Raw genomic sequence first — 49730 nt, 5'->3', positions numbered from 1 at the left:
AGTCACGTAGGGCTTTTTCTTGGAATCAGAAAATCACTTGAGCATAGCTGTCATTAAGAAAGCGTTGCTTTGATGATCTCTTCAATTTTAGCGACAACTTGTTGTGACTTATCGCCGTAAATCGCATCTGGGTGCGGGTTAGCAAACGTGTTGTTGTCGTTATCAAAGTATTGACCGCCTGCTTGTGCGAACTCATCAGACAATGATGCGCGAACCAGAATATCAGAACCGATGCTTAGGTCGCCGCCTGCAATGCCATAAGCGTCTTTCACCATCTTGCTGCCTAGTAACGAAGCTGGGTTGACAGCAACCACCATTGGCCCCGTAGAGCCTAACTCTTTTGCCATCTCACGAGTCCACATAGTGATCGCAAGCTTGCTTTGTGCGTAAGCGTCACCATCAGACATTGGTTTCTTACCTTCTAGCGCTTCGATGTTCACTGCTGCTTGCGCGGCTGAAGACAGGTTCACCACTCGGCTAGATGCATCGAGTACAGGTAGCAGACGTTTAGTCAGATGGTATGGTGAAATGGTATTCACAACAAAACGAACATCTAAACCGTCTTTAGTGATTGGGTTCGGAGTGTTGAACACACCTGCGTTGTTAATCAGTACATCAATCTTATCGCGCTCAGCAATTACTTTGTCAGCCAACGCATCCACATCAGCCAGAACAGACAAGTCTGCCACGTAACTTTGAATTTTCGCTTCCGCAGAGATAGCCACAAGTTGCTGCTCTACGTCTTTGAGTTTGCTTGGGTTACGTCCATGCAATAAAACGTGGTGACCTTGTTGAACAAGTACTTTTGCCGTTTCGAAGCCGATACCATCAGTAGAGCCTGTGATCAGAATAACTTTTTGCATGGAATAGATTCCTTATTAAAGCGCTGACATGGTGAGCGTTTTTAAATGTGTCGTTTCATTGAGGTAAAGAATAGCAACCTTTTATGAAGTTGATAATCAACCGGATTAATAAAACACTATTTAGTTTTTGTTGAAAATGGGGGAGTGAACAAAGCCTCAGTCCGTGCGAAGGAGACGATCAATCGAGTTCTTAGGTCGGAATAGCAGGCAATAAAAAAGCTTAGCGCGGGGGACGCTAAGCTTCGTTGTTAAGTATGTTCTTGAACCATGCTTAGGCTGGTGGGGTTAGCCTACTTGAGAAAAGCTCACTACCTTGCTTTGTAGTTTCTCTTTCAGGTAATCCGTCACCGCTTGCTGCTCGGATTCGCTCATGTATAAGCCAAGTTTGGTTCTGCGCCACAAGATGTCTTCGTCAGTCATCGCCATCTCTTCATTAATCAAGTAATCGATTTCAACTTGATAAACGGCATGGGCTTCGCTTGAGAACTGGATGCCAAGGTCAGCTTCGCTATTTGCGCCTTCCAATAGTTTCCATGTGTAAGTACCAAATTGAGTCACGTAGCGAAGTAATAACGCTTCAGATGCCCAAGGGTATTTCGTGTGGATCATCTTCGCAAGCTGCTCTCTGCTGCAACTAAAGTTACCGCCTGGAAGCGTGTCGTTCGCTGTCCATGGTGCGCCCATGTTGGTTAGGTGTGGCTCAAGCTTGTTCAGTGCCGCTTCGCCGAGCTTACGATAAGTGGTCAACTTGCCACCGAAGATCGAAAGCAGTGGTGCTTGATCAAGCTCTGCGTCCAATTCCAATGTGTAGTCTCGAGTGATCGCTTGTGGTGAATCTGATTCGTCGTCACAAAGTGGTCTTACGCCACTGTATGTCCAAACCACGTCTTCACGGCCAAGCTGTTTAACAAAGTGCTGGTTAACGATATCAATCAAGTAATCCACTTCAACATCATCAATTGCGACGTTACGAGGGTCGCCTTTGTATTCAAGGTCGGTAGTGCCGATGATCGAGAACTTATCTAGGTAAGGGATCATGAATACAATACGATTGTCTTTGTTTTGCAGAATATACGCTTGTGGTTCGTCGTGAATGCGTGGCACAACAATGTGCGAGCCTTTGATCAGACGAATATTACGAGGCGAAGCCTGCTCTAATCCATCATCAAAGAACTGCTTAACCCAAGGGCCAGCCGCGTTAACCAGCGCTTTCGCTTTACGTTCAAAACGTTGGTTTGTCATCACATCAAGAATCGTTACATGCCAAATGTCGCCTTCGCGGTGCGCTTTTTCAACTCGGCAGTAGTTGCGTACTTCTGCGTTGTTTTCTTTCGCCGCTAATACGTTCAGCAATACCATACGCGCATCATCGACCCAGCAGTCTGAGTATTCGAAACCTGTTTTCATTTCTGGCTTCAGTAAACCTGATTGAGCCAAGTTCACCGTTTTACTTCCAGGAAGCGTCGTACGTTTACCTAAGTTATCGTAAAGGAATAGGCCACAGCGGATCATCCAAGCCGGGCGTAAAAATGGTCGGTGCGGTAAACGGAAACGCATTGGTTGTGCAACATGAGGTGCTTTTCTCAGCAACACTTCACGCTCTGCAAGTGCTTCTGAAACTAAACGAAACTCATAATGTTCAAGGTAACGTAAGCCACCGTGGATTAGCTTTGAACTTGCAGAAGACGTCGCAGAGGCGAAATCATTTGCTTCGTATAAACCAACGTTTAGACCACGACCAGCAGCGTCTGCCGCGATACCCGCACCATTGATGCCGCCGCCAATAACGATTAAGTCTAGAGTTGAAGATGTACTATTGTTTGAATTAGTTTGTTGAGCACTCATGGTTTTGACCTCTTTCTGAGCGAACGAGCATTTTAGAACATAATTGAATCGTATATTAACTTTCGTTTGCGGTCATTTATTATTTTCGTTTATGCGCGTTTTATGTGATTTGCGCATAAAAAAACCTTCGCTTATGACAGCGAAGGTTCCAAATAACTCTCATTCGAGCATAGAAGTGATATTAATCATGTTCAAGTGCGACTTTCCAAGTAACAAAAAAGCCCATTATCGATAAAGTGATCTATCAATAATGGGCTCTTTTAATGAACATGATTTCTGAGCGTTTTTTTATTCGTCCGACGCTAGTGGTTGAGACGCGGTCTCGATCACTTCCAATGGGATCGATGAATCCTTGAGGATGTTCAGGATCTCTTCTGGTGGCTGTTTATTGGTGAACACCATGTGTGCTTGAGAGATGTTACCCAGCTTAACCATTGCGTTGCGACCAAACTTACTGTGGTCGACTGCCAGGAAGATGCTGCGGCTGTTTTCGATGATAGCTTGCTTCACTCGAACTTCATGGTAGTCAAAATCAAGCAGTGAGCCGTCAAAGTCGATGCCGCTGATCCCTAGAATGCCGAAATCGAGGCGGAACTGCTTCACGAAATCGAGTGTTGCTTCACCCACGATACCGCCATCACGGTTTCTCACTTCGCCACCTGCCAAGATAACCTTTATCTCTGGGTTTGGTAGCAGGATACTGGCAACGTTGATGTTGTTAGTCACGACTCTGAGTTGTTTGTGGTTTTTGTTCAGCGCGCGTGCCACGGATTCTGGTGTGGTGCCGATATCAACGAACAAGGTTGCACCATCTGGAATGTGTTTAACCAGCTCGTCGGCAATCACATCTTTTTCATTGAAGTTAAGCGCTTTACGCGTGTTGTAAGAGGTGTTTTCTGAGCTAAGAGGAATGGTTGCACCACCGTGATAACGACGGATTTTGTTGCTATCAGCCAGCTCATTGAGGTCTCGTCTGATGGTTTGTGGGCTAACATCGAACTTCTCTACGAGCTCTTCGGTGCTCACATATCCTTGTGTTTTTACCAGGTCTACAATCTGCTGGTGTCTTGGTATCTGCTTCACTTAACTTACCACTCCCTGCACGCTATGGGCTCTAGCGCGTCACAATCGAAAATATTAACTCGCGCTATTGTGCTCGAATTGATGAGGAGAGAGAAGTAATGATAGTAAGGAATTATGTCCAAACCGCAAAAACGTTGATCAAAACATGAAAAATTGGCTCCAAACGCAAAAAAGAGCACAAAATAGTGCTCTTTTTAGTTTCGTTTACTGAGGAACGAACAATTCAATCGATAAGAGAGTGATTATTCGAACGCTCGATTTTACTCTTCGTCGTCATCGTGCAGTTCAGACCAAACTTGTGCACACTTGATAGCACGCTTCCAACCTTTGTAACGGCGGTTACGCTTTTCTTCATCGTGGTGTGGCAAGAACGTACGGTCTAGTACTGCTTTGTCTTGAAGCTCATCGATGCTGTCCCAGAAACCAACTGCTAGACCAGCAAGGTATGCTGCACCCAGAGCCGTTACTTCAGTTACTTCAGGACGGTGAACTTCTGTATCTAGTACGTCTGATTGGAATTGCATTAGGAAGTTGTTCGCTACTGCACCACCATCAACACGTAGGTTTGCTAGCTTGATGCCAGAGTCCGCTTGCATCGCATCCAATACGTCACGAGTTTGGTAAGCAATACCTTCCAGTGTTGCACGGATGATGTGGTTAGAGTTAACGCCACGTGTTAAGCCAACAATCGTACCGCGAGCGTAAGCATCCCAGTATGGTGCGCCCAGACCAGTAAAGGCTGGAACAACGTAAACACCGTTTGACGTATCTACTTTAGTTGCGAAGTACTCAGAGTCTTCTGCGCCAGCCAGTAGCTTCATTTCATCACGTAACCATTGGATAGATGCGCCACCCATGAATACCGCACCTTCAAGTGCATAAGCTGGTTCGCCTGTAGGACCACATGCTAATGTCGTTAATAGGCCGTTCTTCGATGTTACTTTCTCTTTGCCTGTGTTCATCAGTAGGAAACAGCCCGTGCCGTATGTGTTTTTCGCTTGACCAGCTTCAACACACATTTGACCGTAAAGCGCTGCTTGTTGGTCACCCGCAATACCAGCGATTGGAATACGAGTACCGCCTTTACCACCAAGGTTCGTTTGGCCGTAAACTTCAGAAGAGCGTTTCACTTCAGGCATCATTGATGCTGGAATACCCATCTCGTCTAGTAGCTTGCTGTCCCAGCATAGGTCGTTGATGTTAAACAACATAGTACGTGATGCGTTAGTGTAATCCGTAACGTGTACACGGCCTTGAGTCATCTTCCAAACCAACCAAGTATCAACCGTACCGAACAGTAGCTTACCTGCTTCAGCGTCTTCGCGAGCGCCTTCAACGTTGTCTAGAATCCATTTTACTTTTGTACCTGAGAAATACGGGTCAAGGACTAAACCTGTATTGTCACGCACGTAGTCTTCTAGGCCACGTTCTTTAATTTCTTCACAAATTTCTGCAGTACGACGACATTGCCATACGATTGCGTTGTAAACCGGTTTGCCAGTTTCTTTGTTCCATACAATAGTAGTTTCACGTTGGTTGGTGATACCAATGCCGGCTAGCTCATCGCTGCGGATGCCTGCTTTAGCCAGCGCTTCAACCAATGTAGAGCTTTGCGTTGCCCAGATTTCCATTGGATCATGCTCAACCCAACCCGCTTTCGGGTAGATTTGAGTAAATTCACGTTGAGAAGAACTAACGATGTTTGCATCGTGGTCGAGGATTACAGCGCGAGAGCTTGTGGTGCCTTGGTCTAGGGCAACAATGTATTTTTGCTCGGTCATGGTAAGAATCCTTTTTCTTTTGTTATTTATATTTTAGTAAATGTAGGGGCGCTTAGTGATTAAGCTTGAGCTTGTTCAGCTTCTTGTTCTGTTTCACATTGGTTTGGAATTGTGCAGCCTTGGCCTTCAACTGGTAGGTAAGCACCGATAACACGTGGGTACAACCAACCACCAAAACACGCACCAGCAATTGGAGCAAGAATTGGAACGATGAAGTAAGGAATATCACGAGCACCGCTTAGTGCGAAATCCCAACCTGCAAAGTAAGCAAAAAGTTTTGGTCCGAAGTCACGAGCAGGGTTCATTGCAAAGCCAGTCAGTGGACCTAAAGAACCACCGATAACCGCGATAAGAATACCGATCAGTAGAGGGTTCATTGCGCCGCGAGATGCGCCGTTGTTCTCATCACCTAACGCTAAAATGGCAAACATCAACACTGCAGTAATCACGAATTCCACAGCAAAAGCGCCGAAGAAAGAGAGTGAAGCATGTGGGTAAGTCGAGAAGATACCAGCAGTTGATAGTGCGTCTTGGCTGATACGAACGAAGTTATGTGCGATTTCGTAGTCAGTAAATAGGTTGCTGTACAGGCTGTAAACCAATGCTGCAGAGCAGAAAGCGCCAAGCAGTTGCGAAATGATGTAAGGCACCACTTTCGCTTTATCGAAGCCATGGAACATGGCCAGTGCAATCGTTACGGCTGGGTTGATGTGTGCGCCTGAAACGCCGGCAGTACAGTAAATTGCAATCGCAACACCGAAGCCCCAGATGATGCTGATTTCCCATTGTCCGAATGTCGCACCAGTTAATACCAGAGCGGCCACACAGCCAACGCCAAAGAATATGAGTAATCCTGTACCGATAAATTCAGCCAAGCATTGCCCAAATAAAGAAGGGTGTTTGTTTGTTGTCATGTTCGAGTCCTTTTTAGTTTTGCTTATCTAGCACGTGTATTGTGCATATATTTGCGAACTCGAAAATAAACGAACATCAAAAGTGAGCGTTTGAGCATAAAATTGTTAATTAAAGTCACTTGAAATGTTAATCCGAACACTTTTGCTCGAAAAAGATGCTCGCATGAACGTCATTGCTCGAATTGATAGGTTGCGAAGCCGCTCAAACTACCTATATGTAAATGAATGCGCAACTGGTACGAGGAGTTTATGTTTGGATTTGTGATGCTACTTCGTGAGTGGCGGATTATTAGACGTAGCTTGATGATATTTAACGCGCCTTAACATCTGTACTGAACAGAATGTTCTAAATGTGATGTGATACTGGACTTTGTTTTATTATTGTTACTTTTGTTATTGAAATTGCCATCATACTTGAGAACAATCGTCTTATTTAAGCGGGGGATAAGATGCGAATATTGGTAGTTGAAGATGATCGTCTGATCAGTGAAGCAATAGAACAGCGCTTTATCGACCTAGGTCATGGTGTTGATTGTGCCTACGATGGGGCGGTCGCATTCGCCATGATTAGCCATACCGATTTTGATTTAGTGATCCTCGATCTAAACCTGCCCAATAAATCGGGTGAGCAGATCATTAAACGTATTCGCCAATCGTCTGATACCCCTGTTCTCATTCTTACCGCGCGCAGTGAAGTGTTTGACCGAATTCAGCTTTTGGATCTGGGCGCTGATGATTATCTCACTAAGCCTTTTGATTTTGGTGAGTTGGAAGCCCGCTGTCGCGCGATCGTTCGACGTCGTCAAGGCAGCGATCAGAACACAGTGACGTTTGGTGACATTGAGTTCGACAGTGCAGGTTGCATTGTGAAAGTGAAGGGCGAGGTCATTGAGCTTAAACAGCGTGAATATCGCTTATTAGAAATCTTCCTGAACCACCTCAACCGTGTGATGAGCAAAGAAGAGATCATCGACCACTTATATAACTTCGATAACCCACCCAACACTAATGCGATTGAAACCTACGTTGGTCGTTTGAGGAAGGCGCTAGCCAATAGCAATGTTGAGATCAAAACCCTGCGTGGCCTTGGTTACGTGCTCAATAAAGTCGAAGACTGAGCTGAGGTGTATTAGGTGACGGCACTGAGCAAACCTGTCCGATTTCGTTTTCGAACAAAATCGCTGAGATTTCAATTATTGTTCTCAGCGACCTGTCTATTGTGCCTGATTAGTTTGCTCACTTTGGTTGCGGTAAAGCGCTACGCCTATCAAACCACTCAGATGTTTTATGATCGCCAGTTGAATAACGCCGCCCTGCAGATCATAGAGCAGGTTCGTTTTAATGGTTTAACATTCAGTGTCGACATCCCCACCGCGGCCTTCAAATCGCTGGCTGATTCCCCTAGAGATAAGGTTTTCTATCTGGTTGCTAGTTCTTCGAATTCATCGGAGTCTGGTTACATCACGGGTTATAAAGAATTGCTTGATGATCAGTTAGTGCGTGACCAAATCGACCAGTATCAGATTAAGCTCGAACCAGAGGCTGCTTATTTTTACTTAACCTTTAAAGATGAATGGGTGCGTTTGTCTTTGGTCAGTCGCATCATGAATACCCGTGAAGGGCCGCAAAACATTTACGTGCTTGTGGGGCAAACCACACAAGCGAGGCAAGTATGGGAGAAGCAGCTCTCGGACCACGCGGTTAAGCTACTGCTCGCGGTGATGCTAAGTGCACTATTGGTCATCTTTGTGTTGATTGTAAAGGTGCTCAAGCCCGTCAATGAGATCAACAATAAGATGGAGAGGCGATCGAATCTCGACCTGACCCCAATTAACCTCGACGCTCCTGAAGAGGTTGAGCACTTGGTCGACACTATTAATGTGTTCATGTCTCAGCTCGATAAGAACTTAACCAACCTTAAGAACTTTACCGGCGAAGCTGCGCATCAGTTAAAGACACCAATCGCAGGGATTAAAGCCCAAATCGAACTGGCTAAAAGTAAAGCGAGTGATCGTCACACGCTCGATTATTTGGATAAAGTCACCGGTGCGTGCGAGGTGCTTGAGCGCACGGTTGAGCAGCTGTTGAACCACGCGACGATTCGCCATCGTTACCAAAGTATCGAACCTACAGATATTGATTTTAATGAGTTAGTCAAACAAACCAGCCGTGGCTTGGCGATGAATGCACTCAATAAAGACATCGAATTGAGCTACATAGAATCACTTAAATTTCACATTCGAGGCGACAGCTTCGCCTTAACTCAGATGCTGACGAATCTCATTGAAAACTCAATCAAGTATTCCCCCAAAGGCAGCACTATCGAGGTTGAATTAGTACAGCAAGGCAGCAAAGCGGTGCTGTATATTCGCGATTTCGGGCCGGGCATTGATGAGCAAGATAAGCCTCATGTGTTCGAGAAGTTTTATCGCAGCCCGAATGCGATTAGCCAAGGCACAGGGCTAGGGATGAGTATCGCTTTAGATGTTGCTCAAAAATCCAATGCGATTTTGAGCTTGGAAGACACCAACCCAGACGAAACGGATAATCGCGGCCTCACGGTTAAAGTCCAGTTCCCGCATACCTATTGGTGGGAGGTTTAATGATGAAACTAATACTGACTTGGATCGCAGGGCTAATTTCGGCGGCGCTGTTAGCAAGCACTCTATATGTTACGGGTGCCACCGCACAAGCTAATCAAAAGTCTGCTCCCCAAGGCATTGGCAATCGAGCTAACGGCAATGAAGACGCGCTGGTGATCTATGGTGCAGCCTACTTGTCAGAAATGAAGCCACTGCTCGATGACTTTCAGCGTCGAAACCCTGAAATCACCGTTCGCTATCAAGCGATGAGCAGCAACGTATTAGATGCTTATATCCGAGATCAAAAGCCCGACCAACCCGACATCACCATCAGTTCGGTGATGGATCTACAGCTTCGATTGGTCAATGATGGCTATGCGCTTCCTTACCAAATCAACGTGCCGGGTTATAGCCCTCAATCAGGGATTGTCCCGCACTGGAGCCAATGGCGAAACGAGCTGTTTGGCTTTAGTTATGAACCTGCGGTTATCGTGTTTAATGAGTCTTTTCTTGAAGGAAAGGAAGTCCCGCTGAGCCGTGTCGAATTGTTGAGTTTTATTCGTCTTCATAGTGATGAACTGATGGGGAAGATAGGACTGTTTGATATCAGGGATGTTGGTATTGGTTATCTGCTTTGGTCATTTGAACGCGCTCAAACGAGTAACTACGGCCAGTTCTTGGAGCTGTTTAATCTCCATCAGGCTCGCACCTTTGATAGCTCTGCGTCGATGCTCCAAGCGCTGACTGATGGTGATATTGCGATTGCCTACAACATCATGGGCTCGTATGCGAACTCGTGGGAATCGAAGCACAAAGATGTGGTGATTGTGGCGGCCAACGACTACACACCTGTGGTCATTCGAACTGCATTTATTAATAAAACCACGCCTAGGCTAGAACAAGCTCAAGCCTTTATTGATTACTTATTTTCCTATTCAGGGCAGAAGCTGATGGCAAAAGAAACCAATATGCCCCCGGTGCGTACCGATATAAAAAGTGCTAAATCGGCAGCGGTTTTACGTGAGCAGTTTGCCAATCAACTCAAGCCCCTTCCGTTAGATGTCAGCCTGTTGATCTTCTCGGATCAAAGCAAAAAATCCTTAGTGATAACCGAATGGGAGAGCGCTCTTAAAAGCTACGATTAGTTTAGTTGGTAGTTAATTCGATTGCTTTGCAGCAACCCGATCTTGGCTTGGTCATTCAACCGAAATACCGCCGAGTCAGCTACATGACAGTTTCGTTTTTTACTCTTGAAGTCCAAAAATGAGCATGGAATTGCTCTTTCACTTCAAGAGTAAGAGGTTGAACACGGTCATGAACGAGAATATTTCCTGCATGTTGATCCGCGGTGGCACATCGAAAGGCGCGTACTTTCTAGCGAGTGATTTACCTGAAAGTGAGCAAGAGAGAGACGATCTGCTTGTGCGTATTATGGGTTCAGGCGAAGGCCAACAAATCAATGGCATCGGCGGCGGCACGTCACTGACGAGCAAGGTCGCAATTGTGTCTAAGTCGGAGCAAGAAGGGACAGATTTAGATTATCTCTTTGCTCAGGTCGCGGTCGATAAGAAAGAAGTCGATACCAAACCTTCGTGCGGCAATATTCTCTCAGGCATCGTGGCGTTCGCCAGTGAAAATAATTTGGTTAAGTTAAGCAGTCCATCGACCATGTTGCGTGTCAGAAACATCAACACCAATACTATTATCGAAGTTTCCGCCGAAAGCCCAAATGGCCATTTACGTTATGACGGTGATGTGCGTGTGGACGGTGTTCCTGGAACTGGCTCACCAGTTTTGCTTAACTTCTTAGATGTTGGCGGCTCGAAAACGGGCAAGCTATTCCCAACAGGCAACGTGCGTGATCAAGTCAAAGGTGTTGAAGTTTCTTGCTTGGATGCAGCTGTGCCTATGGTGCACATTAATGCCAAAGACTTTGGCTTAGCGGGTAACGAGACCAAGCAACAACTCGATGATAATGCCGAGTTACTTGAGCGCATCGAGTCTATCCGTTTATCTGCAGGTCGCTTAATGGGCATGGGTGATGTGACAGGAAGCGTGGTGCCTAAAGTGTCTTTGTTATCACCACCAACTCAAGACGGACACATTACCTCTCGCTACTTTGTTCCTCAAAACTGTCATGCTAGCCATGCTGTGACGGGCGGGATCTGTGTTGCGGCGGCTTGCATGATTCCGGGTACTGTCGCGCATGAAGTGTGCCAAGGCATTAACTCTGAAACGGTCGTTATTGAGCACCCTAGTGGACAAATCCAAGTCAATATCAAAGTAGAGCCAGGGGAAATTGAGCCTGCGGTTCGTCAAGCGGCTTTGGTGCGTACAGCGCGCCCACTGTTCAAAGGTCAGGTTTACCCGACGTTTTAATCTCAAGCTGCTTTAATGCGTATTCATAATCGCTGGCCATTGGGTTGGCGATTTTTTTTCATTCTCACATTCACACTTACACTCATATTCTTTGTTCGTTCTAATATCTTCCCCGGACCCTAGTAAAACCTCGAGGTTTACTGCACCAATTCGGCGCGCGGTGCTCTGTTTTTGTGCCTTAAAGGGCGATCTTTGTAACACTTTTGTTATCAAAGTGCAGCGTGTCAGTTGGATGACAGGTTCGGTGACTAATTTGTCAGAAACCACAAAAAACAGTCCAGCTGCAGGTAACACGCAGTAAAAAGGATATTAGGAGGCACGATGCTGAACGTACAACTACCCGAAAATACACAATCTTCTACTAAGGGTTCGTTATTCTCGAACGGTTCTTTTCTTATGACTCAAAAATTGTCTAAGCTAAAAGTTTGCCAATCACTCTTGGTCACGCTACTTGGTGTCGGGGCATTATCTCATCACGCACAAGCCGAAGAGGTTTCGTTTAAAGGTGAGCGTGTCGAGTTTGTGATGCCTTACAAAGAGGGCGGCGGTACCGATACATGGGGGCGTTTCTATGCACCTTATTTGTCTCAATCGTTACCGGGCAATCCAGTAGTGGTGGTGAAAAACATCCCGGGTGGCGGCTCAACAAAAGGCGCTAACCAATTTGCTCGCCGTGCGAAAGACAACGGCCTCAACATCTTTGCAAGCTCGGCATCAACCCAATATCCCTATCTTCTTCAAGATCGCCGAGTTCGTTACGACTACAACGATTGGAGCGTGATTCTCGCATCCCCAACTGGCGGCGTTGTGTATGTTTCGCCTAAAACGGGCATCGAGAATGTACAAGATCTTTTCGATAAGAAAGACCAAATCAAGTTTCAATACGCAAGCCAAGGTGCGACCTCAATTGACTTGGTACCACTGCTAGCCATGGATCTACTTGGTTTGGAGGTACAAGCGATTTTCGGCATGCAAGGGCGTGGTGCGGGTCGACTGGCATTCGAGCGCGGCGAAGTGAATATCGATTCTCAAACCAGCTCATCTTACATCGACAAAGTGACACCGTTAGTCAATGAAGGTAAAGCGATTCCTTTGTTTAGCTTCGGTGTATTGGGTGAAGACGGCAAGCTAAAGCGTGATCCTAACTTCCCAGAGCTTCCGCACTTCGCTGAGGTGTACCAGTTGTTCCACCCTGAAGAAGCAGAAACACAAGGCTATGCGGTTTGGCGCTCATTCTTTATGGCCGGGTTTGCCGCTCAGAAGATGATTTTTGTGCCTAAGTCGACACCAGAAGAGATAGTTGCAGCATGGCGCGCATCGGCTTCTGAATTAGTCTCTCAACCTGATTTTCAAAAACGTGCCGTCGAAGTATTGGGTGATTACCCTCAGCTGACTGGCGAACAAGCACAACTCGCACTTAAAGCGGCTATGTCGCTTGATGAAAGCAACCTTGAATGGGTCAGAAATTGGCTCACTACAAACTACAACACTCGTTTCTAAACAGGCTATCCAGAAGCCCAAGAAAATATGAGTCTTAACAACGCTCAGTATTAACTGGCAGTGAGACCGCGACGCAAGATCGTGGCTCACGCCTTTTCATCTCACTTTCTCTGTCGCAACGTAGCTAACGAGTTATTCGATTAAATCGTTAACTCAGTGAGTGCTTCACTCCCATTGTATCGCCGCTGTACGGGTAACACCGTAGGGCTTTGTGCATCAAGGGCTCAGGAAAGCAGTGGTCACGAAAGCGAAAGTGAGTCTCATGATAGAAAGGATTCAACGATGTTTAACGAACTCTTTGCTGCACTGGAAACCATATTAAGCGTTCAGCACATCACCTTTATGTTAGGTGGTGTATTGCTGGGTCTCGCGATTGGTATCTTTCCGGGGCTTGGCGGCATTGCAGGCTTATCATTACTGCTGCCGTTCTTGTATGGCATGGACCCAATTTCAGCCTTGGCGATGCTTATCGGCTTGGTTGCGGTTATTCCCACTTCCGATACATTCACTTCCGTATTAATGGGGATCCCGGGCTCAAGCGGCTCACAAGCAACCGTGCTTGATGGCTTCCCAATGGCGAAGAAAGGCGAGGCGGCTCGTGCGCTTTCTGCCGCGTTTACTTCATCGCTTTTCGGTGGTTTGTTCGGTGCGGTGATACTGACAGGGTTTGTGTTGATCGCTCGACCAGTGATCCTCGCTTTTGGTTCTGGTGAGTTGTTCATGCTGACCTTATTAGGTTTGAGCATGGTCGGTGCGTTGGCAGGTAAGAGCTTGGTAAAAGGTTTGTCGGCGTGTGGCATGGGTGTATTGCTTGGCAGTGTCGGTAGTGCCCCTGCAACTGGCGAATATCGAATGACCTTTGACAACTTCTACCTAATGGACGGCATTCCTCTGGTAGTCGTTGGCTTAGGTATTTTTGCGCTTCCTGAGATTATCGATCTGCTTCGTCAAAATAAGCCAATCGCCAATGCTAGTAAACTTGGCAAGGGTTGGTCTGCGGGCGTTCGTGACTTCTTGGAAAACAAATGGCTCGCAGTGCGTTGTAGTGTAATCGGCTGTATTGTTGGTGCACTTCCCGGCCTTGGTGGCAGTGTCGTGGACTGGATCGCTTATGGTCATGCGGTGCAAACGACTAAGAAAGATCCTGAATTCGGTAAAGGTGATGTGCGTGGTGTTATTGCACCTGAATCGTCGAACAATGCGAAAGAGGGGGGGGGCTTAGTCCCTACGCTGTTATTCGGTATTCCAGGTTCGGGTAGCATGGCAGTGTTCCTTGGCGGCATGGTGTTGGTGGGTTTAGAGCCGGGTCCTGCGATGGTGAGTACTGACCTCGATATTACTTACACGATCGTGTGGTCTTTGGCATTAGCTAACGTGTTTGGTGCTGGCGCTTGTATGCTGATTTCACCTTGGGTGGCTAGGCTGACCACGGTTCGCTATACGTTGCTTGCTCCTTTCATGGTGATGGTGATCTGCTTTGCTGCCTTCCAAGCAACACGTGACCTTGGCGACCTTGTCACTCTATTAAGTATCGGTACGCTGGGTGTGCTGATGAAGCGTTTCGACTGGCCTCGACCTGCGTTCTTGATTGGTTTTGTATTGGCCAACGGTATGGAGACCTACCTATACCAAGCGGTTCAGTTTGATGGTGCTGCATTCTTACTACGTCCGGGTGTGATGATTATTGGTGCGCTGACTGTCTTCTCTCTGTTCTTCATGTGGCGTCAAAGCGCGAAGAAGAACAAGCAGAGCGAAGCCCAAGACGCTTCGATCGAAACTGTTCAACCTTCAGTAAGAATCAGTAACCGCAAGCCTCAGGTTATCTTCGCTGCTTTGGTCAACATCGCGTTTATGTACGGCATTTACGATGGCTACCAACAGAGCTTCTTAGGTGGTGTGTTCACCATCATCATCGCCAGCATTATGTGGGTGTTGTCTGCGGTGGTGCTATTCCAACTGCTGACTAAGCCAGAAGGCGATGCTGTCTATTTTGATAACGAGTATGAGCAAGGCTATGCCTTTGATACCAACAGCATCAGCATGATGCATTACCTGTACTGGCTCGGTGCGTTGATCCTTGGTTGTTACTTTGTCGGCTACGTGATTTCTATTAGCGCGTTCTTCTGCCTGTTCTTGATGAGTAAAGCAGGGTTGAGCTTGATACGTTCCGCATCGGTAACGGTTGCTGCGACAGGGTTCTTACTGGGTCTAACTCACCTAATGGTTTTGGATTTACCGATTGGCTTGTTGCAAGAGGCGGTTGATCTGCCTTGGCCGATTGGATAATGGAAGGAAAGTAATTATGACGATTCGAACTATTATTATGCCTTTTGCTTCTACGGCAAACTCCGCTGAAAGGTTAGAAGGTGCATTGAGTGTTGCTCGGTATTTTGGTGCGCACTTGGATGTATTGCACGCCCAAATTAGCCCGCAACAGTTAATGCCAGAAGAGCGCCAATTGCTACCAAGTAAATGGCTTAGCCGTATTGATCAATTGGTGAATAACTACGTTGCAGAAGATATGAACCAGTCTGAGCTTGAGTTCACCACCTTGTGCGACAAGCTCGAAGTGCCACTGTGCGACAGTGATAACTTAGTGATGAACGACGCCAATAAACTCGTGAGTGCCCAATGGCATAATCTAACGGGTTATCGAGCGGATGTAGTCTCTGAGCGCGGTAAGGTGTCTGACTTAATCATTATCCCTAAACCGCTCAATGGCAAAAGTAGCGTGAGTTTTGACGTGGCGATAGAACATGGCAGTCGCCCCATCTTACTGATGCCACGTGAGCAAAAAAGCTTTAACCCGGAATGCATTATGATTGCTTGGAATGGAGATGATCCAGGTGCGAGGGCTGTGAAAGCAGTGATGCCATTGCTTAGAAAAGCAAAAAACATCGTGGTGGTAACCAGTGAGCGTTCACTCAACAAAAAGCCTAATCAACAAGATTTAAAGCGCTATTTGGGGCTACATAATATCGAAGTGGAGTGTATTTCGTTTAAAGAGGGCAGAATAAAAACGCCTCAAGCGATCCTTGCTCATGCAGAGCAGTTTCATGCTGACTTGATAGTGGCTGGCGCTCTTGCTCATAAGAAGATGCATCAACAGATGCTGGGTGGCGTTACCAGAAGATTATTGAGTAAAACCAACGTGCCTCTGTTCATGGTGAGTTGATTGAATGACCTGAGATTTCATCGAAGTTTAATTGCTGTCATGTCAGGCGCATGACAGCTTAGATTGTTAGAGTAAACTCATGGGCTAACTGATATGTGACCCGTCCGTCTATGCTTATGTGGTCATCGTATTTATTCTCCTTTTTACGATGACTGATTACCAGTTAGCCCCTTTTTATTTGAATGTATGCAGCTCTAAACCAGAGCTGCCACTTTTCCTTTCGCAACCAATTGATATCGAACCGAGTCATACGCCCAGTTGAACGCAATCGCGTAAAGTACGAAGAAAATAACTAGGCCGATGTCCATGATCAGTACGGTTAGGAAGTCGAGTTGTAGAACCCACATCAAGACAGGTAGAGTCACTGTCATTAAGCCAAGCTCAAAACCTAATCCGTGCAGGATACGTGTTTTCGTGGTTCTTTTGCTTCGGTCTGCTCCGTAAATTTTGTCGTAGCCATAGTTGTAAACGTAGTTCCAAGCCATCGCTATCAATGATATTGCGAGCGCTAAGCCTGCCATTTCACCTGCGCCGTTTCCTGTAATATAGGTTGCAAGCCCTGCCATCAAAACCAAAGCAACCAATTCAAATAGCACCATGTGCAACATGCGTTCTTTATGTGACATTTTTCTAACTCTCTTTACGATTAAATAGCCGCCGATGGGTAATGACTTGGCTAAATAATATCTACTTAAGTGATAATATAAAGATAGTTAGCATCACATATAGTGATAGTAAGTTTTGGGAGACACCGAATGTACAACATTGAACAACTGAAAATGTTTGTGTATGCCGTTGAATTAGGGTCATTTTCTGCCAGTGCTCGTCATTTTGGGAAGGTGCAGTCGGCGGTGAGCCAAGGCATCAGTAATCTTGAAATAGATTTTAATGTTGAGCTTTTTGATCGTTCGACTCGAAAGCCTTTACTAACCAAAGCGGGCGAGCAGTTATTTAAACAGGTGAAAGCGATCGTGCTTCAGGTTGAAGATCTGAATGTGACGGTTAGTGCGATGGGCAGTGGTGAAGAGGGGCTCATCAAAATTGCATTAGATGATTCACTATTGGTCCCGAATCTATCTAAGATCCTTAGTCAGTTCAGTCAACAATTCCCTGCGACTGAAGTGGAACTGGTTGCGTGTACCACGACAGAGGTCAATCCGTTAATTATCGAAGAGAGAGCCGACATTGGATTGATGTTTACCAACTTGGCTTTTGATGTCGGTTCTGAGCCATGCTTTATCGGTCACTTACCGTTTATTGCTGTGTGTCATCCAAGTCATGCGCTCGCAAAAACAGGTGTCGCGAAACTCCCTGATTTACTCCCACATCGTCAGTTAGTGTTGAGGGGAGACAAGGGGAAGGTGATGGATCAGTTTCCGATGATTGCCGGTAAAGTGTGGTGGTCAAACAGCTTTATTGTGATCAAAGAGATGGTACTCGGCAGTGATATTGGCTGGGCATACTTACCGAAACACCTTGTTGAAGAAGAGCTTATTAAACAGCGCTTGGTAGAGGTGAATGTGTCATTTGACCATAAAACTTGGTCGCCTCCGGTTGATCTTGTTCTGTCTAAAACACGCTCAAAAGGTCCTGCATTACTTTGGCTTGAACAAGCATTGAAAGGCCTATTAGACGAAACTGAATAAAGAAAAGGCTCACCGTTTAACGTGTGAGCCTTTCTGTTCAAAGTGATGCTGCTTTTTGTTAGTTCTAGTTCTAGGTGTAGACGTAGATGCTATACGCTAGGTTTAACCGTCTGACCGTTGTAGTACTTGTCTTTCATCTTAAGCGCCACGTTCACAAGGTAAATCAGCACAGGGACTTCAATCAGTGGACCGATAACGCCTGCAAACGCTTGGTCTGAGTTGATACCGAATACTGAGATAGCCACGGCAATCGCTAGCTCGAAGTTGTTACCTGTTGCTGTAAATGCAATTGATGCGTTCTTGTCGTACTCGATGCCCATCTTTTTACCGATGAAGAAACTGATGAAGAACATCGCAGTGAAGTAGATAGTCAGTGGAACCGCAATTAATAGAACGTCCATTGGCAGTTCAACAATCATTTCACCTTTCAGGCTGAACATCAGAACGATAGTCGCCAGTAGTGCAATCAGTGTGATTGGAGAGATGCGTGGAATAAATACGTCGTTGTACCACTGCTCGCCTTTCATCGACACAAGGATCTTACGGCTTAGGAAGCCCGCTAGGAATGGGATACCTAGGTAGATAAGTACACTGTGTGCAATGTCGATCATCGAGATATCAACCAACATGCCTTCGTAACCAAATACTGGTGGAAGAACGCTGATGAACAACCACGCCATAAAGCTGTAGCTCACCACTTGGAATGCACTGTTTAGAGCAACCAATGCCGCGCCGTACTCTTTGTTACCGCCGCCGATGTCGTTCCAAACCAGAACCATCGCCACACAACGAGCAAGACCAATCAGAATCACCCCAACCATGTAACCTGGGTGGTCTCCCAAGAAAGTTAGTGCCAATACAAACATCAGAATTGGACCAACGATCCAGTTCATGATCAAAGAGAGCTTAATGGCTTTCTTATCTTTTACCACAGTGCCTAGCAGGTTGTAGTTAACCTTAGCCAGAGGTGGGTACATCATTAAGATAAGGCCAATCGCAAGCGGAATGTTAGTGGTGCCAACAGACATTGAATCGTTCCACTGTTCGATCTGTGGGAATAGGGTGCCGAGTAGTACACCAAGGCCCATGGCAATAAAAATCCACAGTGTTAAGTAGCGATCTAGAAAACCTAACTTTGGTTTCATGATAATCTCTCTTAGTTGATATCGTAAATCGTCGAAAAACGATTGGTTGTGGCAAAAAAACACGCTTAAAAGTAAAGGCTATCAAAGCCGATCATTCAAGCGTGAACTTCTATTTTAAAATGCTGTTAAATATCGATTCGAAGCGTTGAATATTGTCGCGGTCGATGCGGTAACACATCTTCGGCGGAATCGACTCAGCCGTAATAAAACCTGAGGCTTTTAATATTCTTAAGTGCTCTGATACCGTTGATTGAGCTAAACCCAATTCACTCACCAGATCACTGTTCAAGCAGCCGCCCGATTTTTCTAACGTGGAAAGGATACTCAATATACGTATTCTTGCTGGGTGAGCGAGTGCTTTCGCCAGTGCGGCCATTTGCTTTTCTGCTTTAGCATCACCGTGTTCGATGGGCAGAGAACAGCCACCAGATGTCGAGCAAGTTGAGTTCATATTGACGTCTCACTTTCATTAATCGTTAAAAGACGATTAATGATAAGCCTATTTTAAATAGGGGTCAATGCTCACTGTCTATTTGAACGAACTTTAAGGTGGCGATTCAGGGACTATGGTTGAACTCTGCTTTGACTCAGCTACGCAAAATGGCGTGAACATCGATTAAACGCCATTTTGCTCGGTTATCCGCTAGTTAAGAACGGTATAGCCTCGGTTGATCATACAGTTACGATTCACTTGAAACTTCTGCTGCTCAGATAGCTCGGCGGATTGTCTTTTTTGAGCACCGTGCTTTAAAGCGCCGCTGATAATACCGATGCCAGCACCAATTTTTGCACCATCATGACCACTCCCGCCAGAGACGGCTCCACCAACCGCACCCAGCGCTGCACCCTTAGCGGTTGAACCGACAATATCGCTGCCAAGAGAATCGACCTCTTCAGGCTTCACTTGTTGAGCGTATTGCTCACATTCATACAGATCGGCGTGATACTGTGTTTCATCAACACCTTTAGTATCGACAATGATTTGATTAGCAAATACTGAACTTGATGCTACAAGCAATATCGCTGCGATTGGAGAGAATGGAAATTTCACAATATAGACCTCTAGAGTATTCATTGCATTGTTAAAGTGACGTGTAGTTCTCGATGAAATCAAGGCGACGATCGGTGTACTCACCAGAATCCAACATCTTAGATAACCCGCGAAGCGTGTTGTAAGGCTGAGAAACGGCCACCATGTTAATGAGCCAATACGGAATATCGCCACCTGGATCACTCAATACTCGATAAGAGATATGGGTGGTGTTTTCGTCGATTGGTGTCAGGATCCAACTCGCCTCTAATTCAGCCACTCTGATGATTTTTTTATTATTGTTTGGCAGGTAATCAGGCCTACCATGCTGATCAATGGTGACAACCATCGTCTTTGGATCTTGAGTGATGACGTTCTCTACGATAGCTTCACGATCGGCAACTGGCCAAGGTGCCTTGGTATAGGTTTTGGTGATCGTGTGCGCCGCACTAAAATGCTCTATTTCTTCCATGTCATCGATGTTTTCTACCCATTGCGTGCCAACAGAGGTATCGATAAAGAGTGCGATAATAGAAGTGAGGGACGCGTTGATGTCGCCTTCTGCTCGAAATTCTTTAAAGTGACTGCCTTCAATTTTACGGTTATAAACCTCGATGCCTTTTTTATCGCGTGCCAGTGACCAGCCATCGGTGTCTGATGCAAACACCGAAACTGAACAAGCAAGAAGAAGCAAAGTAATAATCTTATTCATCATGTTAATGAGCGCCCTTTCCAGCTGATTTTATTGGTTTTAGATAAGCGGTAACTGTTCAGCACGAGTAGGCTTTGAACACAAATACCGAAGGGTACGGTTAACGCAAATTTTGCGGGAACAAACAGTTCCTTAACCAAAATGAAGTAGGTGACGATCGACACCAAGAGCATCACAGAGCTGACAATGAGCGAATAAGCATGAATGGCAGACATGTCACTGATGAAGGCGTTCGCCGATACCAGCATCAAAAGCGGTCCCGCCCATGCGATGATGTTGGCTTTGATGAAGACTTTTAAAGCTTGTGCTTGCGATTGACAATTCACAATAAGATTCATGTTTTTGGAAAAGCCAGCCCAGATTGAGTTGAAGTCTGAATACATGTGCGTACTCATTAGTTTGTCTGCAAATGCCCAGAAAATCTTAAATCCATTGACCTTCATGACTTTTGCAAAGGCGATGTCTTCCGATATCGCGTTTGCTACTGCGGCGTGTCCACCGACTGCGTCGTAGGATTTTCGGGTAAACAACATCGCCTGACCGTTAGCAATCGCTTCTTCCTTAGTCATGTCGTTCGAGTTTTTAAAGTTCATATAAGATGCGATCGATAGAAAGATGCCCGGCAAGGTCGCTTTTTCTGCCACAGACGCAAAAGTTTGTTTTGGATTAAACGATAAGAGATCAGTTTTTTGTTGGATAGCAAAGTCGATAACGCTCTGTAGCATCGCGGGTGCTGAATCGGTATCTGCATCAATGAAATACACATATTCACCGCTCGCGTTGAGTGCGCCAGCCATACATGCATTGCTCTTACCAAGCCATCCGGTCGGTAACGTTCTACCTGAAATACAGCGCGCGTTAACGTCGAACTTACTGATCAATGCTTCTACTTTTGCACGGGTTGAGTCAGTAGAAAAGTCATCAACAACAATGACTTCAAACTTGTCTTTTGGGTAGCTCTGCTTCAATAGAGAGCCAAGGCTGATTTCAATATTGTCTTCTTCATTTCGCGCAGGAATAATGACGGAAACAGTCGGCCACTCAGTTCTTTTGAACGATATTTTAGGTTCAATGTGAATACGATGGCGCTCTAAGTTCGCAAGTGTGATTAGAAACTTGACGGTAACGATGCAAAGCAAGGTCGTAATAATAGCTAAAATCATAATGACTGTGGTCGGAATAAAGTGATGGAGAGACAGGAAAGAATATAGTGGAGTGTGACCTAACGCACATCTTGTATGTAGGACTTAACCCTTCAAACTGGAATGCGCTTCTGTTAGCGTTTGCCTTGGAAAGATGTGAAACAGTGACTGACAGGCGGTAAAATAAGCATTGTATTCACCAGCGACTCTAGCGATATAATCGAACCCAGAACCGTTACTCAAGATAACGAATGATCATAATCCAATAATAGGTACGCCCGACATGCCCCAACAAAACATCAAATTTATCGCGACTGATATGGATGGCACCTTACTCGATGAGCATGGAAAGCTCGACCCTGAGTTTTTCAATCTTTATGAGCGCTTAGAAGCGCAAGATATTATTTTTGCTGCCGCGTCTGGCCGCCAGTATTACAGCTTGCTAGAAACATTTTCCCCGCTTAAAGATCGCATGATGTTTATTGCTGAAAACGGCACATTAGTGATGCACAAAGGCCAAGAACTTTACAGCTGCTTGCTTGATACCGATGCCATTAAAGAGATCATTAAAGAAGCTCGAGCTATTGAAGGCGCGCATGTGGTGCTATGCGGTAAGAAATCGGCATACATCGAAACCAAAGATGAGCGTGCTCTGGCGGAGATCTCTAAGTACTACCATCGCCGTGAGCAAGTAGAAGACTTACTGGCGGTAGAAGACGATTTCATCAAGGTGGCTATCTGTCACTTCGACGGTTCACAAGAGAAAGTGAACCCAACTATTGATGCCAAATTCGGTGAGAACTACCAAGTGGTTGTAAGCGCAAAAATTTGGTTAGATGTGATGAACGCTGAAGCGTCAAAAGGTGCGGCGATTAAACATCTACAGAACACATTAGGTTTCACTTACGAGCAGACCATGAGCTTTGGTGATTACCTAAATGACTTGGAAATGCTTAAAGAGAGCTACCACTCTTACGCGATGGAAAACGCGCATCCAAAGTTAAAAGAGATCGCGCGTTTTGGCGCGCCAAGTAACGTTGACGCGGGTGTGTTCCAAGTACTTGAGAAGTTGCTAGCGTAACGCTCTTAAGCTAGATTCGATTTTTATCAAAGCCAACTCGTGAAAATGAGTTGGCTTTTTTGTTGGCTGCTGTTGTATTGAGTTAAATTTGAACGAGTGTTCAGCTTGTTGTAGTCTAACCAGAAAGATGGGTATTCACTTTGAATTGGATACGCCTTAGTAACGATATTTGGAATGATTATGAGCAAGAAACTTCAACTTGATATTATTTCTGACGTAATGTGCCCTTGGTGCGTGGTCGGCTACAAAAACTTAGAGCAAGCCATTACGGAACTTGGCTTAGAACAACAGATTGAACTTGAATGGCAGCCGTTTGAGCTTAACCCTGACATGCCGCAAGAGGGCGAAAACCTGCGTGCCCATATCATGAGAAAATACGGTTCTAGCGCAGAAGAGAGCCAACGTTCACGAGAACAGCTTTCGGCTCGCGGCCAAGCGGTTGGTTTCGATTTCAATTTTTATGACAGTATGAGAATGGTCAATTCACGTCATCTACATGTACTTCTCGATTTTGCACTAGCGCACGGCAAACAGACTGAGTTAAAGCTACGCTTCTTTGCTGCTCACTTCACAGAGCAAAAAGACCTGTCCGATCTTGAAGTCATTGCACAAGAGCTTGAAGCGGTTGGCTTAGACTCAACGAAGGCACTGAAGCGCCTAAAGAACACCGACAACTTGAAGCAAATTGAAGCGCAAGAGTTTGAATGGCAACGCATGGGGATCTCTGCGGTTCCTGCTGTGGTGTTCAACCGTAAGAGTGCAGTAACGGGCGCGCAGACGGTAGAAACCTACAAGCAGATTCTTCAAGAGCTTATTGCTGAATCATAAACGGATCATTGCTATCAATTAGAGTCTGAATTTCATGGAATCACTGTCACTCGCTCAAGCGCAAAAACTGGTATTGCTTTCGCAAAAGCTGCCGCCTAAGAAGTTGCCACCTAAAAAGCAACGCAATGGGGGCGCTTTGGCGAACACGTTGTCTGCGATTGAAAACCTTGGCTATGTGCAAATTGATACCATCTCTGTGATTCAGCGAGCTCACCACCACACGCTTTGGAATCGCAATCAAGATTACCAACTGAACCATCTTGATAAGCTGTTAGAGCGTCGAGAAGTATTTGAGTATTGGTCGCATGCCGCCGCGTATTTACCCATGCGTGACTTCCGATTCAGCCTACACCGCAAGAATGGCTTTGCGAGCGGTAAGCTCAAGCATTGGTATAAAAAGAATGACGCACTGATGGCTCATGTTCTCAAACGTATTGAGAATGAAGGGCCGTTGATGGCGAAAGATTTTGAAGGGGATAGGCCAAACCCCGGCGGTTGGGGCGGTAAACCGGCCAAGCAAGCATTAGAAACATTGTTCATGCAAGGCGACTTAATGGTGCCAAGCCGAGTTAACTTTCATAAGGTGTATGACCTAACCGAGCGAGTTTTACCGAGCGGAATTGATACCTCTGAGCCGACAGAACAAGAGTACATCGAGCATCTGATAACACGTTATTTAGAGGCTAACGGAGTTGGAATAGCGTCGGAAATGAGCTACCTACTCAAGAACACAAAGCCTTTGATTCAGAGAGCACTCCAACAGATGCTTGAAGATAAGCAGGTTCTGAAAGTAGATATTCAAGGCTCTGATTACTATGTCCTGCCAGGTGCTTTTGAACTGCTGAATCAACCTCTTTCCAGAACCAAGCTTAAGATACTGTCTCCGTTTGATAACCTGCTGATTCAACGAAAGCGAATGCAATCATTGTTCAACTTTGATTACCTCCTAGAATGCTATGTTCCAGAGGCCAAGCGTCAGTTTGGTTATTTTAGCTTACCGATTCTGTGGCAAGGTGAGCTGGTGGCACGAATGGATTGCAAGGTCGACAGGAAGAGTGGTTTGCTCAATATCCGTAACTTGGTTGTGGAAGAGCGAATTAAAAACCATGAGTTGTTGGTTCATGCTTTATGCGATGAACTAAAACACTTCATGGTGTTCAACCAATGTGATGAGATGATCGTCCATAACACCACGCCCTCTGATCTTGGCAAGCGCTTGATGAGCCAATGGCAAACAGTCTAGCGGTCTTTGTTGTTTAGAAAGCGCTTAGTTACTCAGCAAACGCAGCTAACAAGAACTCGACAAAGGTTCTGTTCTTCAACGACAGTTGCTTGGTTTTGTAGAGCAAGTGAATCGGCTTTGGTAACGGCGCCATGCCGGGTAGGATTTCCAACAGCGCTCCACGATCAATCTCTTCTGCGACTAAGATAGTCGGTTGCAACAACACGCCCACACCCTGCAGGGCGGCATACCGCAACACATCACCATTATTCGACATCAAGCGCACACGTTCTTTATTCGGTGTGGCGTGAGGAGCTTGGCTGCTGTAACTGAATCCAAGCGATGGGTGCTGCGCCAAGTCTTCCAATACTCTGATTTCAGCATGTTGGTTTAGGTAAGCGGGCGCCGCGCAGTAACACATCTCATAATCCCCTAAATACCTTGCGACCAAGCTTGAATCGGATAGGTCACCAATTCGCACAATCAGGTCAATGTCAGATGAATAAGGATCAACAAGGTCATTATTCAACATCAGCTCAACGTTAATGGTTGGGTGATGCGCGAGAAACTTAGCTACGATAGGGGCGAGTACCTTGTTTCCATAGGTGACAGGGCAGTTTATTTTTACCGTGCCTTGTGGTTGATTTTCCAAGGTTTGAATCAGGTTCTCTGCATTGCTGATGTCTTCGAGAATTCGCTTACACTCACGATAGTAAAGTTGTCCTGAATCGGTTAACGATTGCTTACGCGTGGTGCGGTGGATCAGCTGAGACTTCAAACTGGCTTCTAAGGAATGGACATGTTTGCTTATCATGGTCGCCGACAGGTTGAAGTGGTTTGCGGCGCTGCGAAAGCTACCTTGTTCCACCACATAGACGAAGACTTTCATGCTGGTTAACTTATCCATTGAACACTCTTGGTTGATAAACAATAAACAAAAGGTGAGTTTATCAATTATTAGGGGTTAATTATATTAATGGCAAACCGATAATTAACTAAAATAAGAGTGTGCAATGCCTCAAACGAATGAAACTATCTTTGTTACTGCCGAACTTAAGATCAAAACCAACATAGAACGAGCAGCTGCGCTCGAAGCTATCGAACAGTTTTGTTTAGACATGCAAAGCGAACCGGGCTGCCTACAAGCAATTGCAACCTATGATCAAAGCCAAAGCGATCGTGTGATCTTGCTTGAGCAATACGTAAACCGCGAGGCGATCAATCAGCACTTTGTGATGCCTCATACCCAAGCGTTTATTGAGCGTGATATTACCGAGTTGGTTCAAGCATTCGAAACGCAACGTGGGCCTATCAAAGCACAAGAGCAGGAGATCTAAGACATGAAATGGGGAATCCTAGGAACCAGCTTTATCTCAGGCGTAATGGCGGATGCGATTAAAGGCGATGCTCAAAGTGAGCTGTATGCTGTTGCTGGACGCACAGAGAAAACACTCAATGAGTTTGCTGCCCAATACCAGCCAACACGAACCTTCAACAACTATGAAGCCTTGATTGAAGATGAGTCGGTCGACATTATCTACATTGCTCTACCAAACCACGTTCATCATGAGTATGTGATTAAAGCGGCTCAAAAAGGCAAAGCGATCTTGTGTGAGAAGTCTTTGTCGGTAGATATGGAAAAAACCGAGCAAGCTTTACTAGCCGTGAAAGAAGCGGGCGTATTCTTTGCTGAAGGTTTGATGTATTTAAACCATCCACTTATCACCAAGCTTCATCAAGAACTGGCAACTGGTGAGATTGGCGAAGTGCGTTCAATTCAAGGTTCCTACGTTGCGGCGATTGATCAGTTCGTGAATCCTGCGAGCAAAGGCGCGCTATACAACCTTGGCTGTTACCCAATGTCGCTGATTCACTCTGTTGCGCAGCAGCAATTTGGTGAGAGCGTGTTCGATGACGTGCAGATCTCAGCAATCGGTCGACGAGGCGAAGATGGCAATATCTGTGAATCGTCGGCGATGATGCATTTCAACGACCGTTTTACCGCACAAATCCACACTGCTGAAGACCACGGTTTAAAGCATGGTTTTACGATCCTAGGCAGCAAAGGCTGTATCACGCTAGATACTAATCCATGGCTACCGATGGCAGAAAACACGTTTACGGTAGAGATCTATGAAACGTCGACACGTGAAGTGAAAGTCGAAGCGCAAGGTGATGGTTTCCATTATCAAGTGCGCAATATCCGCCAAGCGGTTGAGCAAGGTGATACACAACTTGCTGCGCCAATGGCAACCCACCAAGACTCTCGCGTAATCATGAAGTTATTAACTGATTGGGAACATGCGGCGAGCTAATGTTTTAGTAAATTCTATACTCGTCTCATGTTTGATCGCCTCGTAAGCTATCAAACATGAGGCGTTTCCTCTATATCTTCCAGTCGACTCTCCCCAATAAATACTTTGCATTTGAAACCGCCACAGTGTCCAATATCAGGTAGTACGAAACTGACCGAAAAACCTTATTTTTTAAGGTGTTAAATAGGACCTTTGCCGCATGCGTAAATCAGATAAGAAAATCGAGAATCAAATCAGAGACGTGTTAACTGACGTTTGTGAAGACACGCTGAAAGGCTTCGATGGTTTTTTGTGGGTGACTCACTCGGTCAACTTTTCCTCTTTTCCGCAAAGTTTGAAAATTGTCTGTGTATTCGATACCAATCAGGATAGAACGAACTTCTTAAGTGGCGAAGGTCAACAGAGTGTCTCAGGGGCTATTCAACAAGCGTTCAATCAAGTTGGAATTCAACTGAAGAATATCGATAAGCATGTTAGCTACGATACGCAAGAAAATTGCGATCGCGACCATCAAGGGAAGTGGAACAAGAGGCTTTAAGGAGCGTTGTCATCGTTCTTGTTTAGACAGCCTATCCAAATTGAGTTTCAATAGTGTGGCGCTCAAACTGAGATTCGATACAGCAAATCCAAGTCCTATTCTGAGTTCTAGGCTCTGATAACTTCTCATCTTCCAAACCGTATTATTCTCATTTTGAGAAAATCTGAGCTGATTTCTCGTTAGCCGGAGATACTTGGTTTCCAAATAAAATTAAAATCACAAAAACTTATATTTTCCTTAATGCATTGATTTTGAATCGGCATTTGCTCGTTTTACTTGCCACCGATGAAACAAGACAGACGAGCACTTGAACAATAGAGCCATGTAGTCGATACTTTTTTCGTATTTTGATTCCTAAATTGACACGTAAGTTGGCTGACTTTTCGTTTTGTGATTTAAGGCATGACAGTATCGATTAGGAAATTTGAATCATGAAAACCTACATTTCTGGGCTGCTCGCACTCATACCGTCATGTTTAATCGCTGGTTACGCTTTTGCTGTTGGTACAGCGGTTGTGCTGCCAGGGCAACATGAAGTTGGTGTTGATCTTTTGGGCTCCCCACTATCTACGAATGCCGTCATTGATTGGGAAATTTCCAACAGTGATATTGTGTTCGGAGCTTATGCCGACAAAGCCGACAATGAGCGGGCCACGACAATTGGTTATATGTACAACCAAGTCATGGCGATGAACTCGGGTTGGTTGGAGAACGATCTCCGTAACCAAGCTGAGTTAGAAGGCCTCAATTTCGAAGACTATTTCCTGCACTTTTCTGAAGATACTGTCATTGCCGAAGTTGATAAAACTCATGGCGAAAAGACCCTTTTAAACCGAAAACCTATGATCTTGGGTTATACAACCAGTGAAGACCATGCTGGTTTTTGGTTGTATCAAGAGCCTCCGTGGGATGCCGATGTGTTTGAGAATTTCGAACAGGGTGGGGCTTTGTATGTCTATCATGCTGAACAGTTCGAACGGCTGACCTTTAAGTTCTCACAGTTTGCTGGCAGCGGTGAATTTTGGATTGAATACCCAACTGCTATTGATTCTCAGGGTAGGGTTTCACAATGGGAAAGGCTTGATGTAAAGAAAGACAAAACGCTCAATATGACCAAAAACCAATCGGTGATCTGGAACCTTCCGGATAACTGGTTAAGAGCTACAACTCATGATGGGAGCGGTGCGAGTTATGGCGGCGGCCAGTATTTTGGTTCAACCTTTTTGAGAGATGGTGGGCGCTTATACGTTGTGAGAGTTCGTTGGCAAAGTGAGAATGCCGACGACAGGCCGCGTTTAAAAGAAGTAAAACTCAAAAACAGTTTTCCAACCGTCAAGTTAACCGATGCTCCGACTTCAACCCCGGACGGCAATGCTATCAGCCAATGGCGAAAAATCCGTGGTTTTGATGTGTCTGCAGATCTAGATGGTGATAACTACTTGTCGCCAAGCGAGTATCGAAATCGAACCAATAAGAACGCGACAGCACGTTTTCGTTGGGAATCAAGAGTGGTGCCATTTGGTCGAATGTGGAGCGCTAACTCATCTTGGTCGCTAACGAACGTCGCAAACGCGGATTATCTATCTGCTATTCATCGCTACTACAAGCAAAGCTGGGCAAGACAAGGTTTGAATGGTGCGTACAACGACGACACAAATAAACTCATTGGCTCGAACCAGTTCTATGTTCACTCTGGCGGGCATGTTCAAGAGTTAGGAGCTGTTGCGGGTTCGAATCAAGCGGATGATCTCTACAAGCAACAATTTTCAGCGTTTCTCAAAAATCTTTCTGCTTTAGAAAGTGATGCGTCGATTGGGTTGAATATCGGAACCGCGAACTTACTGGGTCGAAATGGACAGTCTCATCTTAGCGAGGCGGGCTCTCTGTATTTACGCGAGCACTACATTTTTCCGTCTACTGGGTTTAGTGGTTACTCGGGGATCTCAAAATTCTGGGATAATTCTGCGCTCGCCTACAATGGGCAAAGTGTTATTTTTCAGGCGACAACGCGTTATGGGCGAGTTCAGTATCTTGGAAATAGTGAAGATAATTGGAAGCAAGACCAATACTCGACCCTAGCGATCTACCACCTCAATCGACACGCTCAACATAGCTACTTTAATCAGTGGAACAATGGTTACGTCTATGGAAGTGGCAATACGACGGCTGACACTTTCTGGCAAAGTGGTGTCCCTAAAAACATCGCCTACCAACCCAGTTCGTTATTGGCCGTTGACTTGGGAGAGCCGAGTCATCAAATCCCACATGGCTTTGCGCCGATTCCTTTGATGCTTTCGACAACGACACCTCAGCCTGCTGACTACACCATCGTTGGCGATTCCTCGATGAACGAAATGGTGCATGCTGATCTGCCCAATGGTATCACTCACGTTCTACCGACGTTCACGTACTTTATGTATCAATCTGAAAATCAGGTGGTTGCTGGTGGCCCTGAGGACATGGTGTTAGCGAGAGAGTTCAGCAATGGTCGTGTGTTGTATCGCACGGATTTCCACGGTAAGAATCCGAGCTTTTATGACGCGGCAAAACTCACCATCGCGCTGGATGTTCCAATGAAACCTGTTGATGCTAACGGTAACGTTGGTGACTATGTGAGTGAAATAGAAATTGGCGGTTATGAAGGGCTGTTCTTACTTTATTAGAACCAATGTGAGTGAGTACTCTCGAACCAGAGCAGACTTGAGCTTAGGTTCGGGATATTAGCTTATTCTTTTTACACTGCTTAAACTCTTTGGCGATCCACGATTGCTCGTTTAAACCATTGTCGATTAAAGCAAAAAGGTAGCCATCGACTTTGCTTGAAGCCGCAGGATATTCTTGAAAAGCGTGCTTAGGGTAGCCGGGGTAATCTGTCTCGTATTGAGCGTCTAACTGCTTACCGAGTTGACGCCATTTTACAAATAACTCAGAAGAAGATGTCTCAACCTTATATTGGCCTAAAATGCGTTGGTGGTGGGTTAACGCCACTTTAGCGCTGTGATTGGTCTGTACGACTTTTTGTATCAACTCAACTTGTTCTTCACTCATGGTTTTCGCCAGTACATTCTCTTGTTCGATACGCGCCATTCGCTCACCAAACGTTTCAGCATGGATGGGAAACACAAAAGTAAGCGGTAAAGCCAATACCAAAAGACGCTTGTAGAACATAACCAAACTCGTTAGAAGGATTCGCGGCTATTATGCCGCCCGCCGCCAATATTATTAATGAATATAAACGCTTAATTGTAAGAATTATTTTTGTCGAGTAGATAAACAGATGATTTTGGAGTGGTGGTATTCAGGCTCTGAATGTTTGGTTATTTTACGAAGCGACACCGATAACAGAATCAACCCAATATCTAACAATCTTGATTATAAATGTTGGATATCAATCGAGTGGTAGGAAAAACCGATTGCTTTAGCGGCGTTCAACAAAGCTTGTTGAGTCTTGAATACCCTGGGTTGCATTTTTCTGTCGGATTCAAGAAAGCTGTTTACTCCCCACTTATGACTTTTGACCATTAAGTAATAACCATTAGCTCCTGGGGACACGACACCAATTGCTGCTTTCAGGTCGCCACGACTGAAATGTTTTTTGAACTCACGTAATACCATATCAACATCCTTATTCGATGATAAAAAAAGGGAGCGCATTGCTCCCTAGTTAGTGCTTTTCTTAATGTTTACAAGAATGCGCGGTATGGCAGTTCTGGGTCATTTGTGAAGATGTCTGCAAAGCCACGGAAGTGCTGGTAGTGCATGCGGCCTTTATCTGTTGGGTATGTGTATTTACCACCAACTTGCCAGAAGAAAGGTGCGAAGCCGTATTGAAGACGTTCTTTCTTCATGTTCCACAGCATTTCGATTTCACGCGGGTCATTTTGGAAGTTAGCCCAAATGTCGTGGTGGAACGGAACAACTACTTCACAGTTCAAAGACTCAGCAGCACGAAGAATGTCTGAAGATGTCATTTTGTCTGTTACGCCACGTGGGTTCTCACCGTAAGAAAGCAGTGCAACGTCGATCTTGTGGTCATTACCGTGTTTAGCATAGTAGTTTGAGTAGTGAGAATCACCAGAGTGGTAAACTGAACCGCCTGTTGTTTCTACTAGGTAGTTCACTGCACGGTCGTCCATTCCGTCTAGAATTTCTTTGTCTAGGGAAGATGTTCCTTCAGGAAGTGTCACTAGAGCTGTACGGTCGAATGCGTCAAGAACCTTGATGTTCACGTCTTTGATTTTGATCTCGTCGCCAACTTTAGCAATAACACACCGATCTTCTGGCACACCCCATTTCATCCATAAATCAACACACGCTTTAGGGCCAATGAATTTAACGTGGTCGCCGCAGTTTTGTAGAACTGCCGCTGCAACGTTGATATCAATGTGGTCGCCGTGGTCATGAGATGCCATAACTGCATCGATCTCTTTGATAGCGAAAGGGTCCAATGGGAAGATCGCGGTACGTAGGTTTGGTTGAAGTGCTTCCACACCGCCCATACGCATCATTTGGTGCTGGTTTTTCATTTTTTGAACGGCTTGTGTTTTTTTACCAGTACCACACCAGAAGTCCATTGATAGGTTTGCACCTTCTTCTGATTTTAGCCAAATACCTGTACAACCCAGCCACCACATAGAAAACGTACCCGGTTGCACAACTGTTTGTTCAATATCTTCATTTAACCATGTGCCCCACTCAGGGAATGTATTTAGGATCCAAGACTCGCGAGTGATTTCGTTTACATTGCTCATGATAATACCTTTTATTTCAATAATTTGATTAATTTTGGATGTAGGGAGCCGAGCGCCTTAATTTGGATTAAGGCACTGAGCTAAATTTATTATTATTGGTGGGCTAGTTAGCCCTGCGATTTAAACTAGGATGACTTGCGTCCCTTGAGCTTCAATCAGTTTTACGACTTCGGGATTGGCGTCTTTACCGGTGATGACAATGTCTATTTGCTTGGTGCTGCAAAAGAGCATTCCGGTACGTTGTCCAACTTTTGAGCTATCGACCACGACGACAAGCTTATCGACCTGTTCGAGCATTTGTTGTTCGGCTACGGCCGTTAACATGTCGGCTTTGTACAGCCCGGCATCGGTTAAGCCTTTACCTGAGGTGAACATCCAGTTTCCCGCATAGCCACCTAATGAATTAGGGGCAGGGTTTAGAAAGATGTTCTGCGCTTTGTTGTATTGACCACCAATGATGATGACATCGTCATGATCTTCGTTGATCAAGTAGCTTGCGAGTGGAAAGTAGTTCGTTACGATTTGAACGTCATCGCCACATAATTGCTGACCGAGTAGGAAAGCCGTCGAACCACAGTTGATCACGACTGTATCGCCAGCCTGACAAAGCCCTGCAGCTGCTTGAGCAATCTCTGATTTCTCTTCATAGAACTCAGTGCTGTTGATATTCAGTGGTGACCACTTTCTCTTCTGAGTTTCTACTCGTTCCGCACCATTTCGAATTTTTCTAAGTCGGCCAACTTCATCTAACTTAGCGATATCGCGCCTAGCAGTAGCAGGAGAAACGCTAAATTTATCAATAATATGAGAGACGTTGATTGTCTGCATATCTTCTAACAGCGACACAATGCCGTTATGTCTTTGTACTTCATTCATATTTATCACTCTTTTTGTCGTTGTGACAATTTAATGATTACTTTTGATTTGTTTTGATTCTAATAATCACCATCATGATTGTCAAACCACATCGCTATAAAAACCAGACATTAATCACAATGTTTTATAAGTGGTTGATTTTATTGTATTTATAATTTTCACGTGTGATCTAAAGCTCAATTAAGCACATTCTGGGTGTGGTTAATTGATATAAATCAAAGTAATCACAAGTGAGCATTGAATGATTACTTTTGATTGGTAAAGTCTAGTTCGTGAGCAAAACTAGAATCATCACATCCTACAAATCATTAAAATTAAAAATCAATCAGGGGTAAAGATATGGAATTCTTATACGATATTTTCTATATTTTTTACAGTCAGGTAATGACCAAAGCACCGTTGCTACTCGGTCTTGTTACTTGTCTCGGCTACATCCTTCTAAAACGTGACGCAACAACTGTTATCTCCGGCTCTATTAAAACCATCGTTGGTTTCATGATAGTGCAGGTAGGTGCAGGAACATTGGTAGCGGGTTTTAAACCGGTTATTGAAAAAATGAGTGAAATACATGGATTAACGGGATCGGTAATTGACCCGTACACCTCCATGATGTCCACCATGGAAACCATGGGCGACAACTACTCTTGGGTTGGGTATGCAGTATTACTGGCTCTTGGGCTAAACATTCTACTTGTTGCCTTCCGACGTATTACGGGTATCAGAACCATCATGCTGACTGGGCATATCATGTTCCAGCAAGCTGGCCTCATTGCTGTTTTCTACTTCGTGCTTGGTGCAGGTATGTGGGAAACCATTATTTATTCAGCAATATTGATGGCGTTGTACTGGGGTATCTCCTCAAACATCATGTTCAAGCCGACTCAAGAAGTCACTGGTGGTGCGGGTTTCTCGATTGGTCACCAACAACAGTTTGCTTCATGGGTAGCCACCAAGGTTGCACCGAAGCTTGGCGACAAGAACGACAGTGTTGACCACATCAAACTGCCTAAGTGGTTACACATTTTCCACGACAGTATCGCTGCAACAACGTTAGTAATGACTGGCTTCTTCGGCATTATTCTTCTTTCGTTCGGTCTTGATAACCTTCAGGACATGGCAGGTAAAACGCACTGGTTTATCTACATTTTTGAAACTGGTTTGAAATTCGCTGTTGCCATTCAAGTCATCGTTACTGGTGTTCGCATGTTCGTTGCGGAACTGTCCGAGGCATTTAACGGTATTTCTCAACGCCTTATTCCTAACGCTGTTTTAGCAATCGATTGTGCTGCTATTTACGCCTACTCTCCTAACGCAATGGTATTTGGTTTCATGTGGGGCGCAGTGGGTCAATTCACCGCTGTTCTTGCAATGCTAGCGTTTGACGCACCAATCATGATCATTCCTGGCTTTATCCCAATGTTCTTCTCGAACGCCACTATCGGTGTGTTTGCTAACCACTTTGGTGGCTGGAAAGCGGTGATGAAGATCTGTTTCGTGATGGGCATCATCGAAGTGGTTGGCTCTGCGTGGGCAATCCATATCTTCGCTCAATCAGGTACTGAGTTTAATGGCTGGATGGGCATGGCTGACTGGGCTCTGGTATTCCCACCAATCATGCAAGGTATCTCAAGCTCTAGCATGTTCTTCTTTGTGATTTTGGCTTTGGCTGGCATCTACATGTACTTCGCTTCTAAGCAACTACGAGCTGAAGAAGACGCAGAAGCTGCTGCTGAAACAATGACCGCAGTAACGCCTGAAGGTATTGAGGTTGAAGTCGCGGTTCCACAACAATCGACAGCAACCGCTGAAGCACCATCTGTTTCAACAACGGCAGCTTCTACAACATCAGAAACTCGAATCTCACCAGCCGCTGACCAGAAACCGGTTCGTGTCTTAGTGTGCTGTGGCTCAGGACAAGGTTCTTCAATGATGTGCTCTAAGAAAATCAAAGAGTATTTGGACAAGAAAGGCATCCCAAGCTCGACCTTTAACAGCGCCATCACTGATTACAAATCACACCTTGGTTCATTCGACATCATCGTTACTTCGGTTGCTCTTGCAGCGAAGATCACGGGTCTGCCGGAAGGTAAGCAACAGTTAGCGGTTAAGAACATGATTATGGTGAAAACTTTCGGCGACGAACTTGTTTCCATCATCGAGAACAACTTCCATAAATAATTAAAAACGGCTCAGTGGTGTCGCACTGCTGAGCCAATAAAAACAATTATATAAGTGAGCAATAACATGAACTTAAAAGAATCTCTTATCAAGAATAACTCTATCCTACTGAATGCAAAAGCAACCGACTGGAAAGCGGCGATCAAGCTAGGTACTGACGCATTGGTAAAAGCGGGCGTGGCTGAAGAGCGTTACTACGAAGCGATTACCAAAGCGATTGGCGAAGAAGGGCCTTATATCTGTATTCACGATGCGTTCGCACTGCCACATTGCCGCCCTGAAGACGGTGTTATTCGTACTGGGTTTGCGCTAACCGTGCTTGAAGCGCCAATTACGTTTGAAGGTGTTGATGAGCCTGTAGATGTGCTGATAACACTAGCGGGTAAGGACTCAGAAGAGCACATCGAAGGCACCATGCAAGTGGCGAACTTGATTGAATTCGATGAAGACTTCTCAAAACTTCGCGCGTGCAAAAGCCCAGAAGAAGTGGCGCGTTTAATTGATGCTGCATTGCTTCAAGCGGAAGCGGCGTAAGGAGGCAACGATGTCTAAATATAGCCAATTGAAACAACGTGTTTTAGAAGCCAATTTGCAACTTCCGAAATACGGTTTGGTGACATTTACTTGGGGTAATGTCTCTGAGTTTGACCGTGTTAACGGAGTGATAGCGATTAAACCATCAGGTGTCGAATACAGTGATATGACGGCTGAAGACATGGTGGTCGTCGATCTCGAAGGCAAGGTTGTTGAAGGGAAACTCAATCCTTCAAGCGATACCGCAACGCACTTAGAGCTCTATAAAGCTTTCCCTGAAGTGAGTGGCATTGTTCACACGCATTCACGCAGTGCCACCATTTGGGCACAAGCGGGTATCGACATCCCAGCCTTAGGCACCACTCACGCTGATTATTTCTACGGTGACATCCCATGTACACGTCGATTGTCTCACTCTGAAATTTCTGAAGAGTACGAGAAAAATACTGGCTTGGTGATTATTGAAGAGTTCAAGCAACGTCGAATCGATCCAATGGCCGTTCCAAGTGTGATTGTTGCAGGACATGCGCCGTTCTCTTGGGGCAAAGATGCCAACGACGCCGTTCATAACGCGGTGGTATTAGAAGAAGTGTCGGCAATGGCGTTGGCAACGCGCACCTTGAATAGCGGCATCAAAATTCAGCCAGAACTATCCGACAAACACTACTTACGTAAGCACGGTGAAAATGCTTATTACGGCCAACAGTAAATCGGCTTTTTGTTTAAATAAGCCGTTTAAGTAAGTCGTTTCTATTCGAAGTAGCTTCAATATTGATTAGGCCCGACTTCAGGGAATAAGTAGAGGACTCTATGTATAAAGTGCTGGCGTTAGATCTCGATGGAACCGTGTTAAAGGATGATCACACGATTCATCCAGAAGTAAAAAAGGCGATTCAAGAAGCCAAACAAAGTTGTCACGTCATGATTGTTACTGGCCGACACCACACAGCAGCACGACCTTACTATTACGAATTGGGGCTAGATACTCCAATCATCTGCTGTAACGGCACTTATGTTTATGACTATCAAACTGAAACGGTATTGACTCAAAACGCCATAGAGAAAGATAAGGCACTTACTTTCATTAACATGGCTGACGAGTTTCAGCTCAAGATGGTGATGTATATAACTCATGCCATGACGTACTCACAGTACAACCCATTTGCCTACATGTTGGCATTGGAAAGCTGGGCTGAAACGGCACCAGAGCAACATCGCCCACAAATTTACCAAGTGGAATCATTCATAGAAACAGCTCAACAAGCTGAACACGTTTGGAAGTTTGTGGTAGAGGGGAGCCAAGATTCCGTCGACCGTTTAATGCAACACCCATGGATAGGAGAGAACTTCAACGGTGAGCGTTCTTGGTCAAACCGAATCGACTTTGCTGCAAAAGGTAACAGTAAGGGCTTACGCCTTGCTGAATACATCGCAGAACTCGGTTATCACGCCGATGACGTCATTGCCGTCGGTGATAACCACAACGACATATCCATGATTAAGTACGCCGGATTCGGTGTAGCGATGCTCAATGCTGATGACATCGTCAAATCACACGTTCAACGCGTGTGCTCAACAGATAACAACCATGATGGCTTAGCCCGTCTAATACGTGAACAAATTAAAGGATAACAACATGACTAAACCAATGATTCAGATCGCCCTAGACCAAACAAATCTTCCTGCCGCAATTGAAGTGGCAAACAACGTTGAAAGCTTTGTTGATGTGATTGAAGTGGGCACTATTTTGGCTTTTGCTGAAGGGATGACAGCGGTTTCTACCCTTCGTAAAAACCACCCAGACCATATCCTTGTGTGCGATATGAAAACCACCGATGGCGGCGCAATTTTGGCTCGAATGGCATTCGAAGCGGGTGCTGATTGGATAACCGTTTCTGCGGCTGCACACATCGCAACCATTGGTGCGTCTAAGAAAGTCGCTGACGAATTTAACGGTGAAATCCAAATCGAAATTTACGGCAATTGGACAATGGACGATGCTCAATCTTGGGTCGACCTAGGTATCTCTCAAGCTATCTATCACCGTTCTCGTGACGCTGAATTAGCTGGTGTGGGCTGGACTGAAGAAGATCTTGTGAAGATGCGTGCATTGTCTGAAATGGGCATCGAGCTTTCTATCACAGGTGGCATCGTGCCTGAAGACCTTTACCTATTTGAAGGCATTAAAGCGAAAACCTTTATTGCAGGTCGCGCACTTGCGGGTGAAAAAGGTAAAGAAACAGCAGAAGCACTAAAAGCTCAGATCGACCGTTACTGGAATTAGGAGGCGTTATGTACCAAAACTTATTACGCCACCGAGTAGGGCTTTATGAGAAGGCCCTACCTAACGAACTCAGCTGGGAAGACAAACTGGCAACAACCAAAGAGCTCGGCTTTGATTTTCTTGAGATATCGGTAGATGAATCAGACGAGCGCCGTAGCCGTTTGGATTGGAATGACGATGAAGTGTATGTCTTACGTCGCCTGTGTGAAAAGCATGGTGTACCGCTGCAATCCATGTGTTTAAGCGCGCATCGCAAGTTCCCATTTGGATCTGCAGATCCGGTGATTCGTGAACAAGCGGCTATCCATATGGAAAAAGCGATCTCACTCGCTTACAAATTGGGTATTCGTACCATCCAATTGGCTGGGTATGACGTTTACTACGAGCCTGCGGATAAGGTGACTCACCAGAGGTTCATTGAAGGCATGAAGCTTTCTGCGCAGTTGGCGGAAAGGTCGGGCGTTATGCTCGCTGTGGAGATCATGGATACCGATTACTTGAACTCTTTGAGCAAGTTTGAAGTGCTGAGTCGTGAAGTCAATTCACCGTATTTCACGGCGTATCCAGATGTGGGTAATATCTCCGGTTGGAATTACGACATAGTGACGGAACTAAAGTTGAGCAAGCCTCATATCACTCAGATCCACCTCAAAGACACTTATAAAGTGACTGACGAATACAAAGGTCAATTTCGAGACTTAGTGATTGGTGATGGTGAAGTCGACTTTAATGCCATTTTTGAAACGTTGAAAGAGACTGAGTGCGTCGTACCACTCGTGATTGAGATGTGGGCTCAAGATGAACGTTGGAAAGAGAATATACTTACGGCACAAAAACGACTGAATGATGTTTGTGTGCAAACGGGTGTTCCGATGTTGTTTGACCACTAACTCTACTTAGAATTATTAACTAGTTTCTCTTTGCGTTCTCGGTGCTCCTAACGAAAAGAGAAAATGCAGCATATTGCCCCCCAATATGCTGCATTTTTATATCAACATGTCGCCCTAAACTGTTGAAGCTGAGGTTATGTCAATTTCGAAATAGTGGCTGTTCTTAAACAGCAATAGTCACATGATCACGGCCCACTTCAGCCATCTGAATCAGGTAGTCTGTGTGGTACTTCTTTTTGATGACGATTTGGCTACCGATTTCAGCAACAATCTTTACCACTTCCAACGCATCAGAAGGATGCAATGAAGAGTCTTTTGAAATTTCGATATTAACGCCTAAATTTGCCAATTTGATGATGTCGCTAGAATGCATGATGATGTCCAAGATGTTTGATTTTCGTGGACTATACCATCTTCAATTTATGCAACTCTACTCTGCCTATCCTAAAATTTCGGTCGATGCTCTCAATCTATGATTCCAATATGTAAGTAGTAGATCTAACTCACAAATTGCGGGTATCAATAACCTCAATGTGAGGGTGACGTTATGTGCTTAGTATTTACTTTATATACTGCCCCTATTAAGTGATTAGCTTGCTGATCTTCAATAGGGGCATTTTTGGATCGGGCACTCATCAAAATTACTAATCTTTTGGATCTCTCAGTATGAAAATTGTTATTGCACCAGACTCGTTTAAAGAATCTCTATCGGCTGTATCTGTGGCGGCGTGTATTGAAAAGGGCTTTCGTGAAATCTTCCCAGACGCTGAATACGTAACATTGCCTTTGGCTGATGGTGGTGAAGGGACTGTGGATGTATTGCTCCAAGGGCTTGTTGGTGAAAAGCGACATAGGCAAGTCGAAGGGCCGTTAGGGCAACAAGTTAATGCTGAATGGGCGATGCTTGAGTCATCCGATAGCAACCCGAACAAAACGGCACTGGTTGAAATTGCTGCTGCATCGGGTTTGGACTTGTTGAAACCAGAGCAGCGTGATCCATTGATTGCTTCTTCATTCGGAACGGGGCAATTGATTTTGGAGGCGATAGAGCAGGGCGCTCAAACGATTATTCTTGGATTGGGTGGCAGTGCAACTAATGATGGCGGTGCAGGTATTGTTCAAGCATTAGGTGGGACACTGTTAGATAATGCAGGGCAAGAGCTTAACCGAGGTGGCGTTGCACTAGCTGATTTATCATCGATTGATCTTACTGGTTTAGATTCACGCTGTGCTGATATCGAGTTAATTGTGGCGTGCGATGTCGATAATCCGTTGTGTGGTGATAACGGTGCTAGCCATATATTCGGCCCACAAAAAGGCGCAAGCCCAGAACAAGTTGTGATGCTTGATAAGGCGCTTGAGAATTTTGCTCAAGTAGTTGAATCGCAAGGTTGTGTTCGTGGGGATGATCCCGTTCACAAGCGTACTGGTTATGGTGCGGCTGGTGGTGCTCCAATGGGGCTTGGTTTGTTGTTTAACATGCAGATTAAACCGGGTATTGAGATGGTGCTTGATGTTTTGCAAGCCGATGAAGTATTGAAAGGCGCAGATCTTGTGATTACCGGTGAAGGGCAAATGGACAATCAAACTCTGCAAGGAAAGACGCCTTATGGCATTGCCAAACGTGCGAGCTTACAAGGCATTCCGACCATAGGGATTGCAGGTTCTTTAGGTACAGAAGTCGAAGCCTTATATGGTGAAATGAACAGCTTGTTTGGTACAGTGCGCTCTCCTCAGTCACTCGAGCAAGTACTGCGAGAAGCTGAATTGAACCTAACCAGAACGGCGAGGAACATTGCCTCAACTCTGAGGTTAGGCCATGCCATTTTTAAATAAACCGAAGTTATACATAGGCTTATTCGCAGTGAAGTTCAATAGGTTTCATAGATAACAACGATAAATATAAACGATTATATTTTCTGCCAACTCAGGTCTATTCTTTATCCATATTGTTTTAGTGGTTTTTAAAGTATTGAATCCACTTAAATCTAAGATGTGGCAACGATGCGATATCTTTAACCTTAAGGAATAGACCATGAGTAAAAAACTGACCACAGCTGTGGGTTGTCCTGTCGCTCATAACCAGAATGTTCAAACGGCGGGCAAACGTGGTCCACAACTTCTTCAAGACGTTTGGTTTTTGGAGAAATTGGCCCATTTTGATCGTGAAGTGATTCCAGAGCGTCGTATGCACGCGAAAGGCTCAGGTGCTTACGGCACATTTACCGTTACACACGACATCACAAAATACACCAAGGCAAAATTGTTCTCTGAAATAGGTAAAAAAACCGACTTGTTTGCACGTTTCACAACAGTTGCGGGTGAGCGCGGTGCTGCCGATGCTGAACGTGATATTCGTGGCTTTGCATTGAAGTTTTATACTGAAGAAGGCAACTGGGATATGGTGGGCAACAACACGCCAGTATTCTTCCTTCGTGATCCTCTTAAGTTCCCTGACTTAAACCACGCGGTGAAACGTGACCCACGCACCAACATGCGTAGCGCGAAAAACAACTGGGATTTCTGGACTTCTTTGCCGGAAGCTCTGCACCAAATTACTATCGTAATGAGTGACCGTGGTATCCCTGCGACTTACCGTCACATGCACGGCTTTGGTAGCCACACGTTCAGCTTCATCAACGCTGATAACGAACGTTTCTGGGTGAAATTCCACTTCAAATCTCAGCAAGGTATTAAGAACCTTTCTGATGCAGAAGCGGCACAAGTGATCGGTGATGATCGCGAAAGCCACCAACGTGATTTGCTAGACAGCATCGATAACCAAGATTTCCCGAAATGGACGTTGAAAGTACAAGTGATGCCAGAAGCGGATGCAGCGAAGGTTCCATACAACCCGTTCGATTTGACTAAGATCTGGCCTCATGCAGATTACCCGTTGATCGAAGTGGGCGAATTTGAGCTAAATCGTAACCCGCAAAACTTCTTCGCAGAAGTAGAGCAGTCAGCATTCAACCCAGCGAACGTAGTTCCAGGTATCAGCTTCTCGCCAGACAAGATGCTGCAAGGTCGTCTGTTTGCTTACGGTGATGCACAACGTTACCGTTTGGGTGTAAACCATCAGCACATTCCAGTGAATGCGCCTCGTTGCCCAGTACACAGCTACCACCGTGATGGCGCGATGCGTGTCGATGGTAACTTCGGTGGCACATTAGGTTATGAGCCAAACAACGAAGGTCAATGGGCTGAGCAACCAGATTTCGCTGAACCAGCACTGAACCTAGATGGCGCAGCAGCACACTGGGATCACCGCGAAGATGAAGATTACTTCTCGCAACCGGGTGACTTGTTCCGCCTAATGACACCAGAGAAGCAAGCGATTCTTTTTGATAACACTGCTCGCAACCTAGGCGGCGTGCCAAAAGAGATTCAATTGCGTCACCTAAGACACTGTTACAAAGCTGACCCTGCATACGGTGAAGGCATTGGTAAACTGCTTGAAATCGACGTGAGCGAATTTAAGTCGTAATCAATCATTTTGATCTCGCTGTTTATTAAGCAACCCTAAATCATTGAAAAATTTAATAATCCACATTGATAGTTTTTACCTATCGAATTGATAAATCTATCCCATTATCTTTGTAAGAGTGATGGGATTATTCTACGACTATCAGTTTATAAAGTAGAAGAGTTTGAGATGAATAAGAGCGCATTAATCGTTGAAGGTGGAGCAATGAGAGGCATTTTTGCTGCCGGAGTTTTAGACGCCTTTATGCAAGACGATTTCCGTCCTTATGACTTTGCCATCGGCGTATCTGCAGGTGTGTCGAATCTGGTTGGCTACTTATCTCATGCACCAAAACGCAGTTATGATGTGATCACCACGATGGCGACGGATAAGACCTTCTTTAACCCTGCTCGCTTTGCCAAGGGCGGTAACTTAGTGGACGTTAAGTGGTTATGGAACGAATCCAATCAACGTTATCCGCTGGACTGTGGCGAGCTATTTTCAAGTATCCCACTCATTGCTGCTGTCACAAATGTCGATACGGGCAGTGCAGACTACTACCATATTAAGCCAGAAAACCTTTCTAATGTTGTTGAAGCAACAACGGCTTTACCTATCGCTTACCGTGAAACTCCGTGTTTCTCTGGTGGCTGTTATACCGATGGCGGTGTAGCCGATTCGATTCCGGTTCGTGAAGCATATCGCCGTGGCGCACGCGATATTACCGTGATTCTGTCTCACCCATTGAGCTACCGAATGAAGCCTCAAAAGCACCAATGGATGCTGAAGAAACTATTAAAGAAATTCCCGAATATTGCTGAGTCGATGGCGGTACGTGCTGAAAACTACAACCAGTCTCTGGAGTTCATTCGTAACCCACCCAAAGATGCGACTATTAAAGTGATAGCGCCACCTGAAGCCTTCGCGGTTAAGCGTTTAACTATGGATCAAAGTACTCTTAATACAGGTTACGAGATGGGCGTCAAAGCCGGTGAAGAGCACCTTGCTATTAGAAAAGGCGTTTATGGTTTAGACACTGAAGATTGTCATTTCTGCGTCTAGGAACGGTTTTAGAATACTGAATAAACGACGAAGCCACGCTGTTCACTTCAGAATAGCGTGGCTTTGTATCTGTAGACCTAGTTTGTTTTTAACTCAGCCTGCTATTAACTCAATTAGCGATTAAACGAGTTCGTTACCGCTGGTGTTGCCAGCAAAGAAGGCATCAACACTGGTGAGCGTTGTATTGGCGATGTTGAACAGAGCATCTTTGGTCAAGAAAGCTTGGTGACCTGTGAACAATACATTGTGACAAGCAGATAGGCGACGGAATACGTCATCGACAATCACATCGTTAGATTTGTCTTGGAAGAACAGCTCTTTCTCGTTATCGTAAACATCAAGACCAAGCGCGCCGATTTTGCTTTGTTTGAGCGCTTCAATCGCTGCGGTTGAATCCAGCAGTTCACCACGGCTGGTGTTGACGATCATCACGCCATCTTTCATCTTCTCAAATGCCGTTGCATCCAATAAGTGGTAGTTCTCTTTACTCATCGGACAGTGCAGAGAAATCACATCAGACTCTTGGTAAAGTTCGTCGAGTTCAACGTATTTAGCGCCTAACTCAACAGCTAACGGGTTTGGATATGGGTCATAGCATAGGATATTCATGCCTAAACCCTTCAGAATTCGCATCGTCGCTAGGCCAATCTTACCCGAGCCAATCACACCGACCGTTTTACCGTGGAAGTTAAAGCCAACTAACCCCTCAAGAGAGAAGTTCGCATCACGAGTGCGTTGGTATGCCTTGTGTAGTTTACGGTTCAAACACATCATCATGCCAACCGTGTGTTCTGCTACCGATTCTGGTGAGTAAGCCGGAACGCGAACCACTTGCAGACCAAACTCTTTGGCTGCGTCTAGGTCGACCTTGTCAAAGCCCGCACAGCGCATCGCGATTAACTTGGTGCCGCCTTGAGCAAGAATCTCTAACACGTCTCGCGATAGGTCATCGTTTACAAACGCACAAACCACTTCGTTGTCGTGCGCCATTTTTGCTGTTGTTGTGGTGAGTCGAAAATCGTGAAAATGAAACTCAGCGTTGAGTTCGCCTTTTGCCAGTTCGAATGATTTTTCGTCGTATGATTTTGAGCTAAAAAAAGCAATGTTGAGCATGGCTTCCTCTCTTACCTAAAATATAAATAACCCACTAATTCATTCTCTGAGACGGGATTAAAACTAATAACTCTGTTCAGTGTGCTAGAGTTTTTTTCTCTTGTCTATCACCATTAGTCATTGTAATTGCTATGGTTATTTGATCTTTTGTCTTCACTTATTGAACATTAAAAATCACATTACGAGGTTGCTTGCTTATAAGTTCATCAATATTGAATGAATCTTACTTTCGGGTGTGGAACGTTGAATTTTCCAGTGTGACGGAATACGTAAATGACTCATATAAAACCTCTTCTCTAACTGTTCTTTGAAAGTTGTGCTTCTGTCTAACGAGTGGCGGTTGTTATTTACCAGTAGTTCTCACTGCTGAATTGACCGGGTTTTCTGCGTAAGTGCTTTTCGAAACCTAAGCTGCTAGTTAGCGCTTCGCTTGTGTCACGAACCATTTGCGGATTGCCGCAAAGGTAGAAAAAACTGCGGGTTTGATTGAAAGCGACAGACGCGGCTTGCTCGAGGTCGCCTCCAAGTAACAAATTTGGGATTCGTCCGCGCAAAGTTCCGGTAACTGATTCTCTAGAAATAATTGGCACATATTTAAGTCTCCCTTGAAAGTGATTAACGAGTTGAGTGATACGATCTCGATAAGTCAGGTCTTGCTCTGTTCTTACAGCATGCACTAGAACCAGATTCTTGAATGAAGAGGCTTTGTCTGAAGCCAACTCATTTTGCTGTATCTGCATGCTCTCAAGTATTGAGATAAATGGGCCTACCGCGGTTCCGGTTGAAAGCATCCATAGATCGTCGGCGATCTCTGGGATCTCATCTAAGGTCATAAAGCCACTTGGGTCTTTGCCGACAAAGATGTCATCGCCCATCTTCAACTCATGAAGTTGAGGTGAAAGCTGACCGTTCTGATCCTTAATAATCAAAAATTCCAGATGTTGATGACCTTGTTCGTGCTCTGGCGCGTTCACCATCGAATAGGCGCGTCTTACGAACTCATCCTCACTGTTAAGTAAGCCAAGTTTCGTGAACTGACCTGCCTGATAAGAAGAGACAGGTGCACTAACCTGGAGTGAGAACAATTGATCTGTCCATTCTGTTTTGTTTAGGACTTTGCCTGTAACTAAACCATGAGGAATATCTGTCATATCATCCACCTTTAAGAAGAGAAGTTATCTCATTAAGGATACTCAACTATTTACACTTTAGAGTTGCATGTACCACGCCAATAATGAGAATGCTTATCAATACTGATTAAAGGTTAATTATTGGGTCGAATGTTGTCAAAAAGACAATATACTATTTGAGTCCAAATGACTCGTGCATGTGTTTTGGTTTCGTTTTAATAGACTTTAGCTGGTTGAACATCGTTAACATAGGTTGAGTGGTTTGACCCCTAGGATATTCAATCAATTACTGAAGAGAATAATTTATAGATGCGTATAATGGCGGCTTTCGTTCTCAATATAACTGTGTTTTATGCTTGATAATCTTCGTATGGCCTTGAACGTATTGTTCGTGACCATTAATACTGCATTCACCGCATTGGCTGTGAGCCTGTTTGCCCTAATCAAACTTATTTTGCCAATTTCTGTCGTTCAAAAATCATGCACTCGCTTAGCTAACTTCACATTCTGGTGTTGGGCTTCTCTTAATTTATGGATGTTGAACGCCAATAACGATATCGAATGGCAAGTGGAAGGGGGGGAAGATATTTCGACCAAGCAGTGGTATTTGATGATGTCTAACCACCTAAGCTGGGCAGATATTGTGATTTTGTCTTCAATCCTAAAAGACAAAATGCCGATGACGAAGTACTTCTTGAAACATGAATTGTTGTACGTACCATTTGTTGGCTTGGCCTGCTGGGGCTTAGATATGCCATTCATGAGACGCCACTCTCGTGAGTTCCTATTACGCAACCCAGAACGCCGTAATGATGATTTTAATGCAATCAATAAAGCGTGTACTAAGTTCAAATTAGCACCGACAACATTGGTTAATTTTGTTGAAGGGACTCGTGCAAACCACGAGAAACTGGCGTCAGCAAAGACCCCTTATCGCCACTTATTGAAGCCGAAAACTGGGGGCGTGGCATTTGCTTTATCTGCAATGGGCCCAATTTTGGATGGCATCGTGGATGTGACCTTAGCTTACCCTGAAAACCAAACCTCTCCGTTTGAAGATATGCTGAAGGGCAAAATGACTAAGGTCGTTGTGCGTATTAAATTGCATCCAATGGATGAGAACGTGAACGGTAATTACTTTGAAGATAAGGCATTTAAACGTCGCTTCCACAATTGGTTGAACAGCACGTGGAAAGAGAAAGACGTCTACCTTGATACGGTTTATGGGGTTGATAAGCCTTCTGAGGTAGAGACAGTTGACGAGCCTGATGTGGCTTATAAGAAACAAGAACAGTAAGCTAAAACTGAATCGATAGCATTAATAAAGCCGATAGCTCATTGAACTATCGGCTTTTTTATTAATTTGACTTTCTTAATATTCAAACCATTAAGTTAGTACTTACTATGGCTTAACCGCCTGGTAAGCATCAATAATATGCTTTACTTGGCTAGGTTTTCCTTGCTTCTCTTGTCCTTGATGGATACGTAAGTAGTGCTGCAATGTTTTGGCTTTGTATTGCTGTGATACCTTCACTTGTTCATCACAACTTGGTGTCCAGATCTTGTCACCGACGTTTGATATCTCGCTAACGGTTTGGCTCTTTTCTGAATCACCGCGACTATTACTCACCAATAAAATCTCGTAGTAACGACGGTTCTCTTCAATCAACACTTCATCAATAAGACCAAAATGGATCGCCTTTAAATGGCTTCTCAACTCGAATTGCTGATGCACCGGACAAAGCAAGAAATCGATCGCTTTGTCTGGGTGTTGACGATGAATATCATCGACGAGCTTTTGAGTAAGATCGCCACCGACGCCCGCAATAATCACCAGGTGTTTGCCAGTATGTTTCTCAAGCGGGATAGCGGCGACATCCATACAGTAGACTTGCCATTGGCTAGTCACTTTCTGTTCTGCTATTGCACCTTGCGGAAAGTAACGCGTAAGTTTGCTTTCCAAATCGCTCATAAGAGACGGGACAATATCGACAAAGTGAAGCTGAGGTGCTTTGTTATCCGACAACAGTTGAACACCCAAGAAGCCGTGATCACAACAACAGTCCCAAATATGTTGGTAGTCATTGCTGACAAGGGAATGGAGAGTTTGCAGTCGGTTACTTAGCTTCATAAGGCTCGTGTCGTTAGAAAAGGGGTATTGTCGTGTTGAACGCGCATTGTAATGACTTTCCATAAAAACAAAAGCACCTAGGGTATGAATCCTAGGTGCTTTGTTTTCATCGGTATCCAAGTAAAGGATAAAGTGAGCTTGTTAGGACAACCTATGAAGCCTTTGCAACAGCCCTGATGTGGCCTTCAACTCGATTTTTTCCAAGCTGTTGAGCAATCAACTTTGCTTGCTCCGCCAGTGCTAGAGCTGTATCTGGCTCTCCCTCTATTTGTGAAAAACCGACACTCACGCCTAAAGAGAGGCTGATGTCTGGCGTCACAATAGTTTTCTCTGCTACGCCAATTCGGCACTGGTCTAGTTGGAACTTGGCGTCGTTGCCGTCGTTTGCTTTAAATAATACTGCGAACTCTTTGCCTCCAATACGAGCAAGGCATAGTCCTTTAGGCTTCGGAAAGTACGAGCGTAGTGTTTCTGCTGTCAGCTTGATCATCTTGTCACCCACAGCTTCACCATAAGCACGGTTCACGTGGTCAAAATTATCGATATCGAGTAGAGCTATATAGGTTTCAGGCTGGTTGGCGTAGTTTTCCAGTGCAATATTAAAGCTACTTTTGTTGTCTAATTGTGTCATCAAGTCCTTGCTACTCAACTGGTGCTGAAGCAGTAAGTTGGACAGTGAGACTTCCGTGTAATCTCTGATCATACGCAGAATACTCTGGCTGATCGGTAAGTTTGCGTTTACGTACAACACTGCGATCAACTGCTTGCGAGAGTGCAAAGGAATACAGTAATGGCGTTGGTGTATTTTGAGTTTACACGCTAATGGGTCTGCGTACTTTCCGCTTCGGTAAGCCATGGTGTCCGGTGTAAATCGTTCGGCAAGGGCTTTGTCACAATGTACCGTTGATTTGTTTCCGTGATAGTCGATGGTACTGAATGCGTGGTTCTCAGGCTGATAGAGACAGAATTGAATGCCTTTTTGGTAGGTGAAACTATCCAGTATGGATTTTAATTCTCGTTTAAAGCTTACAAGGTCATCGACTTTATTCAGTTGTGACAAGGACACGTTCAAACGATAAGCCAAATAGTTTGCGCCAATCCACAATAGAAGCAGTGAACCAAGTACCAAGCCAGTTAGCGTAAATTGGTGTGAGCTGGTTAAGATATCGTGGCGATCGGTGACCGCAATGAACACCCAATTTAAGCTGTTGTCTGCGTCAAATACCGATATTTTGAAGTTATCTTGATAGTAGTATTCATGTTTACCCGCCAATTCACCTTGAGATAGTTGGTGGCTGATCCCTGCATGGAAGCTGATGGATTTAGAACCGATACGCTGTGGATCCGGGTGGAATACCAGTCGCTCTGTTGCTCTGTCAACGACAAATACATAGCCGTGATTAAGCGTTTTTAAATCTCTTAAACCTTGCGTGGTATGCATTAAATCAAACTCAATCCAGGTTTCTTCGTTGAGCTTTTCTGCAGTGTGTTTAACGGCGAAAACCCATCGTCCATCCAGGGCGGGAGCATACTT

46 protein-coding genes are annotated in these 49730 nt (G+C 45.0%); 25 read left to right on the top strand and 21 right to left on the bottom strand.

The features are described 5' to 3' along the window. Positions 1-53: 53 nt before the first annotated feature. The 5 genes from AB4493_RS00230 to AB4493_RS00210 all read right to left on the bottom strand — a co-directional run bounded on the left by AB4493_RS00230 (position 54) and on the right by AB4493_RS00210 (position 6486). Positions 54-863: an SDR family NAD(P)-dependent oxidoreductase gene (locus tag AB4493_RS00230; protein WP_102394239.1), complete on the bottom strand. Its 810-nt coding sequence runs from the start codon at positions 861-863 to the stop codon at positions 54-56. 285 nt (positions 864-1148) lie between these two features. Beyond that, positions 1149-2708 carry a glycerol-3-phosphate dehydrogenase gene (gene glpD, locus AB4493_RS00225; RefSeq protein ID WP_372154341.1) on the bottom strand — a complete coding sequence of 520 codons (1560 nt, stop codon included), beginning with the start codon at positions 2706-2708 and terminating at the stop codon, positions 1149-1151. A gap of 288 nt (positions 2709-2996) precedes the next feature. Continuing rightward, on the bottom strand, positions 2997-3791 hold the full coding sequence (locus AB4493_RS00220; RefSeq protein ID WP_004740378.1) for a DeoR/GlpR family transcriptional regulator: 795 nt from the start codon (positions 3789-3791) through the stop codon (positions 2997-2999). Positions 3792-4051: 260 nt separating this feature from the next. After that, positions 4052-5572 (bottom strand): glycerol kinase GlpK, encoded by a 1521-nt coding sequence (gene glpK / locus AB4493_RS00215; RefSeq protein WP_372154340.1) that lies wholly within the window; start codon positions 5570-5572, stop codon positions 4052-4054. 59 nt (positions 5573-5631) lie between these two features. Further along, positions 5632-6486 carry an MIP/aquaporin family protein gene (locus AB4493_RS00210; protein WP_372154339.1) on the bottom strand — a complete coding sequence of 285 codons (855 nt, stop codon included), beginning with the start codon at positions 6484-6486 and terminating at the stop codon, positions 5632-5634. A gap of 449 nt (positions 6487-6935) precedes the next feature. Between AB4493_RS00210 and AB4493_RS00205 the strand changes: the two genes are divergently transcribed. The 7 genes from AB4493_RS00205 (at position 6936) to AB4493_RS00175 (ending at position 16122) form a co-directional block, all read left to right on the top strand. Then, the gene (locus tag AB4493_RS00205; protein WP_016795398.1) at positions 6936-7604 is read left to right on the top strand and encodes a response regulator transcription factor; all 669 of its coding nucleotides are present in this window, start codon (positions 6936-6938) and stop codon (positions 7602-7604) included. A gap of 15 nt (positions 7605-7619) precedes the next feature. Then, a complete protein-coding gene (locus AB4493_RS00200; RefSeq protein WP_372154338.1) occupies positions 7620-9089 on the top strand; it encodes a sensor histidine kinase in 1470 nt (489 codons plus the stop codon). Beyond that, complete coding sequence (locus AB4493_RS00195) at positions 9089-10213, top strand: ABC transporter substrate-binding protein (RefSeq protein WP_372154337.1); 1125 nt, start codon at positions 9089-9091, stop codon at positions 10211-10213. Before AB4493_RS00200 ends, AB4493_RS00195 begins: the two co-directional genes overlap by 1 nt. 169 nt (positions 10214-10382) lie before the next feature. Then, a complete protein-coding gene (locus AB4493_RS00190; RefSeq protein WP_136973630.1) occupies positions 10383-11447 on the top strand; it encodes a 4-oxalomesaconate tautomerase in 1065 nt (354 codons plus the stop codon). Between the two features lie 321 nt (positions 11448-11768). Beyond that, complete coding sequence (locus AB4493_RS00185) at positions 11769-12947, top strand: Bug family tripartite tricarboxylate transporter substrate binding protein (RefSeq protein ID WP_372154336.1); 1179 nt, start codon at positions 11769-11771, stop codon at positions 12945-12947. Positions 12948-13229: 282 nt separating this feature from the next. Further along, complete coding sequence (locus tag AB4493_RS00180) at positions 13230-15233, top strand: tripartite tricarboxylate transporter permease (protein WP_136973631.1); 2004 nt, start codon at positions 13230-13232, stop codon at positions 15231-15233. A 16-nt stretch (positions 15234-15249) separates the two neighbouring features. Then, positions 15250-16122, top strand: a complete 873-nt coding sequence (locus tag AB4493_RS00175; protein ID WP_136973632.1) for a universal stress protein — start codon at positions 15250-15252, stop codon at positions 16120-16122. A gap of 194 nt (positions 16123-16316) precedes the next feature. Here AB4493_RS00175 and AB4493_RS00170 read toward each other — a convergent pair whose 3' ends face one another. Further along, on the bottom strand, positions 16317-16748 hold the full coding sequence (locus tag AB4493_RS00170) for a PACE efflux transporter (RefSeq protein WP_017066100.1): 432 nt from the start codon (positions 16746-16748) through the stop codon (positions 16317-16319). A gap of 129 nt (positions 16749-16877) precedes the next feature. Between AB4493_RS00170 and AB4493_RS00165 the strand changes: the two genes are divergently transcribed. After that, positions 16878-17768: a LysR family transcriptional regulator gene (locus tag AB4493_RS00165; protein WP_372154335.1), complete on the top strand. Its 891-nt coding sequence runs from the start codon at positions 16878-16880 to the stop codon at positions 17766-17768. 89 nt (positions 17769-17857) lie between these two features. Here AB4493_RS00165 and arsB read toward each other — a convergent pair whose 3' ends face one another. The 5 genes from arsB to AB4493_RS00140 all read right to left on the bottom strand — a co-directional run bounded on the left by arsB (position 17858) and on the right by AB4493_RS00140 (position 21818). Beyond that, complete coding sequence (arsB, locus tag AB4493_RS00160; protein WP_017065681.1) at positions 17858-18913, bottom strand: ACR3 family arsenite efflux transporter; 1056 nt, start codon at positions 18911-18913, stop codon at positions 17858-17860. Positions 18914-19022: 109 nt separating this feature from the next. Next, complete coding sequence (locus AB4493_RS00155; protein ID WP_017064015.1) at positions 19023-19364, bottom strand: helix-turn-helix transcriptional regulator; 342 nt, start codon at positions 19362-19364, stop codon at positions 19023-19025. Between the two features lie 192 nt (positions 19365-19556). Beyond that, positions 19557-19964 carry a glycine zipper family protein gene (locus tag AB4493_RS00150; protein ID WP_029235181.1) on the bottom strand — a complete coding sequence of 136 codons (408 nt, stop codon included), beginning with the start codon at positions 19962-19964 and terminating at the stop codon, positions 19557-19559. A gap of 31 nt (positions 19965-19995) precedes the next feature. After that, positions 19996-20658 (bottom strand): START domain-containing protein, encoded by a 663-nt coding sequence (locus AB4493_RS00145; RefSeq protein WP_017072305.1) that lies wholly within the window; start codon positions 20656-20658, stop codon positions 19996-19998. Further along, on the bottom strand, positions 20655-21818 hold the full coding sequence (locus AB4493_RS00140; protein WP_017064013.1) for a glycosyltransferase family 2 protein: 1164 nt from the start codon (positions 21816-21818) through the stop codon (positions 20655-20657). Before AB4493_RS00140 ends, AB4493_RS00145 begins: the two co-directional genes overlap by 4 nt. 262 nt (positions 21819-22080) lie before the next feature. On the opposite strand from AB4493_RS00140, the gene AB4493_RS00135 reads away from it, so the two are divergent. From AB4493_RS00135 to AB4493_RS00125, 3 genes are all read left to right on the top strand, one after another. After that, positions 22081-22878, top strand: coding sequence for a Cof-type HAD-IIB family hydrolase (locus AB4493_RS00135; RefSeq protein ID WP_017069716.1), 798 nt, complete (start codon positions 22081-22083; stop codon positions 22876-22878). A 180-nt stretch (positions 22879-23058) separates the two neighbouring features. Then, on the top strand, positions 23059-23706 hold the full coding sequence (locus AB4493_RS00130) for a DsbA family oxidoreductase (RefSeq protein WP_372154334.1): 648 nt from the start codon (positions 23059-23061) through the stop codon (positions 23704-23706). A gap of 34 nt (positions 23707-23740) precedes the next feature. Beyond that, positions 23741-24949 carry a winged helix-turn-helix domain-containing protein gene (locus AB4493_RS00125; RefSeq protein ID WP_017072304.1) on the top strand — a complete coding sequence of 403 codons (1209 nt, stop codon included), beginning with the start codon at positions 23741-23743 and terminating at the stop codon, positions 24947-24949. Between the two features lie 28 nt (positions 24950-24977). On the opposite strand, the gene AB4493_RS00120 is transcribed toward AB4493_RS00125, so the two are convergent. Next, positions 24978-25835, bottom strand: a complete 858-nt coding sequence (locus tag AB4493_RS00120) for a LysR substrate-binding domain-containing protein (protein WP_017069718.1) — start codon at positions 25833-25835, stop codon at positions 24978-24980. A gap of 106 nt (positions 25836-25941) precedes the next feature. Between AB4493_RS00120 and AB4493_RS00115 the strand changes: the two genes are divergently transcribed. From AB4493_RS00115 to AB4493_RS00100, 4 genes are all read left to right on the top strand, one after another. Further along, on the top strand, positions 25942-26265 hold the full coding sequence (locus tag AB4493_RS00115) for a putative quinol monooxygenase (protein ID WP_229648088.1): 324 nt from the start codon (positions 25942-25944) through the stop codon (positions 26263-26265). A gap of 3 nt (positions 26266-26268) precedes the next feature. Then, a complete protein-coding gene (locus AB4493_RS00110) occupies positions 26269-27243 on the top strand; it encodes a Gfo/Idh/MocA family protein (protein ID WP_372154333.1) in 975 nt (324 codons plus the stop codon). 199 nt (positions 27244-27442) lie between these two features. Then, positions 27443-27781: a hypothetical protein gene (locus AB4493_RS00105; protein ID WP_017060926.1), complete on the top strand. Its 339-nt coding sequence runs from the start codon at positions 27443-27445 to the stop codon at positions 27779-27781. Between the two features lie 431 nt (positions 27782-28212). Further along, on the top strand, positions 28213-30444 hold the full coding sequence (locus AB4493_RS00100) for a hypothetical protein (protein ID WP_372154332.1): 2232 nt from the start codon (positions 28213-28215) through the stop codon (positions 30442-30444). 43 nt (positions 30445-30487) lie between these two features. Here AB4493_RS00100 and AB4493_RS00095 read toward each other — a convergent pair whose 3' ends face one another. The 4 genes from AB4493_RS00095 to ulaR all read right to left on the bottom strand — a co-directional run bounded on the left by AB4493_RS00095 (position 30488) and on the right by ulaR (position 33408). After that, a complete protein-coding gene (locus tag AB4493_RS00095) occupies positions 30488-30949 on the bottom strand; it encodes a hypothetical protein (RefSeq protein ID WP_372154331.1) in 462 nt (153 codons plus the stop codon). Between the two features lie 204 nt (positions 30950-31153). After that, positions 31154-31396, bottom strand: a complete 243-nt coding sequence (locus AB4493_RS00090; protein ID WP_017064006.1) for a hypothetical protein — start codon at positions 31394-31396, stop codon at positions 31154-31156. A gap of 68 nt (positions 31397-31464) precedes the next feature. Continuing rightward, positions 31465-32532, bottom strand: coding sequence for an L-ascorbate 6-phosphate lactonase (gene ulaG / locus AB4493_RS00085; RefSeq protein WP_372154330.1), 1068 nt, complete (start codon positions 32530-32532; stop codon positions 31465-31467). A 120-nt stretch (positions 32533-32652) separates the two neighbouring features. Then, the gene (gene ulaR / locus AB4493_RS00080; RefSeq protein WP_017060921.1) at positions 32653-33408 is read right to left on the bottom strand and encodes an HTH-type transcriptional regulator UlaR; all 756 of its coding nucleotides are present in this window, start codon (positions 33406-33408) and stop codon (positions 32653-32655) included. Between the two features lie 339 nt (positions 33409-33747). On the opposite strand from ulaR, the gene AB4493_RS00075 reads away from it, so the two are divergent. The 6 genes from AB4493_RS00075 (at position 33748) to AB4493_RS00050 (ending at position 39294) form a co-directional block, all read left to right on the top strand. Continuing rightward, positions 33748-35586 (top strand): PTS ascorbate-specific subunit IIBC, encoded by a 1839-nt coding sequence (locus AB4493_RS00075; RefSeq protein WP_017060920.1) that lies wholly within the window; start codon positions 33748-33750, stop codon positions 35584-35586. 66 nt (positions 35587-35652) lie between these two features. Beyond that, positions 35653-36120, top strand: a complete 468-nt coding sequence (locus tag AB4493_RS00070; protein ID WP_372154329.1) for a PTS sugar transporter subunit IIA — start codon at positions 35653-35655, stop codon at positions 36118-36120. Between the two features lie 10 nt (positions 36121-36130). Continuing rightward, a complete protein-coding gene (locus AB4493_RS00065; protein WP_017064003.1) occupies positions 36131-36829 on the top strand; it encodes an L-ribulose-5-phosphate 4-epimerase in 699 nt (232 codons plus the stop codon). 101 nt (positions 36830-36930) lie between these two features. After that, complete coding sequence (locus AB4493_RS00060) at positions 36931-37752, top strand: pyridoxal phosphatase (protein ID WP_017064002.1); 822 nt, start codon at positions 36931-36933, stop codon at positions 37750-37752. Between the two features lie 4 nt (positions 37753-37756). Further along, a complete protein-coding gene (locus tag AB4493_RS00055; RefSeq protein ID WP_372154328.1) occupies positions 37757-38404 on the top strand; it encodes a 3-keto-L-gulonate-6-phosphate decarboxylase UlaD in 648 nt (215 codons plus the stop codon). An 8-nt stretch (positions 38405-38412) separates the two neighbouring features. Further along, complete coding sequence (locus tag AB4493_RS00050; protein ID WP_017065671.1) at positions 38413-39294, top strand: L-ribulose-5-phosphate 3-epimerase; 882 nt, start codon at positions 38413-38415, stop codon at positions 39292-39294. A gap of 163 nt (positions 39295-39457) precedes the next feature. Here AB4493_RS00050 and AB4493_RS00045 read toward each other — a convergent pair whose 3' ends face one another. Continuing rightward, the gene (locus tag AB4493_RS00045; protein WP_009845895.1) at positions 39458-39667 is read right to left on the bottom strand and encodes a hypothetical protein; all 210 of its coding nucleotides are present in this window, start codon (positions 39665-39667) and stop codon (positions 39458-39460) included. A 293-nt stretch (positions 39668-39960) separates the two neighbouring features. Here AB4493_RS00045 and AB4493_RS00040 point away from each other — a divergent pair, with 293 nt between their 5' ends. From AB4493_RS00040 to AB4493_RS00030, 3 genes are all read left to right on the top strand, one after another. Then, a complete protein-coding gene (locus tag AB4493_RS00040; RefSeq protein WP_372154327.1) occupies positions 39961-41130 on the top strand; it encodes a glycerate kinase in 1170 nt (389 codons plus the stop codon). A 199-nt stretch (positions 41131-41329) separates the two neighbouring features. After that, a complete protein-coding gene (locus AB4493_RS00035) occupies positions 41330-42781 on the top strand; it encodes a catalase (protein WP_372154326.1) in 1452 nt (483 codons plus the stop codon). A 168-nt stretch (positions 42782-42949) separates the two neighbouring features. Then, the gene (locus tag AB4493_RS00030; RefSeq protein ID WP_065583767.1) at positions 42950-43822 is read left to right on the top strand and encodes a patatin family protein; all 873 of its coding nucleotides are present in this window, start codon (positions 42950-42952) and stop codon (positions 43820-43822) included. Between the two features lie 120 nt (positions 43823-43942). On the opposite strand, the gene AB4493_RS00025 is transcribed toward AB4493_RS00030, so the two are convergent. Together AB4493_RS00025 and AB4493_RS00020 are read right to left on the bottom strand one after the other, a co-directional pair. Continuing rightward, positions 43943-44935, bottom strand: a complete 993-nt coding sequence (locus tag AB4493_RS00025) for a 2-hydroxyacid dehydrogenase (RefSeq protein ID WP_017063995.1) — start codon at positions 44933-44935, stop codon at positions 43943-43945. Positions 44936-45282: 347 nt separating this feature from the next. Continuing rightward, positions 45283-46086 carry a ferredoxin--NADP reductase gene (locus AB4493_RS00020; RefSeq protein ID WP_372154325.1) on the bottom strand — a complete coding sequence of 268 codons (804 nt, stop codon included), beginning with the start codon at positions 46084-46086 and terminating at the stop codon, positions 45283-45285. A 331-nt stretch (positions 46087-46417) separates the two neighbouring features. On the opposite strand from AB4493_RS00020, the gene AB4493_RS00015 reads away from it, so the two are divergent. Next, positions 46418-47362: an acyltransferase gene (locus tag AB4493_RS00015; RefSeq protein ID WP_017063993.1), complete on the top strand. Its 945-nt coding sequence runs from the start codon at positions 46418-46420 to the stop codon at positions 47360-47362. A 105-nt stretch (positions 47363-47467) separates the two neighbouring features. On the opposite strand, the gene AB4493_RS00010 is transcribed toward AB4493_RS00015, so the two are convergent. Further along, positions 47468-48196 (bottom strand): tRNA (adenine(22)-N(1))-methyltransferase TrmK, encoded by a 729-nt coding sequence (locus AB4493_RS00010; protein WP_017069730.1) that lies wholly within the window; start codon positions 48194-48196, stop codon positions 47468-47470. Between the two features lie 151 nt (positions 48197-48347). After that, entirely contained in the window at positions 48348-49715 is a 1368-nt protein-coding gene (locus tag AB4493_RS00005; RefSeq protein WP_372154353.1) for a diguanylate cyclase domain-containing protein, read from the bottom strand. Positions 49716-49730 lie beyond the last annotated feature (15 nt).

The sequence above is a fragment of the Vibrio sp. 10N.222.55.A1 genome (genome assembly GCF_041473835.1).
Taxonomy (GTDB): Bacteria; Pseudomonadota; Gammaproteobacteria; order Enterobacterales; family Vibrionaceae; genus Vibrio; species Vibrio crassostreae_C.
The sequence above is the reverse complement of the archived record's forward strand: the minus strand, read 5'-3'. Positions and strand labels throughout refer to the sequence as shown.

Coding starts and splice junctions, on each gene's coding strand:
- AB4493_RS00230 (WP_102394239.1), bottom strand. CDS start 863: ATGCAAAAAGTTATTCTGATCACAGGCTCTACTGATGGTATCGGCTTC.
- glpD (WP_372154341.1), bottom strand. CDS start 2,708: ATGAGTGCTCAACAAACTAATTCAAACAATAGTACATCTTCAACTCTA.
- glpK (WP_372154340.1), bottom strand. CDS start 5,572: ATGACCGAGCAAAAATACATTGTTGCCCTAGACCAAGGCACCACAAGC.
- AB4493_RS00210 (WP_372154339.1), bottom strand. CDS start 6,486: ATGACAACAAACAAACACCCTTCTTTATTTGGGCAATGCTTGGCTGAA.
- AB4493_RS00205 (WP_016795398.1), top strand. CDS start 6,936: ATGCGAATATTGGTAGTTGAAGATGATCGTCTGATCAGTGAAGCAATA.
- AB4493_RS00195 (WP_372154337.1), top strand. CDS start 9,089: ATGATGAAACTAATACTGACTTGGATCGCAGGGCTAATTTCGGCGGCG.
- AB4493_RS00190 (WP_136973630.1), top strand. CDS start 10,383: ATGAACGAGAATATTTCCTGCATGTTGATCCGCGGTGGCACATCGAAA.
- AB4493_RS00185 (WP_372154336.1), top strand. CDS start 11,769: ATGCTGAACGTACAACTACCCGAAAATACACAATCTTCTACTAAGGGT.
- AB4493_RS00180 (WP_136973631.1), top strand. CDS start 13,230: ATGTTTAACGAACTCTTTGCTGCACTGGAAACCATATTAAGCGTTCAG.
- AB4493_RS00175 (WP_136973632.1), top strand. CDS start 15,250: ATGACGATTCGAACTATTATTATGCCTTTTGCTTCTACGGCAAACTCC.
- AB4493_RS00170 (WP_017066100.1), bottom strand. CDS start 16,748: ATGTCACATAAAGAACGCATGTTGCACATGGTGCTATTTGAATTGGTT.
- AB4493_RS00165 (WP_372154335.1), top strand. CDS start 16,878: ATGTACAACATTGAACAACTGAAAATGTTTGTGTATGCCGTTGAATTA.
- arsB (WP_017065681.1), bottom strand. CDS start 18,913: ATGAAACCAAAGTTAGGTTTTCTAGATCGCTACTTAACACTGTGGATT.
- AB4493_RS00155 (WP_017064015.1), bottom strand. CDS start 19,364: ATGAACTCAACTTGCTCGACATCTGGTGGCTGTTCTCTGCCCATCGAA.
- AB4493_RS00145 (WP_017072305.1), bottom strand. CDS start 20,658: ATGATGAATAAGATTATTACTTTGCTTCTTCTTGCTTGTTCAGTTTCG.
- AB4493_RS00140 (WP_017064013.1), bottom strand. CDS start 21,818: ATGATTTTAGCTATTATTACGACCTTGCTTTGCATCGTTACCGTCAAG.
- AB4493_RS00135 (WP_017069716.1), top strand. CDS start 22,081: ATGCCCCAACAAAACATCAAATTTATCGCGACTGATATGGATGGCACC.
- AB4493_RS00130 (WP_372154334.1), top strand. CDS start 23,059: ATGAGCAAGAAACTTCAACTTGATATTATTTCTGACGTAATGTGCCCT.
- AB4493_RS00125 (WP_017072304.1), top strand. CDS start 23,741: ATGGAATCACTGTCACTCGCTCAAGCGCAAAAACTGGTATTGCTTTCG.
- AB4493_RS00120 (WP_017069718.1), bottom strand. CDS start 25,835: ATGGATAAGTTAACCAGCATGAAAGTCTTCGTCTATGTGGTGGAACAA.
- AB4493_RS00115 (WP_229648088.1), top strand. CDS start 25,942: ATGCCTCAAACGAATGAAACTATCTTTGTTACTGCCGAACTTAAGATC.
- AB4493_RS00110 (WP_372154333.1), top strand. CDS start 26,269: ATGAAATGGGGAATCCTAGGAACCAGCTTTATCTCAGGCGTAATGGCG.
- AB4493_RS00105 (WP_017060926.1), top strand. CDS start 27,443: ATGCGTAAATCAGATAAGAAAATCGAGAATCAAATCAGAGACGTGTTA.
- AB4493_RS00100 (WP_372154332.1), top strand. CDS start 28,213: ATGAAAACCTACATTTCTGGGCTGCTCGCACTCATACCGTCATGTTTA.
- AB4493_RS00095 (WP_372154331.1), bottom strand. CDS start 30,949: ATGTTCTACAAGCGTCTTTTGGTATTGGCTTTACCGCTTACTTTTGTG.
- AB4493_RS00090 (WP_017064006.1), bottom strand. CDS start 31,396: ATGGTATTACGTGAGTTCAAAAAACATTTCAGTCGTGGCGACCTGAAA.
- ulaG (WP_372154330.1), bottom strand. CDS start 32,532: ATGAGCAATGTAAACGAAATCACTCGCGAGTCTTGGATCCTAAATACA.
- ulaR (WP_017060921.1), bottom strand. CDS start 33,408: ATGAATGAAGTACAAAGACATAACGGCATTGTGTCGCTGTTAGAAGAT.
- AB4493_RS00075 (WP_017060920.1), top strand. CDS start 33,748: ATGGAATTCTTATACGATATTTTCTATATTTTTTACAGTCAGGTAATG.
- AB4493_RS00070 (WP_372154329.1), top strand. CDS start 35,653: ATGAACTTAAAAGAATCTCTTATCAAGAATAACTCTATCCTACTGAAT.
- AB4493_RS00065 (WP_017064003.1), top strand. CDS start 36,131: ATGTCTAAATATAGCCAATTGAAACAACGTGTTTTAGAAGCCAATTTG.
- AB4493_RS00060 (WP_017064002.1), top strand. CDS start 36,931: ATGTATAAAGTGCTGGCGTTAGATCTCGATGGAACCGTGTTAAAGGAT.
- AB4493_RS00055 (WP_372154328.1), top strand. CDS start 37,757: ATGACTAAACCAATGATTCAGATCGCCCTAGACCAAACAAATCTTCCT.
- AB4493_RS00050 (WP_017065671.1), top strand. CDS start 38,413: ATGTACCAAAACTTATTACGCCACCGAGTAGGGCTTTATGAGAAGGCC.
- AB4493_RS00045 (WP_009845895.1), bottom strand. CDS start 39,667: ATGCATTCTAGCGACATCATCAAATTGGCAAATTTAGGCGTTAATATC.
- AB4493_RS00040 (WP_372154327.1), top strand. CDS start 39,961: ATGAAAATTGTTATTGCACCAGACTCGTTTAAAGAATCTCTATCGGCT.
- AB4493_RS00035 (WP_372154326.1), top strand. CDS start 41,330: ATGAGTAAAAAACTGACCACAGCTGTGGGTTGTCCTGTCGCTCATAAC.
- AB4493_RS00030 (WP_065583767.1), top strand. CDS start 42,950: ATGAATAAGAGCGCATTAATCGTTGAAGGTGGAGCAATGAGAGGCATT.
- AB4493_RS00025 (WP_017063995.1), bottom strand. CDS start 44,935: ATGCTCAACATTGCTTTTTTTAGCTCAAAATCATACGACGAAAAATCA.
- AB4493_RS00020 (WP_372154325.1), bottom strand. CDS start 46,086: ATGACAGATATTCCTCATGGTTTAGTTACAGGCAAAGTCCTAAACAAA.
- AB4493_RS00015 (WP_017063993.1), top strand. CDS start 46,418: ATGCTTGATAATCTTCGTATGGCCTTGAACGTATTGTTCGTGACCATT.
- AB4493_RS00010 (WP_017069730.1), bottom strand. CDS start 48,196: ATGAAGCTAAGTAACCGACTGCAAACTCTCCATTCCCTTGTCAGCAAT.